This window comes from Bradyrhizobium sp. F1.4.3, assembly GCF_040548375.1.
Classification (GTDB): domain Bacteria; phylum Pseudomonadota; class Alphaproteobacteria; order Rhizobiales; family Xanthobacteraceae; genus Bradyrhizobium.
The window spans coordinates 674,037-729,884 of record NZ_JBEPRN010000001.1; the positions used below are offsets into that span (position 1 = coordinate 674,037).

The 55,848-nt window shown below is 64.4% G+C and carries 56 protein-coding genes and 2 pseudogenes (2 of these 58 running past the window's edge); 35 read left to right on the forward strand and 23 right to left on the reverse strand.

Annotated features, from left to right (window positions below):
* The 5 genes from ABIB73_RS03340 to ABIB73_RS03360 form a co-directional block, all read left to right on the forward strand.
* Positions 1–2,244, forward strand: the 3' portion of a protein-coding gene (locus ABIB73_RS03340; RefSeq protein WP_354221396.1) for an LPS-assembly protein LptD. Its footprint begins 246 nt before the window's first position; the window shows 2,244 of its 2,490 coding nt (coding positions 247–2,490); its start codon lies beyond the left edge, outside the window; it ends in the stop codon at positions 2,242–2,244.
* A gap of 68 nt (positions 2,245–2,312) precedes the next feature.
* Positions 2,313–3,245 carry a peptidylprolyl isomerase gene (locus ABIB73_RS03345; RefSeq protein ID WP_354221398.1) on the forward strand — a complete coding sequence of 311 codons (933 nt, stop codon included), beginning with the start codon at positions 2,313–2,315 and terminating at the stop codon, positions 3,243–3,245.
* Positions 3,245–4,258, forward strand: a complete 1,014-nt coding sequence (gene pdxA / locus ABIB73_RS03350) for a 4-hydroxythreonine-4-phosphate dehydrogenase PdxA (RefSeq protein ID WP_354221400.1) — start codon at positions 3,245–3,247, stop codon at positions 4,256–4,258. Before ABIB73_RS03345 ends, pdxA begins: the two co-directional genes overlap by 1 nt.
* Positions 4,258–5,112: a 16S rRNA (adenine(1518)-N(6)/adenine(1519)-N(6))-dimethyltransferase RsmA gene (gene rsmA / locus ABIB73_RS03355; protein ID WP_354221402.1), complete on the forward strand. Its 855-nt coding sequence runs from the start codon at positions 4,258–4,260 to the stop codon at positions 5,110–5,112. The genes pdxA and rsmA overlap by 1 nt, the downstream gene beginning before the upstream one ends.
* Positions 5,113–5,136: 24 nt before the next feature.
* Positions 5,137–6,195, forward strand: coding sequence for an alcohol dehydrogenase (locus ABIB73_RS03360; RefSeq protein WP_354221404.1), 1,059 nt, complete (start codon positions 5,137–5,139; stop codon positions 6,193–6,195).
* A gap of 83 nt (positions 6,196–6,278) precedes the next feature.
* On the opposite strand, the gene ABIB73_RS03365 is transcribed toward ABIB73_RS03360, so the two are convergent.
* Entirely contained in the window at positions 6,279–6,782 is a 504-nt protein-coding gene (locus ABIB73_RS03365) for a helix-turn-helix domain-containing protein (RefSeq protein WP_354221406.1), read from the reverse strand.
* Positions 6,783–7,376: 594 nt separating this feature from the next.
* On the opposite strand from ABIB73_RS03365, the gene ABIB73_RS03370 reads away from it, so the two are divergent.
* From ABIB73_RS03370 to ABIB73_RS03385, 4 genes are all read left to right on the forward strand, one after another.
* Positions 7,377–7,787 carry a phosphonate metabolism protein PhnM gene (locus ABIB73_RS03370; protein WP_354221408.1) on the forward strand — a complete coding sequence of 137 codons (411 nt, stop codon included), beginning with the start codon at positions 7,377–7,379 and terminating at the stop codon, positions 7,785–7,787.
* A gap of 104 nt (positions 7,788–7,891) precedes the next feature.
* Complete coding sequence (locus ABIB73_RS03375; RefSeq protein ID WP_271556786.1) at positions 7,892–8,083, forward strand: hypothetical protein; 192 nt, start codon at positions 7,892–7,894, stop codon at positions 8,081–8,083.
* A 52-nt stretch (positions 8,084–8,135) separates the two neighbouring features.
* Positions 8,136–8,312, forward strand: a complete 177-nt coding sequence (locus ABIB73_RS03380) for a hypothetical protein (protein WP_354221410.1) — start codon at positions 8,136–8,138, stop codon at positions 8,310–8,312.
* A 60-nt stretch (positions 8,313–8,372) separates the two neighbouring features.
* Complete coding sequence (locus ABIB73_RS03385; protein WP_354221412.1) at positions 8,373–8,594, forward strand: hypothetical protein; 222 nt, start codon at positions 8,373–8,375, stop codon at positions 8,592–8,594.
* A 173-nt stretch (positions 8,595–8,767) separates the two neighbouring features.
* Here the strand turns inward: ABIB73_RS03385 and ABIB73_RS03390 are convergent, their stop codons facing one another.
* The 3 genes from ABIB73_RS03390 to ABIB73_RS03400 all read right to left on the reverse strand — a co-directional run bounded on the left by ABIB73_RS03390 (position 8,768) and on the right by ABIB73_RS03400 (position 11,806).
* Entirely contained in the window at positions 8,768–9,082 is a 315-nt protein-coding gene (locus ABIB73_RS03390; RefSeq protein ID WP_354221414.1) for an AtuA-related protein, read from the reverse strand.
* Between the two features lie 65 nt (positions 9,083–9,147).
* Complete coding sequence (locus ABIB73_RS03395; protein ID WP_354221416.1) at positions 9,148–10,485, reverse strand: acyclic terpene utilization AtuA family protein; 1,338 nt, start codon at positions 10,483–10,485, stop codon at positions 9,148–9,150.
* Between the two features lie 16 nt (positions 10,486–10,501).
* Complete coding sequence (locus tag ABIB73_RS03400) at positions 10,502–11,806, reverse strand: CitMHS family transporter (protein WP_354221418.1); 1,305 nt, start codon at positions 11,804–11,806, stop codon at positions 10,502–10,504.
* 147 nt (positions 11,807–11,953) lie between these two features.
* Between ABIB73_RS03400 and ABIB73_RS03405 the strand changes: the two genes are divergently transcribed.
* Both ABIB73_RS03405 and ABIB73_RS03410 read left to right on the forward strand, forming a co-directional pair.
* Complete coding sequence (locus ABIB73_RS03405; protein ID WP_354221420.1) at positions 11,954–12,829, forward strand: LysR family transcriptional regulator; 876 nt, start codon at positions 11,954–11,956, stop codon at positions 12,827–12,829.
* Between the two features lie 894 nt (positions 12,830–13,723).
* The gene (locus tag ABIB73_RS03410) at positions 13,724–14,914 is read left to right on the forward strand and encodes a hypothetical protein (RefSeq protein WP_354222543.1); all 1,191 of its coding nucleotides are present in this window, start codon (positions 13,724–13,726) and stop codon (positions 14,912–14,914) included.
* On the opposite strand, the gene gmk is transcribed toward ABIB73_RS03410, so the two are convergent.
* The 7 genes from gmk to fabD form a co-directional block, all read right to left on the reverse strand.
* Positions 14,847–15,506, reverse strand: a complete 660-nt coding sequence (gmk, locus tag ABIB73_RS03415) for a guanylate kinase (protein WP_354221422.1) — start codon at positions 15,504–15,506, stop codon at positions 14,847–14,849. The genes ABIB73_RS03410 and gmk overlap by 68 nt on opposite strands.
* Positions 15,507–15,509: 3 nt before the next feature.
* Entirely contained in the window at positions 15,510–16,397 is an 888-nt protein-coding gene (locus ABIB73_RS03420) for a YicC/YloC family endoribonuclease (RefSeq protein ID WP_354221424.1), read from the reverse strand.
* Positions 16,398–16,507: 110 nt separating this feature from the next.
* Positions 16,508–17,782 carry an endolytic transglycosylase MltG gene (gene mltG / locus ABIB73_RS03425; RefSeq protein ID WP_354221426.1) on the reverse strand — a complete coding sequence of 425 codons (1,275 nt, stop codon included), beginning with the start codon at positions 17,780–17,782 and terminating at the stop codon, positions 16,508–16,510.
* Between the two features lie 125 nt (positions 17,783–17,907).
* A complete protein-coding gene (gene fabF / locus ABIB73_RS03430; RefSeq protein WP_354221428.1) occupies positions 17,908–19,173 on the reverse strand; it encodes a beta-ketoacyl-ACP synthase II in 1,266 nt (421 codons plus the stop codon).
* Between the two features lie 108 nt (positions 19,174–19,281).
* Positions 19,282–19,521 carry an acyl carrier protein gene (locus ABIB73_RS03435; RefSeq protein ID WP_008130699.1) on the reverse strand — a complete coding sequence of 80 codons (240 nt, stop codon included), beginning with the start codon at positions 19,519–19,521 and terminating at the stop codon, positions 19,282–19,284.
* A gap of 308 nt (positions 19,522–19,829) precedes the next feature.
* Positions 19,830–20,567, reverse strand: a complete 738-nt coding sequence (fabG, locus tag ABIB73_RS03440) for a 3-oxoacyl-[acyl-carrier-protein] reductase (protein WP_354221430.1) — start codon at positions 20,565–20,567, stop codon at positions 19,830–19,832.
* Between the two features lie 11 nt (positions 20,568–20,578).
* On the reverse strand, positions 20,579–21,538 hold the full coding sequence (gene fabD / locus ABIB73_RS03445) for an ACP S-malonyltransferase (RefSeq protein WP_354221432.1): 960 nt from the start codon (positions 21,536–21,538) through the stop codon (positions 20,579–20,581).
* Positions 21,539–21,838: 300 nt separating this feature from the next.
* Between fabD and ABIB73_RS03450 the strand changes: the two genes are divergently transcribed.
* Complete coding sequence (locus ABIB73_RS03450; protein ID WP_354221434.1) at positions 21,839–23,104, forward strand: diguanylate cyclase domain-containing protein; 1,266 nt, start codon at positions 21,839–21,841, stop codon at positions 23,102–23,104.
* Here ABIB73_RS03450 and ABIB73_RS03455 read toward each other — a convergent pair.
* Positions 23,101–24,126 carry a fatty acid desaturase family protein gene (locus tag ABIB73_RS03455; protein WP_354221436.1) on the reverse strand — a complete coding sequence of 342 codons (1,026 nt, stop codon included), beginning with the start codon at positions 24,124–24,126 and terminating at the stop codon, positions 23,101–23,103. The genes ABIB73_RS03450 and ABIB73_RS03455 overlap by 4 nt on opposite strands.
* A gap of 3 nt (positions 24,127–24,129) precedes the next feature.
* Positions 24,130–24,837: a TetR/AcrR family transcriptional regulator C-terminal domain-containing protein gene (locus tag ABIB73_RS03460; RefSeq protein WP_354221438.1), complete on the reverse strand. Its 708-nt coding sequence runs from the start codon at positions 24,835–24,837 to the stop codon at positions 24,130–24,132.
* A gap of 334 nt (positions 24,838–25,171) precedes the next feature.
* Here ABIB73_RS03460 and rpsF point away from each other — a divergent pair, with 334 nt between their 5' ends.
* From rpsF to rplI, 4 genes are all read left to right on the forward strand, one after another.
* A complete protein-coding gene (gene rpsF, locus ABIB73_RS03465; protein ID WP_354221440.1) occupies positions 25,172–25,675 on the forward strand; it encodes a 30S ribosomal protein S6 in 504 nt (167 codons plus the stop codon).
* Positions 25,676–25,680: 5 nt separating this feature from the next.
* Positions 25,681–25,920, forward strand: a complete 240-nt coding sequence (gene rpsR, locus ABIB73_RS03470; protein ID WP_007592020.1) for a 30S ribosomal protein S18 — start codon at positions 25,681–25,683, stop codon at positions 25,918–25,920.
* 130 nt (positions 25,921–26,050) lie between these two features.
* Positions 26,051–27,028, forward strand: coding sequence for a YybS family protein (locus ABIB73_RS03475; RefSeq protein ID WP_354222545.1), 978 nt, complete (start codon positions 26,051–26,053; stop codon positions 27,026–27,028).
* Between the two features lie 47 nt (positions 27,029–27,075).
* Complete coding sequence (rplI, locus tag ABIB73_RS03480) at positions 27,076–27,681, forward strand: 50S ribosomal protein L9 (protein ID WP_354221442.1); 606 nt, start codon at positions 27,076–27,078, stop codon at positions 27,679–27,681.
* A 36-nt stretch (positions 27,682–27,717) separates the two neighbouring features.
* Here the strand turns inward: rplI and ABIB73_RS03485 are convergent, their stop codons facing one another.
* The 3 genes from ABIB73_RS03485 to ABIB73_RS03495 form a co-directional block, all read right to left on the reverse strand.
* Positions 27,718–28,185, reverse strand: a complete 468-nt coding sequence (locus ABIB73_RS03485; protein WP_354221444.1) for a PaaI family thioesterase — start codon at positions 28,183–28,185, stop codon at positions 27,718–27,720.
* Positions 28,182–28,793 carry a TetR/AcrR family transcriptional regulator gene (locus ABIB73_RS03490; RefSeq protein ID WP_354221446.1) on the reverse strand — a complete coding sequence of 204 codons (612 nt, stop codon included), beginning with the start codon at positions 28,791–28,793 and terminating at the stop codon, positions 28,182–28,184. The genes ABIB73_RS03485 and ABIB73_RS03490 overlap by 4 nt, the downstream gene beginning before the upstream one ends.
* 104 nt (positions 28,794–28,897) lie before the next feature.
* The gene (locus tag ABIB73_RS03495; protein ID WP_354221448.1) at positions 28,898–29,899 is read right to left on the reverse strand and encodes a hypothetical protein; all 1,002 of its coding nucleotides are present in this window, start codon (positions 29,897–29,899) and stop codon (positions 28,898–28,900) included.
* Positions 29,900–30,178: 279 nt separating this feature from the next.
* On the opposite strand from ABIB73_RS03495, the gene ABIB73_RS03500 reads away from it, so the two are divergent.
* From ABIB73_RS03500 to alr, 3 genes are all read left to right on the forward strand, one after another.
* A complete protein-coding gene (locus tag ABIB73_RS03500; RefSeq protein ID WP_354221450.1) occupies positions 30,179–31,429 on the forward strand; it encodes a cyclopropane fatty acid synthase in 1,251 nt (416 codons plus the stop codon).
* Between the two features lie 763 nt (positions 31,430–32,192).
* Complete coding sequence (locus ABIB73_RS03505; protein WP_354221452.1) at positions 32,193–33,695, forward strand: replicative DNA helicase; 1,503 nt, start codon at positions 32,193–32,195, stop codon at positions 33,693–33,695.
* 51 nt (positions 33,696–33,746) lie between these two features.
* Positions 33,747–35,024, forward strand: a complete 1,278-nt coding sequence (gene alr, locus ABIB73_RS03510; RefSeq protein ID WP_354222547.1) for an alanine racemase — start codon at positions 33,747–33,749, stop codon at positions 35,022–35,024.
* A gap of 153 nt (positions 35,025–35,177) precedes the next feature.
* On the opposite strand, the gene ABIB73_RS03515 is transcribed toward alr, so the two are convergent.
* The gene (locus ABIB73_RS03515) at positions 35,178–35,393 is read right to left on the reverse strand and encodes a cysteine rich repeat-containing protein (protein WP_354221454.1); all 216 of its coding nucleotides are present in this window, start codon (positions 35,391–35,393) and stop codon (positions 35,178–35,180) included.
* Between the two features lie 42 nt (positions 35,394–35,435).
* Here ABIB73_RS03515 and ABIB73_RS03520 point away from each other — a divergent pair, with 42 nt between their 5' ends.
* A complete protein-coding gene (locus tag ABIB73_RS03520) occupies positions 35,436–36,206 on the forward strand; it encodes an exodeoxyribonuclease III (RefSeq protein WP_354221455.1) in 771 nt (256 codons plus the stop codon).
* 1 nt (position 36,207) lies between these two features.
* On the opposite strand, the pseudogene ABIB73_RS03525 reads toward ABIB73_RS03520, so the two are convergent.
* Together ABIB73_RS03525 and ABIB73_RS03530 are read right to left on the reverse strand one after the other, a co-directional pair.
* Positions 36,208–37,024 (reverse strand): annotated as a pseudogene (locus ABIB73_RS03525) (hypothetical protein).
* A 101-nt stretch (positions 37,025–37,125) separates the two neighbouring features.
* Positions 37,126–37,494: a GFA family protein gene (locus tag ABIB73_RS03530; RefSeq protein WP_354221457.1), complete on the reverse strand. Its 369-nt coding sequence runs from the start codon at positions 37,492–37,494 to the stop codon at positions 37,126–37,128.
* A 299-nt stretch (positions 37,495–37,793) separates the two neighbouring features.
* On the opposite strand from ABIB73_RS03530, the gene ABIB73_RS03535 reads away from it, so the two are divergent.
* The 15 genes and pseudogenes from ABIB73_RS03535 (at position 37,794) to ABIB73_RS03605 (ending at position 51,973) form a co-directional block, all read left to right on the forward strand.
* The gene (locus ABIB73_RS03535) at positions 37,794–38,534 is read left to right on the forward strand and encodes a FadR/GntR family transcriptional regulator (RefSeq protein WP_354221459.1); all 741 of its coding nucleotides are present in this window, start codon (positions 37,794–37,796) and stop codon (positions 38,532–38,534) included.
* 38 nt (positions 38,535–38,572) lie between these two features.
* Positions 38,573–39,472, forward strand: a complete 900-nt coding sequence (locus tag ABIB73_RS03540) for an NAD(P)-dependent oxidoreductase (protein WP_354221461.1) — start codon at positions 38,573–38,575, stop codon at positions 39,470–39,472.
* A 10-nt stretch (positions 39,473–39,482) separates the two neighbouring features.
* Positions 39,483–40,166: an amino acid ABC transporter permease gene (locus tag ABIB73_RS03545; RefSeq protein WP_354221463.1), complete on the forward strand. Its 684-nt coding sequence runs from the start codon at positions 39,483–39,485 to the stop codon at positions 40,164–40,166.
* A 7-nt stretch (positions 40,167–40,173) separates the two neighbouring features.
* Entirely contained in the window at positions 40,174–40,842 is a 669-nt protein-coding gene (locus tag ABIB73_RS03550; RefSeq protein ID WP_354221465.1) for an amino acid ABC transporter permease, read from the forward strand.
* 1 nt (position 40,843) lies between these two features.
* Positions 40,844–41,602 (forward strand): amino acid ABC transporter ATP-binding protein, encoded by a 759-nt coding sequence (locus tag ABIB73_RS03555; protein ID WP_354221466.1) that lies wholly within the window; start codon positions 40,844–40,846, stop codon positions 41,600–41,602.
* Positions 41,603–41,622: 20 nt separating this feature from the next.
* Positions 41,623–42,420, forward strand: a complete 798-nt coding sequence (locus ABIB73_RS03560; protein WP_354221468.1) for a transporter substrate-binding domain-containing protein — start codon at positions 41,623–41,625, stop codon at positions 42,418–42,420.
* Positions 42,421–42,486: 66 nt separating this feature from the next.
* The gene (gene rpiB / locus ABIB73_RS03565) at positions 42,487–42,933 is read left to right on the forward strand and encodes a ribose 5-phosphate isomerase B (RefSeq protein ID WP_354221470.1); all 447 of its coding nucleotides are present in this window, start codon (positions 42,487–42,489) and stop codon (positions 42,931–42,933) included.
* 124 nt (positions 42,934–43,057) lie between these two features.
* Positions 43,058–43,864 (forward strand): annotated as a pseudogene (locus tag ABIB73_RS03570) (ribokinase); the annotation flags it as partial.
* Between the two features lie 53 nt (positions 43,865–43,917).
* Entirely contained in the window at positions 43,918–44,646 is a 729-nt protein-coding gene (locus ABIB73_RS03575; RefSeq protein ID WP_354221472.1) for a sulfite exporter TauE/SafE family protein, read from the forward strand.
* A gap of 18 nt (positions 44,647–44,664) precedes the next feature.
* Entirely contained in the window at positions 44,665–46,110 is a 1,446-nt protein-coding gene (gene radA, locus ABIB73_RS03580) for a DNA repair protein RadA (protein ID WP_354221474.1), read from the forward strand.
* A 168-nt stretch (positions 46,111–46,278) separates the two neighbouring features.
* Positions 46,279–46,908 (forward strand): CvpA family protein, encoded by a 630-nt coding sequence (locus ABIB73_RS03585; protein ID WP_354221476.1) that lies wholly within the window; start codon positions 46,279–46,281, stop codon positions 46,906–46,908.
* Positions 46,909–46,935: 27 nt separating this feature from the next.
* Entirely contained in the window at positions 46,936–48,447 is a 1,512-nt protein-coding gene (purF, locus tag ABIB73_RS03590) for an amidophosphoribosyltransferase (protein ID WP_354221478.1), read from the forward strand.
* A 164-nt stretch (positions 48,448–48,611) separates the two neighbouring features.
* Positions 48,612–49,352: an SDR family NAD(P)-dependent oxidoreductase gene (locus tag ABIB73_RS03595; protein WP_354221480.1), complete on the forward strand. Its 741-nt coding sequence runs from the start codon at positions 48,612–48,614 to the stop codon at positions 49,350–49,352.
* A gap of 78 nt (positions 49,353–49,430) precedes the next feature.
* Positions 49,431–50,579 (forward strand): NHL repeat-containing protein, encoded by a 1,149-nt coding sequence (locus tag ABIB73_RS03600; protein ID WP_354221482.1) that lies wholly within the window; start codon positions 49,431–49,433, stop codon positions 50,577–50,579.
* A gap of 167 nt (positions 50,580–50,746) precedes the next feature.
* A complete protein-coding gene (locus tag ABIB73_RS03605; RefSeq protein ID WP_354221484.1) occupies positions 50,747–51,973 on the forward strand; it encodes an ABC transporter substrate-binding protein in 1,227 nt (408 codons plus the stop codon).
* Positions 51,974–52,041: 68 nt separating this feature from the next.
* Here ABIB73_RS03605 and ABIB73_RS03610 read toward each other — a convergent pair whose 3' ends face one another.
* The 4 genes in view from ABIB73_RS03610 to ABIB73_RS03625 are tightly spaced (at most 51 nt apart) and all read right to left on the reverse strand, a layout consistent with a single transcriptional unit that may run on beyond the window.
* Positions 52,042–53,307: a TCR/Tet family MFS transporter gene (locus tag ABIB73_RS03610; protein WP_354221486.1), complete on the reverse strand. Its 1,266-nt coding sequence runs from the start codon at positions 53,305–53,307 to the stop codon at positions 52,042–52,044.
* Positions 53,304–54,686, reverse strand: a complete 1,383-nt coding sequence (gene der, locus ABIB73_RS03615) for a ribosome biogenesis GTPase Der (RefSeq protein ID WP_354221488.1) — start codon at positions 54,684–54,686, stop codon at positions 53,304–53,306. Before der ends, ABIB73_RS03610 begins: the two co-directional genes overlap by 4 nt.
* Positions 54,687–54,737: 51 nt before the next feature.
* Positions 54,738–55,301 (reverse strand): hypothetical protein, encoded by a 564-nt coding sequence (locus tag ABIB73_RS03620; RefSeq protein ID WP_354221490.1) that lies wholly within the window; start codon positions 55,299–55,301, stop codon positions 54,738–54,740.
* Between the two features lie 30 nt (positions 55,302–55,331).
* On the reverse strand, positions 55,332–55,848 hold the 3' portion of the coding sequence (locus tag ABIB73_RS03625; RefSeq protein WP_354221492.1) for a tetratricopeptide repeat protein. The gene runs 137 nt beyond the window's last position; 517 of the gene's 654 nt are visible here — the last part of the coding sequence; its start codon lies off the right edge, out of view — the gene reads right to left on this strand; the stop codon is at positions 55,332–55,334.

Consider the following 55,848-nt stretch of genomic DNA (forward strand, 5'->3'; position numbering starts at 1 on the left):
GAGGTCGACTACGACTACAACAATTCCCGCGTCTCCGCGGTTGGCAATGTGCAGCTGTTCTACAACGGCACCAGCGTCGAGGCCGACAGGGTCGTCTACGACCAGAAGACCAAGCGGCTCCATGCCGAAGGCAACATCCGCATGACGGATGCCGACGGCAAGATCACCTATGCCGAGATCATGGATCTCTCGGACGACTACCGCGACGGTTTCGTCGATTCGCTGCGCGTGGACACCGCCGACCAGACCCGCATGGCCGCGACCCGCGCCGATCGCTCCAGCGGCAACTACACGGTGTTCGAGAACGGCGTCTACACGGCTTGCGCGCCGTGCAAGGACGATCCGAAGAAGCCCCCGCTCTGGCAGGTCAAGGGTGCCCGCATCATCCATGACCAGCAGGAGAAGATGCTGTATTTCGAGACGGCGCAGCTCGAATTCTTCGGCGTGCCGCTCGCCTACATGCCGTATTTCTCGACGCCCGACCCGACCGTGAAGCGCAAGACCGGCTTCCTGATGCCGGGCTTCACCTCCTACACGGCGTTCGGCTACGGCGTCGAGGTCCCGTTCTACTGGGCGATCGCGCCCGACATGGACATGACCTTCAGCCCGCGCATCACCTCCAAGCAGGGCGTGCTGTTCCAGGCCGAGTTCCGCCAGCGCCTGATGGACGGTGCCTACCAGGTCCGTGTCTACGGCATCGACCAGCTCAACCCCGACAATTTCGCCGGCCAGCCGGGCGACCGTCAGTTCCGTGGCGGCGTCGAGACCAAGGGCCAGTTCGCGCTGAACGACAAATGGGTCTGGGGCTGGGACGGCGTCGTACTCTCCGACTATTATTTCATGTCGGATTATCGCCTGTCGGCCTACCGCGATCCCCTCGGCTCGTTCCTGAACCTGCCGACGGACGCGCTGTCGCAGCTCTACCTGACCGGCGTCGGCAACCGCAGCTTCTTCGACGCGCGCACAATGTACTGGCTGAGCTTCTCGGGTAACCAGCAGCAGGTCCCGGTCGTCTATCCCGTGATCGACTACTCGAACGTGCTCAACTATCCGGTGTTCGGCGGCGAGTTCTCCTACAAGACCAACTTCGTCAACTTGACCCGCAACGACGCGGTGTTCGATCCGATCACGACGCTCGCCAACACCAACAGCCTGTGCACGACGGCCTCGGCCGATCCGCTCGCGCGCACGCCGTCGCAGTGCCTGTTGCGCGGCTTCCCCGGCACCTACACCCGCCTGACGGCGGAAGCGCAGTGGCGCAAGTCCTTCACCGACCCGTTCGGCGAGATCTGGACGCCGTTCGCCATTCTGCGCGCCGACGCGATCAACTCCGACGTCTCCAACCAGCCGGGCGTGTCGAACTACCTGCCCGTCGGCGACACCCAGGCGTTCCGCCTGATGCCGACCGTCGGCCTCGAATACCGCTATCCCTTCATCAACGTTCAGCCGTGGGGCTCGACCACCATCGAGCCGATCGCGCAGATCATCATCCGTCCCAACGAGACCTATGCCGGCAAGCTTCCGAACGAGGATGCGCAGAGCATGGTGTTCGACACCTCGAACCTGTTCAACGTCGACAAGTTCTCCGGTTACGACCGCGTCGAGGGCGGCGGCCGCGCCAATGTCGGCGTGCAGGCCACCACGCAATTCGACAGGGGCGGCGCCGTCAAGGCGCTGTTCGGCCAGTCCTACCAGCTGTTCGGCATGAACTCCTACGCGGTCCAGGACTCCATCAACACGGGCGTGGATTCCGGCCTCGACAAGCCGCGCTCCGACTACGTGGCGAGCGTCGCCTACTCGCCGAACAGCACCTACACGTTCAGCGTCCGCTCCCGCATGGACGAGCAGACCTGGAACATCCAACGCTTCGAGGCAGAAGGCCGCGCCAATTTCAATCGCTGGTCAATCAGCATGATGTACGGCAATTACGCGCCGCAGCCGGAGCTCGGCTATCTGACGCGCCGCGAGGGTATCCTGACGTCAGGCTCGATCAAGGTCGCGACCAACTGGGTGGTGACGGGTTCGGCGCGCTGGGACCTCGAGGCCAACAAGATCAACCAATATGTGCTCGGCGCCGGCTATGTCGACGATTGCTTCGTGCTGGCGGCGAACTATGTAACTTCGTATAGCTACTCCGCGGGCACAACGCCGCCCGTGCTGAGCCACGCGTTCATGTTCCAGATCGGCCTGCGCACGTTGGCGACCACGTCGACGACCAGCAGTTCCGCCGGCGGCTACCAGTGAACGGTTTGAAGTGACGGCCGCGTGTTCCCCATCGCAGGCTCACCGCGGCTGACATACGAGCGACAATCATGACGACCCCATTACCTGTCTTCCGCTTCCTCCTTCTCGTCCTTGGTGCCGTGCTGATCCTGGCCGGCACGCCGGCGCGGGCGCAGAACATCGTCGTCATGGTCAACGGTGATCCCATCACCGATTACGACATCGAGCAGCGCTCCAAGCTCGACCAGCTGACGACGCAGAAGACCCCGGGCCGGCAGGACGTCATCAACGAGCTGATCGACGACAGGGTGAAGCTCAAGGAAGGCAAGAAGTACGGCGTCGATCCCGGTGTCTCCGACATCAACCAATCCTACGAGGGCATGGCGCAGCGCATGCGCATCTCGCCGGATCAGCTCACCAAGTCGCTCGAGGTCAAGGGCGTCCGCCCGGAAACCCTGAAAGGCCGCATGAAGGCCGAGATGGTCTGGACCAGCCTCGTTCGCGGCCGCTACAAGGAACGCCTCCAGGTCGGCGAGAAGGACGTCGCCGACAAGGTGAGGGCCGAGGGCAACGAGAAGCTCCAGATCGAAGGCACCGAATACAAGATGCAGCCGATCGTGCTGATCGTGCCGCGCGGATCGTCGCCGGCCTTCCTGGAGACGCGACAGAAGGAAGCCGAGACCTATCGCACCCGCGTGACGAGCTGCGATGAGGCCAATTCGCTGTTCCGCTCGACGCCGAACGCCACCATCCGCGAGAGCGTCACCAAGACCACCGCGGACCTGCCCGAGGCGCTGCGCAAGGTGCTTGACGACACCGCGATCGGCCATCTGACCGCGCCCGAGGTGACCAAGCAGGGCATCGAGATGGTCGTGCTGTGCGCGCGCAAGCCGACCATGATCGACACGCCGAAGAAGCGCGAGATCCGCGAGAAGATGTACTCCGAGAAATACGAGAAGACCCAGAAGGCCTATCTCGAAGAGATCCGCAAGGCGGCGATGATCGAATATCGCAACCGCTGATGGCCCCCCCTTCCGCAAAGCCCCTCGCGCTGACGCTGGGAGAGCCCGCCGGCATCGGCCCCGACATCACGATCGCAGCCTGGCTCAGGCGCCGCGAGCTTAACCTGCCCGCCTTCTATCTGCTCGGCGACGAGGCGCTGGTCGCGCGGCGCGCAAAATCCCTCGGCGCCGACGTCAGGATTGCCTCGGTGAGCGCAAGCGAGGCCGAGGCCGCCTTCACCGAGGCCCTGCCCGTGGTCGCGACCGGCGAGCGTACGACGGCCGAGCCGGGCAAGCCTGACGCATCGAGCGCACCGGCAGCCCTAGCCTCGATCGGCCAGGCGGTCGCCGACGTGCAGGCGGGCCGCGCCGGCGCCGTCGTCACCAATCCGATCGCCAAGAGCGTGCTCTATCGCGCCGGCTTCCGTCATCCCGGCCACACCGAATTCCTCGCCGAGCTTGCAGCAGCAGATGGCCGCGTACCTCAGCCGGTGATGATGCTGTGGTCGCCGCGGCTCGCCGTGGTGCCGGTGACGATCCACGTTTCCTTGCGCGAGGCATTAAGCCAGCTCACGAGCGAGCTGATCGTCTCGACCGTGCGCATTGTCGCAACGGAACTGAAATCCCGCTTTGGCATCTCTCGGCCGCGGATCGCGATCTCCGGGCTCAATCCGCATGCCGGCGAAGACGGCTCGCTCGGCCACGAGGAGCAGACCGTCATCGCACCGGCGCTCAAGGCGCTGCGCAGCGACGGCATCGACGCCAAGGGGCCGCTGCCCGCCGACACCATGTTCCACGACGCTGCGCGCAGCACCTATGACTGCGCGGTCTGCATGTATCACGACCAGGCGCTGATCCCGATCAAGACGATCGCCTTCGACGACGCCGTCAACGTCACGCTCGGCCTGCCCTTCATCCGCACCTCGCCCGATCACGGCACCGCGTTCGACATTGCCGGCACTGGCAAGGCCAATCCGGCAAGCCTGATCGCGGCGCTGAAGCTTGCCAGCCGCATGGCGGGTGCAAAAAGCTGATGAGCGCGATCGACGACCTCCCGCCGCTTCGCGAGGTCATTCGCCAGCACGCTCTGTCGGCCCGCAAATCGCTCGGCCAGAATTTCCTGCTCGACCTCAATCTGACTGCGCGCATCGCACGCGCGGCGGCGCCGCTCGACGACTCCACCATCGTCGAGATCGGCCCGGGCCCGGGCGGCTTGACGCGGGCGCTACTCGCGCTTGGTGGCAAACGTGTCATCGCGATCGAGCATGACGAGCGCGCAATCCCGGCGTTGCAGGATATTTCCGCGCGCTATCCCGGCAGGCTCGAGATCGTGCATGGCGATGCCATGACCTTCGATCCGCGGCCGCTGCTCGATGGCCAAAAGGCAAAGATCGTCGCCAACCTGCCCTACAACATCGCGACCCAGCTCTTGATCGGCTGGCTCACCACCGACCCCTGGCCGCCCTGGTACGAGATGATGGTGCTGATGTTCCAGCGCGAGGTTGGCGAGCGCATCGTCGCGCGCGAGGACGAGGAGGCCTATGGCCGCCTCGGCGTGCTCGCCAACTGGCGCGCGGAAACGAAGATCCTGTTTGACATTTCGCCGGCCGCCTTCGTGCCGCCGCCAAAGGTGACGTCGTCCGTGGTGCGCCTGGTGCCGCGCGCAAACCCGCTTCCCTGCGATCGCAAGCTGCTCGAACAGGTTGCGGCCGCCGCCTTCGGCCAGCGCCGCAAGATGCTGCGCCAGAGCCTGAAATCGCTTGGCGTCGATCCCGCACGGCTTGCGCATGCTGCCGGCGTCGATGCGACGCGGCGCGCGGAGACCATTTCGATCGCAGGCTTTGTTGCCATGGCGCGTGAATTGGCCGATATACGCAACGAAGGTTAAGACATAAATTTCGGAGGAAGGAATATGGCGTTGATGCGTCGGCAGTCCCTGGTCAAGTTCGATGCGCCGCTGTGCGAGACCATCATCGACACACCCAAGCCGCAAGGACGTGAAGTGCTGGTGCGCATCGAGCGCTGCGGCCTCTGTCATTCCGATCTGCACATCCAGGACGGCTATGCCGATCTCGGCGGCGGCAAGAAGCTCGACACCACGCGCGGCATGACGCTGCCCTTCACGCTCGGCCACGAGATCGCCGGCGTCGTCGACGAAGTCGGCTCCGACGTACCGGCCGGCCTCGTCGGCAGCAAGAAGGCGGTGTTTCCGTGGATCGGCTGCGGCCAGTGCCGCGATTGCGCCAATGGCGACGAGAACCTCTGCGTCAAGCAGCGCTTCCTCGGCGTCTCCATCGATGGCGGCTTTGCAACGCACGTGCTGGTGCCCGACGCAAAGTATCTGCTCGACTACGATCCCCTGCCCGTCAACCAGGCCGCCACACTGATGTGCTCGGGCGTGACTGCCTATGGCGCGCTCAAGCGCCTAGTCGACCGTCCGCGTCAGCGCAACGTCTTGCTGATCGGCCTCGGCGGCGTCGGCATGATGGGCCTGTCGTTCGCGCAGGCCATGTTCAAGCAGCCGGTCACGGTCGCCGATCTCAGCCCGGCCGCGCGCGAGACCGCGCTGAAGAACGGCGCAGCTAGCGCCTACGATCCGGCCGAGCCCGATGTCATCAAGCGCATCCTGAAGGACACCGAAGGCGGCTTTGACGAGATCGTCGATTTCGCCGGCAACGAGAAGTCGATGGCCTTCGCGGTCGCGGTCGCCGCGCGCGGCGGCAAGATCGTGGTGTCAGGCCTGATGGGCGGCCAGTTCACGCTGCCGATGGTGCAGTGGGTCTACAAGCGCATGACCATCGAAGGCTTCATGGTCGGTACGCTCGCGGAGGCCCGGGAGCTGATGGCGCTCGCCCGCGCCGGCAAGATCAAGCCGACGCCGATGCGCGAGGAGCCGATGGGCGATGTCCAGAAATGGATCGACGAGCTGCGCGCCGGCAAGGTGGTCGGCCGCATCGTGCTGAAGAACTGATCGGCTGCTCCGGTGGCGTGGCAAGCGTCGTGCCGCCGGAGCACCGCAGGTCTTGAAGCCGAACACACCACACGCTCGTCCCGTCAGTGCGACGCTCCCGCGCTCCCGGTCAATTTGGACAGCTCGCGCGCCGTCTCCAGGATCATGTCGATCCGCTGTTGCAGCCGTTGCTGCAGATCGGGGATATTGACCTTGTCGGTCATCCGATAGGCGTTGCCGATACGCTCGACATAGCCCTGCTTGATCATCTCCTCCAGCCGCCTCAGCACCGTCGTGCGCGGCAGCTTCAGCGTCTGCGCGATCGTGCTTGCGCGCACTGGTGAGCACATCGCGGTCCGCAGGAACACGTAAATGCCGATGGTGCGAAATGTGGCGCTGTCGTTCTGCTTGACGAACTCTGCGCCATAGTCGTCATTGATGCTGCGGATCAAGCCAAGATAGAGCCGGCTCAGCAGCATGCGTTCGCGCCCCAGCGCGATGCGGGCCGGCGGCTGAACGCCGTCGAGAAGCACAAACTCGTCGCCCGCCGCCGTCCATGTGGACGGATCGGCAGGGCTGCGCTTGCCGGATTGATCCTGAAGGGCCATGGTCGAGCTCCATCAAACGACATCGCAAGGACGAGCCTACAGCGTACGCGCCATTGCCGGATAGGCATATTGCGCTTGGAAGCCCTCACGCTCCGGAAACGTGATGACGGGTTGTCCGAATGGATCGCAGGAAGAAGGTCTGCGGTGCGATTAACTAACTCGATATTGACGCAACGTCCGGTTCCAAATTGGGGAACCGCTGATCTGCGGATTATAGCCCCCGCTTTTCGGCTGCGCCTGCCGCTACGCGCGCTCGAACAGGCGCAGCAGCGATCGGCGAGCCTCCAGGATCTGTTCGCGCGCTGCGCGGCCTGTCAGTTAGCGGAGTTGCTCCAGACCGCGGCCTGCAACGCCGCGGCGGGTTCGAAAGAGGCCAGCCGCAGGTTCAGCAGGCGAAATCGGCAGGACGCAGCGCCAGCTAGCGTTTCAAGTTCGCGGGATCGACTGAGCGCTCGAGCAAGCTACGACTTGCCGAATTCCGACAGTGGTTTGGCCCCGCCTCCCTCGCCCGGAATTTGCTTTAAACGAAAGCACAACTTGCTTTGGCGCGCAAAGGGCCGTTCAATACCGGCTCCAACGGGTACTATTTTTTAGATGCGGACCTTATTTGTCATCCTGGGCGCCTGGCTCCTGATCAACGTGCTCTTTGTCGTGATCATGTTCCCGCCTCGCAAGCCGCGGAAAGCGGATCGTCCGCGATCATCGAGCGGCCTCGCGCCTGCACCGATCGGCCGGAATGCGTACGCCTTCGATGAAGACGAGAAGGTCTCGCTGCGCCACATGATCATCGCTGTTGCGATGGGTGCACTGTTTTCCCTGACGCCGCCTTTGCTCGAAGCAGTCGACGACATCAAGCGGCTGATCGGGAAGTACCGCAAGCCGAGCCGGCATTCCGAGGCCGCAGGCAGCGAACCATCCCGCGAGTCGATTCTCGACGAGGTCCGTGCCCGAGAGACCTCAGCCGATGGATCGGCACCAGACGAACGAGACCAGCCCAAGCGCTAGCCTTTGGCGCCCGCCTCGACATCAACAATCCGTCAAGCCTGCTTTGGAACACGGCGCGTCTCCCGTGCGTTTGCCTCTTGAAGGCAACGACGGAGTCAGAGCCCATGACAAAGCCGCTGACAAAAACGGTGCAGCCTGTTCCTGAAGAGAACCAGAGCCACAAGGGTGCCGGCAGCGCGCCGTCTGTTCCCGTGGATACCACCAAGGGCCATCGCGACGACGAGAAGCAGAACATTCGCGAGCAGGCCGCACACGGCAACCTGACCCAGAACACCAGCAACAGGCGCAAGGGATAGCCGAGATAGCCGATCAGAAAACCAAGGGGGACCGAAGAGAGGAGAGACGAGCTTGGTCAATCTCGGCAAATGGTACGATCCAATATCCGAGCGCTGGATCGCACCGCGCGAATCCCGTCCGGAAACCACATCTTCCCATGCGAATGAGAACCACGTCCTGGAGCTTCAGAGGACGGTCGAAATCCAGCGCATCTGGCGCGCGCTGGTCGATTGCTGCGCACGCGACTGACGTCGTTCCTGTTGCGTGGCGACAGCGTAACCTCCCGTCAATGCCACTGTTGTGACTCACATGAGCGATCCCGCATTACCCGCAAGGCCGGCCGCAACCGCGATACGCTATCTGTCGATCATCGTCGGTTGCGCCTGCCTTCTTCTCGCCGCCGTCTGCTTCATCATCGCAGGCCAGGTCTTCATTGAAACCGGCCTGTTCGCGCAGTCCAACGCGATCGTGGGCCTCATCAGCGCCGTGCTGGGGCTTCTTGCGCTGACGTTAGCGCGGGTCTGGAAGTAGGCATGCGGAAATATCTCTCCTCCTTCGCCGCCTCCACACTTCTTCGTCATTCGGGCATGCGTGCATAGCACGCAGGCCCGCAATCCATCTGGCCTCACGCCTTGCGGAGAACTGGATCCAGACTCACGCTTACGTGTGAAGCGGCTGGTTCGCCATAGCTCGACCCATGACCCTCACTCGCGCAACGCGGGCAGGTCCAGGTCGAGCAGCGCCGAACTCAGGCTCTTGCCGTGCTGATCGAGAGCAAGCGACCGTGTCACCCCGCCGCCCAGCGCGTCCATCAGCACAAAATTGAGCGCACCAATTGTCGGCATTTCGTAACGCTTGACGTCACCCCGCACGATGCCCGTGAACAGTGTCTTAACCCGCTCGGCCGTCACGTGCTCACGCAGAAATGCGTAGTTCGCCGGATCAAAGGCAATCACCGAGATGTTCGACGTATTGCCTTTGTCGCCGGTCCGGGAATGAGCAACTTCGCGGAGCTTCATGGCCTGCTCTCTTCTACTGTTGATGTTGGTGGTGTTGTAGCCAGCATCTGGTCGCGGGCGCGGCTTCACGCCTCGAACAGTTGGATCGTAGGTGACGTCAGGTCCTTGGGCACCAGCACCGATGCCACCGCGACGATCTCTCGCGCCGACTTGAACGCTCCACCGCCTCCGGCTGGTCCGTTGGTGTAGAGAGTTTCCACTTCGTTGCCGATTAACACTGCCTCGGCGAGGCTGTTGGTGCGGCCGGCCGCTCTAATTCGGACTTCGTATGGATCGTGGCCTTCGGAGAACTCGCGGCCGTACAGCGCGCTTGATCCTATAAGATCGAAGCGAGATTCGTTCATTTGAACGCCACACAATTCCAGCCGTTGCCGAACAATTTCCAACGCCAGCGTTCCTCGCGATAACGCCCCGGGACCTCCATAAGATATCTGCCCTTCCCCGATATAGCTGTCGATATAGCCTACGGAGGTCTTGTAGGTGGACGTAGCCGGTTTCCCGGTCGCGCCGGAAATGCTTACCCTGTCAGGCCCGATCTGCTTGACCGTCACGTTGGAGAAATCCGCAACTACGTCGGGTTGGATGTAGTTCGCGGGGTCGTGGATTTCGTATAATAACTGCTCCTTGCAGGTCGCTTCGGTCACGTGTCCACCCGATCCCTCGACCTTGGTAATGACGACGTCGCCATCCTCGCTCACTTCCCCGATCGGGAAGCCGAGGCGCGCCAGCCCTGCGACGTCCTTCAAGCCGGGATCGGCGAAATAGCCACCGGTAATCTGGCCGGCACATTCCAGGAGATGCCCGACGAGCGCCCCGCGGCCCAACGAGTCCCAGTCGTCGCTCGCCCACCCGAACTCGTGAAGCAGAGGCGCGAGGAAAAGTGCGGGATCGCCGACTCGCCCCGTGACCACCACGTCTGCACCGGCCTGGAGTGCCCGGACGATCGGCTCTGCTCCGAGATACGCATTCGCCGACAACACCCGATTGCCGAGGTCGCCAATGCGCCCCTCGATCTCCAGGAAAGAGAAATTTCCCTGCTTGCAAACATCCAGTACATCGTCGCCGACTACGGCCGCGATCTTCAGGCTTCTGATCCCGAGTTCCTTGGCAATCCTGGCCGTTTTCCGAGCGGCAGCCTGCGGATTGGCCGCGCCCATATTGGTGATGATCCTGATGCCCTTGGCCTTGCAGATCGCCAACACGGCGCGCATGCGCCGTTCCAGCATGGGGTCGTAGCCCGCTTCCGGATTCTTCATCTTCTCCTGTTGCGCCAGCGCGATAGTGCGCTCGGCAAGGCATTCAAAGCCTAGATATTGAATGTCGCCCTTCTCGGCGAGTTCGATAGCCGGCTCGATGCGGTCACCCGAATAACCCGCTCCGGAGCCGATCCTGATGGTTTTCATAGGCGCACCTCAATGGTCACAACGGGAATACGCCGAAGATAACGCATGCGATGGTCATCACGACAGATGCACCGAGCAGAAAGGGAAAAGTAAATTTCTGGTGGTCTCCCAGATCCACCCCTGTCAGTCCGACGATCAGGAAGGTCGCGGGAGTGAGCGGGCTTACGGGAAATCCGGTCGTCATCTGACCGAGCAGCGACGCTTGCGCGAACTGGACAGGCGGAACTCCCAACTGCTTTCCGACTTCAGCCACGACGGGAAGTACGCCGAAGTAGAACGAGTCCGGATCGAACAACAGGCTCAACGGCATCGAGATCAGCCCGAGTCCGAAAGGAATATGCTGCGCCATGTTCGCAGGCACGAAGATCACCGCAGCCTGAGCCATCGCCTTGAGCATGCCCGAACCCTGCATGATTCCGGTAAACACGCCGGCTGCCAGCAGGATGCTCGCCATCATCAACGCGGCCTTGGCGTGGGCATCGACCCTCCTTCGCTGCATGTCGACGTTCGGGTAGTTGATCATCAGAGCGACACAGGTTCCAACCATGAACATGATTGCCGGCGGAATTTTCTCGCCCATCCAGACCATCGTGCCCAGCACAGCTACAGTCAGAACGAGATTGATCCAGAAGTATTTCGGACGTCGCAGCGCGATTTCCTCCTCGCTCAGCTTGCGCACAGCCACTACCGCATCGGTCTGCGAACCGGTTAGACCAAGCCGCTTTTCTTCGCGCCTTCCCAACAGATAGGCCGCCGTAAAAATAAAGATCAGACCGACAGCCTGCACGGCGATCAGCGGGTTGAAGATATCCGAAATCGGAATTTTCAGCGCTGCTGAAGCCCGGATCATCGGGCCGGTCCAGGGGAGAAAGTTGACGCCTGCAGCCATCGCCACCGCGCACGCCAGGATTCGTCTATCGATACCGAGCCGATCGTAAAGCGGCAGCATCGCGGGAATGGTGATCAGGAAGGTGACCGCGCCAGATCCGTCGAGATGAATCAGGAGGGCTAGGAGCGCCGTACCCATGACGATGCGGGTTGGCCGCGTGCCGACCGTCTGCAGAATGCGATCGATGATCGGATCGAGCATTCCCGCATCCGTCACGACACCGAAGAACAGAATGGCGAAGACGAACATGCCGACGACGGGCGCCAAGCTCTTGAGACCGTCGAGAACGAACTTGCTGGTATCGAAGCCGAAGCCACCGATCAGGGAGGCGATAACGGGGATCAGAATCAGCGCGATAAGCGGCGACATTCTTTTGGTAAGAATGACTGCAAGCAGCACCAAGACTGTGCAAAGGCCGAGAAGGGCCAGCATTTAATTCCTCCCGCGCGTATTTTTCTCTTGGCCGCCAAGCCCTGTTGAGCCTGGGCGCCAATTCGTAGCCACTGAGCGCGGATGTTCAGCAATTTTACAATTGAATTGTTTCGATCACAGTCATAACATTTTGTTATGGATGTGAATATGCGCCACGTTCGGGCTTTTGTTTCGGTCGCCCAACTGAAAAGCTTCACGCGAGCCGCGGCGCTGCTGCATGTTTCGCAGCCGGCGCTGACTGTGCAAATCCGCAAGCTTGAGGCCGCATTGGCAGTGCGCTTGCTGGATCGAAACAGCCGAACAGTCGAAATTACCCGCCTCGGACGCGAGTTGCTCCCGGTCTTTCAGCGCATCTTGCGCGAACTGGACGCCGTTGTTGTCGATACGCGGGCACTTGCCAATCAGAAGCACGGCGTCGTCCGCATTTCGGCCCTGCCATCGTTCGCCGCCGGCACCTTGCCCGGGCTGATTTCGAAATTTCGGCGCGCCCATCCCGGCATGTCATTCGTCGTCAAGGACGCGATTGCAAGCACGGTGATCGCGAGCGTCCGATCTGAGGAGGTCGATATCGGAGTCACCGGCGGCGATACCCCCGGGGACGATCTTGAAGTCGTACGCCGATCGCACGATCACATGCTCGTGGTGTTTCCTGCACAGCATCCATTCAACCGCAAACGGAAGATCACGGTAAAGGACCTTTCGGAGCATCCTTTAGTGCTGATGGATTCAGAAACCAGCGTTCGGGCAATCGTCGATGCTGCTTTTGCCGCGGCAGGACTTCTGGCGGTTCCTGCCTGCGAGGCCACCTACATGATGACCGCGGTTGGAATGGTGAAAGCAGGGCTCGGCGTGACCGTGCTGCCGGCCTCTGCCAAAGAGATCAGGGCGGAGCCCAGCCTGAAAGCACGACCGATCGACGATCCTGCGTTTCGACGGCCGGTTTTGGTCATCAAGAAACGAAGTCGAACCTTACCGCCAGCAGCTATGTTGTTTCTCGAAGAGATTTTCGCAGCGCTTGAATGAAGGTCGTGCTGCTACCCATTCCTTCGGGTAACAGAGACGCAGACTGGCGTTCGCCCAACAAGGACCGCCCCGTCGGGCAAAACACCTGGTCAAGCCCCCGCCGCAAAAACATTTCGCTTTTCAGAATTTCGGATTTGTGGCATAGACATCCCACCTCGGCCCGTCAAAGGGGCGTTTCGCGATCGTCACGAGATGCAGGCCGGGTTGCGGTGGACGCGGCAGCGTCGGCGCGGACGGTGTGATGGCAGGGCGGGAAACCGTGAGTCTCACGCGACGCGGGACGACACGGCGCTGTCACAGCGGCCTCGCCGGTCGCCGGGGTGAGCACACGCGAGCCCCGGACGATCAGGCAGGACCGTCCGCGGACGGAGAAGTCGTGTGGTCCTGACGCCCGAATCTGGCGTCAAGTTTTGCGGTGATGCGCGCGGCCCGTCCGGGCAGACGCATCAGCCATCCGCAAGGCGACGGGGGCAATAGGGTTCGACTCCCCGGGGAGAGCACGAAGGACACCGTTAAAACCATCCGCGCAGGGAAGGCCGGGCGTTTCGGCACACCTGTGGTCCAAACCGTGTGCACTTCTGTAGCGCACGGACCAAGGGTGCCGCCGGCGCCCGGCCTTCCCTGCGCCCTTTGATTTCCAGGGGTCGACGAAAGATGCAGCAAGGCTCGGGCAAAACCTGCCGCGAGAACGTGGAGCCGTGACGGATGCTCGGGAACCTGGACCGCCAGCAAGCAGTAGTGCTCTCCCGAAAAAGCCTGATTTCGCAGTGGAACGATCACTGCGCAGGCCCGATTCAGGCCACATCCTCTCCGGATTTGCGGCTCATTGCCACCCAAGTCTTTGAGGAGAAAGGGAAGGTAACGAGTAGCGTCATGCGTCACCGGGAGACCAGGATGGGCAACCGATCCGCGAAGTTCATATCCGCGCTTGTCGGCAGCATCATTGCCGGCGCGCCACTGGCCGCCGTGTCGCAGAACGCGCCGAGCGCACCCAGCACGGCAAGCACGGCCGGCGACTGCCTCGCTGCGCCGAAGAGCACGGCGCCGGAAGGACAGCACTGGTACTATCGCCTCGAGCGGTCGACAAAACGGCAATGCTGGTATTTGCGTGCCGAAGGCGGCAAGGCCGCGACAACGACGCAGACAGCAAACAGCGCGCAGCAGCCGGAGTCAGCGGCGCCGCAATCGGTGCAGGATGCGCGCGCCGAATACATCGCGCCGCAGAGCGCCGCGCAAAACACGCCGCCCACGTCGGCGGCAGCGCCGCAGCCTACGAGCAGCACCGCTGACGGCAATGCGCAGCCTGCCGTCGCTGCGCGCTGGCCCGATGCATCGATGGCGGCGGCCGCGCCCGCACCGCCGCCCGCTCCGGTGACACCAGATGCGCAGCCGAGCGCAAAGCCGGCCGCATCCCCCGCCCCGGCCGCATCCCCCGCCCCGGTCGCGCTCGCCGCAGCCGACGCGCCCGCCGACAAGCCAACAGGCTCGCTCCAGACGCTGCTGCTCGTCATCGTCGGCGCGCTGGCGCTCGCCGGGATCCTCGCCAGCGTGATCTACCGCTTCGCAGGCTCCCGCGTCCGCGTCCAGGCCGGCGACCACCGCCGCGTGAACTGGGACCATCGCGAGCCCCAGGATCACAACGACAGCCGCGCGCCGTGGCGGAACGCAGCGCCGGCCCCGGCGCCGCGAGCAGAACGGCCGCGTCCGGTGGACTTCGACGCTGCGCGTCCTCAGGCCGCGCAAATCGCCGCATTCGCCAACGCGATCGGCCGGGTCGCGGCGCAGGCCCGTTCCACGGATGTCGCAGCAGCAGAACCTGACGAGACCGAGATCGAACCATTTAATGGGGGGTTCGAGATCGAGGCCGCAGCGCCTCAGTTAGGTGCCAACGACAGCCATGACGAGGAGCCGGCCGATCGCGTTGAAGATGTACGCGACGACGAGGATGCGGTCGACATCGACATCATCACGGCGATGCTGGAACGGCTGGCGAAGGAAGGGCCGCGGCTGTCGCAGCCTAGCCTTGAAGCTGACCTTGCAGACCTCGCACAAAGGCAACGAGGCCAGTCCGCCGCTCGCGCTTGAGTCGCTCGGCCTTCAGGATCGACTGCACCTCGGCGAAGGCTTCATCGACATCGTGGTTGATGACGATGTAGTCGTACTCGGCCCAGTGGCTCATCTCGTGGCTGGCCCGGCTCATGCGATTGCGGATCACCTCGTCGGAATCCTGCGCGCGCGAATGCAGCCGCTTCTCGAGATCGCCGGCCGATGGCGGCAAAATGAACACGCTGACGACGTCGGCACGCGCCTTCTCGCGCAGCTGCTGCGTGCCCTGCCAATCGATATCGAACAGCACGTCCTGCCCGGCCGACAGCGCCGCCTCGACCGGCGCACGCGGCGTGCCGTAGCGGTTGTCGAACACGGTCGCCCATTCCAGGAGCTCATCGCCCTTCACCATGGCCTCGAACCTGTGCTTGTCGACGAACAGATAGTCGCGGCCGTCGACCTCGCCGGGGCGCATCGCCCGCGTGGTGGCGGAGACCGACATTTTCAGCCCGGGCATGCGCTCGATCAGCATTCGCGACAGCGTCGTTTTGCCCGCGCCTGATGGCGAGGACAGCACGAACATCAATCCGCGCCGCTCGACACCGTCAGTACCCTGACCGCCCGTCGTCATCGATCACTCCAGATTCTGGACCTGCTCGCGGAACTGCTCGACCACGTTTTTCATGGCGAGCCCCGTATTGGTCAGCTCGATGTCGTTCGACTTCGAGCAGCAGGTGTTGACCTCACGGTGAAACTCCTGCGCCAGGAAATCGAGCTTGCGTCCGACCGGGCCGCCCTTGCCGATCAGCTCGCGCGCCTGGGCGACGTGCGAAGCGATGCGGTCGAGCTCCTCGCGGATGTCGGCCCTGGTCGCGATCAGGATCGCCTCCTGCATCAGGCGGTCGGAATCGAAACGGTCGGAGGTGTCGAGCAGCGCTGCGATCTGCTCGGCGAGCCTGGCCTTGATCGCCTCAGGCTTGCGGCCGGGCGCTCCTTCCGCCTTTTTCGCCAGCGCCTCGACCTCGTCGACCCGCTGGGTCAGGATCTGCCCGAGCGAGGTGCCCTCGCGCTTGCGCATCTCGACGAGCTCCGCAAGCGCCTTGTCGAAGGCTTCCGCCACCGCGGCACGCGCCGCCTTGTCCTCGTCCTCGTCGCCTTCGGGCTCGGCGACCTCAATGACACCCTTGATGGCCAAAAGGCCGTCGACGCTCGGCGCGACCGCGTCGACCTTGCCGGCGATTACGGCGGCGGCCTTGAGCACGGCGTTGAGCACATCCTCATTGACGCGGACCGAGGCTGCGGCGTTGGCGCGCTTGACGGTGAGATTGGCGTACACGGTACCGCGCGACAAAAGCTCGCCGCCGCGCTTCTTGGCATAGGCCTCGAGCTCGTCGAACCCCTGCGGCAGCCGCACCCGCAGGTCAAAGCCCTTGGCATTGACCGACTTCAATTCCCATTCGAATGTATACGGCCCGCTCGCGCCGTGGCTTCGGGCAAAGCCGGTCATGGACGACAGCGCCATCGGGTCAGTTTCTCCGGACAAATGAGATTCGCGAGGCCATCAAGGCACGCGAATCTTAAGACTATTTTGCAGGAAAGTGTAATCCGCAAAGTCCCGTAGGCAGGCCTGCGCTAGCGCTGGATCACCGGCGGCGTCGGCTGTACCGCGCCCTGCCGGGCAGGAGCGGTACCGGCGGGCCGCGCCGGCGGCTTTTTCTGCTGGGTCGGCTTGGGTGGCGTGGTCGCGGTCGGCGCCGTATCCGCGGCTGCGGGCGCGGAGCCGGCCGGCGCCTGCGCGTCGTCGGCCGGCTCGACCGTGTCGTTCTGGATCTGCTTCTCCATCGCGCGCAGCTTGGCGACGTTTTTCTGGTGCGCGTCGTAGGTCTCGGTGAAGGCATGCCCGCCGGTGCCGTCGGCGACGAAATAGAGATCGCGGGTGCGGGCCGGGTTGGCGGCGGCTTCGAGCGAGGCGCGGCCGGGATTGGAAATCGGGCCCGGCGGCAGGCCGTCGATCACATAGGTGTTGTAGGGTGACGGCTGCGTGATCTCGCTGCGCTTGATCGGACGGCCCAGCGTGCCCTTGCCGCCGACGAGACCGTAGATGATGGTCGGATCGGACTGCAGCTTGATCTTCTGCTTCAGGCGGTTGATGAACACGGCCGCAACCCGGCTGCGCTCGTCGGGCTTGCCGGTCTCCTTCTCGACGATGGAGGCGAGCGTCACCAGTTGCTCCGGCGTCTTGATCGGCACGTCCTGGCTGCGGCGTTCCCAGATTTCGGCGAGCACGCGCTTGTGCGCCTGTTGCATGCGCTGGATCACATGGTCGCGCGGGGTCCCGCGGGGGAATTTGTAGGTCTCCGGCAGCAGCGTGCCTTCGCGCGGCAGCTCGCGCACGCTGCCGGTGAAGATGTCGTTGTCGGACAGCCGCGCCACGATCTGCTCGGAGGTCAGGCCTTCCGGTATCGTGACGGCATGCTGCACCACCTTGCCCTCGACGATGGTGGCGATGACGTCGCGCAGAGATGCGTTTTTCTGGAACGAATATTCACCCGGCTTCAGGTCCGAACTGGCCTTCAGCGCAGCGACGCTCGCGATGAACACCCACGGATTGACGTCGGTCACGCCTTCCCTGTTCAGGGTCTCGGCGATGTCGCGCTTGCCCGCACGCTGCGGGATGTTGACGATCTTGTCTTCCGGGAGCGGCCCGGCCGCCTCCAGCACCTGCCGGCCGTAGTAATAGATACCGCCGGCGCCGAGCATCGCAATCAGCAGAAGGGTGATGATGGCGTTGCCGACCACGACGAACGGGTTGCGCGCCCGTTCCGATCGCTTCGGCGGCGGCGGGACCTGCTCGGGCTCGAGCGCTGCCCGCGGACTGCGGGGCGAAATGGGCGGCCTTTCACTCATCGAAGCAACCTGAATCCTGCCGGTTCAATTGCGGCCCGACAATCGCTTGTCCTGCCAAATGCACGCGCCCACGTGTATGACTATCGTCGAATACGGCAAAACGGTGGATTCGTCGCAACCACAAACTAGTGGACCAGACGCCGGACGATCACCGACGCATTAGTACCGCCAAAACCAAAAGAATTCGACAACGCGACGTTGACGTCGCGCTTCCTCGCCTTATGCGGCACGAGATCGATCGCAGTTTCGACCGACGGATTGTCCAGATTGATGGTCGGCGGCACGACATTATCGCGAATCGCGAGAATGGCGAAGATCGCCTCGATCGCGCCGGCCGCGCCCAGAAGATGACCGGTCGACGATTTGGTCGAGGACATCGCGACCTTGGAGGCCGCATTGCCAAGGAGTCGCTCGACCGCACCAAGCTCGATCTCGTCGCCGAGCGGTGTCGAGGTGCCGTGCGCATTGATGTAGTCGAGATCGGACGCTGTCAGCCCGGCGCGCTTCAACGCTGCCGCCATGCTGCGAAAGCCGCCATCGCCGTCGGGCGCGGGCGAGGTGATGTGATAGGCGTCGCCCGACAGGCCATAGCCGATCACCTCGGCATAGATCTTCGCGCCGCGGCGCTTGGCGTGCTCGAGTTCTTCCAGGACCAGGACGCCGGCGCCCTCGCCCATCACGAAACCGTCGCGATCCTTGTCATAGGGACGCGAGGCCTTCTCGGGCGTCTCATTGAAGTCGGTCGACAGCGCGCGCGCGGCGTTGAAGCCAGCAATGCCGATGCGGCTGATCGGCGACTCGGCGCCACCGGCCACCATCACGTCGGCATCACCCAGTGCAATCAGGCGGGCGGCGTCGCCGACCGCATGTGCACCGGTCGAGCAGGCCGTGACCACTGAGTGGTTAGGTCCCTTCAACCCATGCTTGATCGAGACATAGCCGGAGGCGAGATTGATCAGGCGACCCGGAATGAAGAAAGGCGACACGCGGCGCGGCCCGCGCTCCTTCAGGAGGATCGCGGTCTCGGCGATGCCGTTGAGACCGCCAATGCCGGAACCAATCATGGTGCCGGTGGCACATTTGTCCTCTTCGGACTCGGGATGCCAGTTGGCATCGTCGAGCGCCTGGCCCGCGGCCGCCATGCCGAAGATGATGAAGTCGTCGACCTTGCGCTGGTCCTTCGGCTCCATCCAGATATCGGGATTGAAAGTGTCGTTGGTGCCGTCGCCGCGCACGACGGTGCAGGCGTATTTGGTCTGAAGATCAGAGACATCGAAGGTCTGGATCCTGCGCGCACCGCTTTCGCCGTTGAGGATGCGTTTCCAGGTCGGCTCGACGCCGCAGCCGAGCGGCGACACCATGCCGAGACCCGTGACGACAACCCGCCTCATATCCGAAAACTCCGCATCGAAAGATTCACGGCCAATAACAAGAAACCGGCTGACCGCTGGGAAGCGGCCCGTCCGGTTTCAATGTTGTCCCCGCGAAAATGAAGAGCCTTAGCTCTTCGCGTTCTTCTCGAGAAACTTCGTGGCGTCGCCGACGGTGAGAATCGTCTCCGCGGCGTCGTCCGGAATCTCGCAACCGAATTCCTCTTCGAACGCCATCACCAGCTCGACGGTGTCCAGACTGTCGGCGCCGAGGTCGTCGATGAAGCTCGCTGCGTCGACAACCTTCTCGGGTTCAACACCAAGGTGTTCGACCACGATCTTCTTAACCCGTTCGCCAATGTCACTCATTGCTTAACCTCGTGTTGTTCCCTGTAGACCCGACCCCCGGGACGATACGAGCCGTCGTGGTCGTTGACTGCCTTCGCTTACGAACTTTGATTTGGCCCCATCCTAACCGATGCAGGCCCGGCGAACGACGGCCAAGGCTCCGCATCGCCAATATACAGGGTTTCAAAAACCTGCAATGGCGTTCTTTGCCCATCCGTTGAGGGTCCGGTTATCATACTTCAACTGCCTTGACTACAAGCCTCAATTCGCTCCGGAAACGGCCGTTTGCCACATCCCACCCGCCCATTTGGGCGGTGCAGAACGAAGTGTCAGATCATGGCCATACCGCCGTTGACGTGAATGGTTTGCCCGGTGACGTAGGCCGCTTCGTTCGAACTCAGGTAGACGGCGGCGGCCGCAATATCCTCGGGCGTCCCCAGGCGGGCGGCCGGAACCTTGGTCAGAATCGTCTCGCGCTGCTTGTCGTTGAGCGCATCCGTCATCGGCGTCTTGACGAAGCCCGGCGCGATGCAGTTCGCGGTGACGCCGCGCTTGGCGTATTCGGCACCCAGCGTCTTGATCATGCCGATCAGGCCGGCCTTCGAGGCGGTGTAGTTGCCCTGCCCGGGATTGCCGGTGACGCCGACCACCGAGGTGATCGCGATGATGCGGCCGAAGCGCTTGCGCATCATCAATTTGGTGGCGGCGCGCGCCAAGCGGAAGGTCGCAGTCAGGTTGACGTTGATGACCTCGTCCCAATCCTCGTCACGAAGCTGGACGAACAGGTTGTCGCGCGTGATGCCGGCGTTGGCGACGAGGATGTCGACCTGGCCCATCGCGGCTTCCGCGGCGGGCACCAGCGCCTCGACCTCATCGGCCTTGGAGAGATTGCAGGGCAGCACAAGCGCGCGCTCGCCGAGCTTGCCGGCAAGCTCATCGAGCACTTCCTTCCGCGTTCCTGAAATAGCAACCGTGGCGCCCTGGGCATGCAGGGCCTGCGCAATCGCGCCGCCGATGCCGCCGGTCGCGCCGGTGACAAGCGCCTTCCTGCCAGTCAGATCGAACATCGATAACTCCTCTAGGCCTGCTTTGCAGCGGCCAATGCTTCCTTGGCGGCGGCAATGTCGTTCGGTCCGCCGACCGCAACACCGACGGCACCGTCCGCAATGCGCTTGACGAGACCGGTCAGCACCTTGCCCGCGCCGATCTCGAAGAAACGCGTCACGCCCTGCCCTGCCATATAGGCAACCGACTCGCGCCAGCGCACCGTGCCGGTGACCTGCTCGACCAGATGGCGACGAATCTCGTCGGGGTTGGTGATGCCGCTCGCCAGTACGTTCGCCACCAGCGGCGCCGCAGGCGCCTTGATCGTGACCTTGGACAGCGCCTCCGCCATGGCGTCCGCAGCCGGCTGCATCAGCTTGCAATGGAACGGTGCGGACACCGGCAGCAGCATCGCACGCTTGGCGCCCTTGCCCTTGGCGATTTCGACGGCGCGATCGACCGCGGCCTTGTCGCCGGAAACCACCACCTGCCCGCCACCATTGTCATTGGCGGCCTGGCAGACCTGGCCTTGCGCGGCCTCGCTGGCGACTGCCATTGCAGCCTCATAGTCGAGGCCGAGCAGCGCGGCCATGGCCCCGGCGCCGACCGGCACGGCTTTTTGCATTGCGAGACCGCGGGTGCGAAGCAGCCGCGCGGTGTCGGAGATGGTCAGGCTGCCGGCCGCCGCCAGCGCCGAATATTCACCCAGAGAGTGCCCGGCGACGAACGCCGCGTCCCGTCCCACGGAAAAACCCGCTTCAGCCTCCAGCACGCGCAACGTGGCGATGGACACCGCCATCAGCGCCGGCTGCGCGTTCTGGGTAAGCTGAAGGGTTTCGGCCGGGCCATCCCAGATGGTCGCAGTCAGCTTCTCCCCAAGTGCAACGTCGACCTCGTCGAACACGGCGCGCGCCACCGGGAAGGTGTCGGCCAGGGCCTTGCCCATACCAACTGCCTGGGAGCCTTGCCCTGGAAATGTGAATGCTGCCGTCATCGGCGCTCCCCGGTTCACTCGAGCAGTCTTCTTCAAGAACCGGCAGCCGACTACGTCCGGCCCGAGCCTTGGTTCCCGATCATGCTCGAAAGGGGCCGTAGACAACGACCGAGGCCGCGCTGTCAAGCCGCAATGGGCTCTCTATGGCACCCGGTCACAGGGATCGCGCCCCAAAAGCCGTCCGGTGCTGTGCGCCTACCGAGCCTGCCGCGCGTCGCCCGCTGGCAAAGCGTTTACGCTGTCGGGAACTCGGTTCCATCACTTAAGCGGCCTTAAATGCCGCGCGCCTAGGTTGCTTCCATGGCAACCATGGTCACACAGAGATCGACGGCTTCCGCTTCTGCTGGGCAACCGCAGCGGCCGTGGCTTCCCCTGCAGGCCTGCGTCGACTGGCTGCTCGCGGGGCCGCGTCCACAGCCCGAAGACATCCACAACGAATTGCTCCAGCAGCGGACCAACAAGACCAGGACGCTGGTGGTAGCCGTGGCGGCATCGATGCTGATCGCATCGCTTTCCGCCGCGCTGACCAGTGCCGCATGGGCGTATGCCTGGGTGCTGGCGGAGGTCGTCCTCGGCAGCACGCGCATCTCGCTGATGATGAGAGCCCTCGCGCGGGCGAAGCGAGACCGGCGGGCGCCGGTGAACGTCGCGCCGATCTGGGCCGGGCTATCATCCGTCATCCTGATTTCCGCCGGCTGCTATCAGTGTGTGGCGTCCGGCGTCATGCCGCTGGTCCTGATGGCCGGCATCGGGCTTGCGAATCTGGTCGGCGGCATCGCCTCGCGCAACGCCGGAACGCCGCGCTACGGCATTCTGCTGATCTGCATCCTGACGCTGCCATTCGCGGCGTCCACGATTATGTCGCCGGTGCCGTTCCTGTTCATCATCGGTCTGCAAACGCCGGTCTACACCGCAGGGATGATCTTCCTGCTGCTGGAGAACCACAAGATATTGCTCGATCTCCACCATTCCGAGCGCAACAACCGCCTGATGGCGCATCACGACCTGCTGACCGGTCTACCCAACCGCGCGCTCAACCAGAAACTTTTCGCCGAGATGCTCGACGGCCCGTGGCCGGATGCGGCGTCGGCGACCTCGAAGCTCACCGTGTTCTGCGTCGATCTCGATGGCTTCAAGGGCGTCAATGACAGGTTTGGACATGCCGAGGGCGACGCCATTCTCGTCGCCGTGGCGAAGCGCCTCTGCGCCAGCGTGCGCGACGCGGACGTCGCATGCCGTATCGGTGGCGACGAGTTCGTCATCCTGCTGCCCGACATTACCGACGACGAGGCTGCCGCAGTCGCCCGGCGGATCATCGCGCGTGTGGCGGAGCCGTTCGAGTTTGCGCCGGCGGCCCGTGTCGGAGCCAGCATCGGCCTCGCATCAGCGCCACGCGACGGCGTGACCGCCGACGATCTGCTGAGCGCCGCCGATCGCGCGATGTACGAGGCCAAGCGCCGCGGCAAGGGCGCTTTCGTGATCCATGGCGACGCGGTCGAGCCGGTTACGCTCGTCCCTGAAGCGACGGCTTTTCTCCCTGCGCCGAAAGCTGCGCTGGCCTGCTAGAACCCGCCAGCCTTCTGATCCGCGCCGACCTCGGCGCCGGTCCGCGCGCGACGCGCGCTGCTTGCCAATTGCCCCGGCCGATCGTCGCGATTTGGCTTTGCGGTGGCGAGCCGCAGCACCGCAGCGTAGTTCGGCTGCACTTCCATCCGGTCGGCGTGCCGGCTCTCGCTGAGCAGGCGATGGACCTTCGGCAGATTGTAGCAGGGCACGTAGAACAAGAGATGATGCTCGAGGTGATAGTTCACGTAGTAAGGCGCAATGAACAGGCGCTCGAGAAAATTGGCATGCGTGGTGCGGGTGTTGCGCAGAGGATCGCTGCTATCGGGAACGACGGCGTGCTCGGCGATGTTGCGGATGCGGGTGATGACCATCATCCAGGTGAGCAGCGGAACCAGCCATAGCAGCGGATAGGCCCACCACGCGCCGGCCGCCGCCAGCACTGCGAACATCACGGCATTGACGACGCATTGCGGGCCGAGCCTGTCCCAAAACTGCGCCAGATGCTGCCGCCACGACCAGTCCTTCGGCCCGAGCGCGTTAAGCAATTGCGCCTTGCGCTGCTGGAAGCCGGTTTGCCCGGTGATGTCGCGGATGAATTTGCGGCGATAGCTCAGCCCGGTGATCGGAAACGGCGCCGACAGCACGAGATCGGGATCGTCTTCCTGCTGGGTGCGCGCGTGATGTTGCAGGTGATAGCGGCGATAAGCGCGCGTTTCCGCAAAGACCGGATAGGCGCAGAACCACTGGCTCAGCGTCAGATTGGTCTTCTCATCGGCGGACAGGCAGCCATGGGCGCCGTCGTGCATGAGGATCGCAAGCCCAAGCTGACGCGAGCCGATGATGGCGACCGCAAGAATGTAGGTCAGCGGATTGGGCCACCAGGCCACGAGCGCGATCGCGCCGATAATCAGCGCCCAGGCATGCGCGATCAGCGCGACGCCCTTCCAAGTGACGCGCCGGCGTACATCGACGAGCTGGCCCTCGGTCAGGAATTCGCGGGCACGCATGCGAAGCGCGGTCATGGCCTAACTCTCCCCATCCGGAATGGTCGAAGCGTCGCGGTCGTCGACGAGGCGCAGACGCGCGGCGTCGCCGGTCGATTTCGCCTGCTCGCCGAGCACGCGCAGCATCTCGGCGCACAGCTCATCCGGCGAGCGGCCCATGGCGTAGCCTTCGAGGATGACGCCTATGGCGACCGCCCAGAACCGCCGCGAGCTCTCGTCGGGTGCGCGCAAAGAGCGCCAGCCATGCCGCGCGACCTGGCTCGCATAAGCGCGCGCGCCCTCGCTGTGCAGGCGTTCGATGGTGCGCTCGACCAGCGGCGCGAGATCCGGACGGCGCCGCGTTAGCGTCAACGCCTCGGCAAAGAAGGCGACCGAATCGCTCGCCGTCACGGTCTCGGCCAGCGCGTGCGTGTACTCCCGCGGCGAGCGCGCCTTCAGCGCCGCCTGCTCGGTCGCGCGCGCCAGATACAGCAGATCGCGGCAGGCGCATTCGACAAACAGCGCCTCCTTGGTGCGGAAGTAATAGGTGATCTGGCTCGGGAACGCGTTCGCGGCGGTTGCGATCTCGGTGATCGAGATGCCCGACAGCCCCCGCTCCCGAAACAGCGGGCTCGCCGCGTCCAGCAGCAGCGAGCGCATTTTGCGGCCGGCTGAGCGTGTCGCGCGCGCGGCATGCTTGGGGTCGCCTGCCGCCGCCTCAAGCGGCTCCTGGACCGACTTCTCCGCCATTGGCGCCTCTCCCTTGAATTATTTGTATGATATACAAACAAATAAATAAAGCTGCTTCGGTTCCCTCGTTACGCCCATACCGGAACCATCCGGGCCGAAACCTGGTCCTGGAACCTTGCCAAACCGGCCAAAATCCGTATAAGCGCGCCATCCGCAGACCCCGGCCGGGAGCTGAACGGACGGTCTCAGCAAATCATTCGTGATTTTGATGTGACAGGGCCAGTCGGCCCGTCGTCCCGTGTTTCCGCCTTCTGAGCTTAATCCCAGAGTCCTTTCCGAAGGCCTCTTAAGGGCTTGACGCCGGGCGATGCGCCAACATGAGGAAAGGACTTCCATGGCTCTCTATGAGCATGTTTTTCTCGCGCGCCAAGACGCGAGCACGCAGCAGGTCGAAGAACTGACTGCGCAGATGACCGGCATTGTCGAAGGTCTCGGCGGCAAGATCACCAAGACCGAGAATTGGGGGGTACGCTCCCTCACCTACCGCATGAACAAGAACCGCAAGGCGCACTTCGTGCTGCTCAACATCGACGCACCGTCCGCGGCGATCGCCGAAATCGAGCGTCAGGAGCGCATCAGCGAAGACGTGATCCGCTATCTCAGCGTCCGCGTCGAAGAACTCGAGGAAGGCCCGTCCGCAATGATGCGCAAGGCCGATCGCGATCGCGAACGTGATGATCGTGGCGGCGGCTTCCGCGGTGAGCGTGAAGGCGGCTTCCGTGGCGACCGCGAAGGCGGTTTCCGTGGTGGCGATCGTGAAGGCGGCGGCTTCCGTGGCGATCGCGGCCCGCGCCGTCCGCGCGACGAAGCTGAAACCACCACGACGGATGCGGAGTAAGATCAATGGCTGAAGCTGGTGCACGCCGTCCGTTTTTCCGTCGCCGCAAGAGCTGCCCGTTCACGGGCGCGAATGCTCCGAAGATCGACTACAAGGACTCCAAGCTGCTGATGCGTTACGTCTCCGAGCGCGGCAAGATCGTGCCGAGCCGCATCACCGCGGTGTCCGCGAAGAAGCAGCGAGAGCTCGCCCGCGCCATCAAGCGCGCACGGTTCCTGGGCCTGCTGCCCTACGTCATTCGCTAAGACCGCCAATACGATCGGCGGCGATACGCCGCCGATCGTGACTTTTCTGAACTCATAAGGCTTCCGGGTCGTCCGGTTGCCGATGGTTGGGGCAAAAGACGCCTCTAACCGCTCGGAAGGAGCGGGACAGCTGATGACCTTTGGACTGATAGCCCTGATCGCCGGCGCTGCGTCGGCCCTGATGTTCGCCTCGATCATTTCGGGCGCGCTGATCTCGCTCGTCCTGTTCTATCTCGCGCCGCTGCCGCTGATGGTGGCCTCGATCGGCTGGGGGCCGTTTTGCGCGAGCCTCGGCGGCATTGCCGCTGCGATCGGCCTCGGTGCCCTGTTCGGACTGCCTTACTGCCTCGCCTTTGCCGTCACCGTCGCGCTGCCGGCCTGGTGGCTCGGCCATCTCGTCCTGCTCGGCCGGCAAGTGGATAGCCCCATCCCTCCGCCTGCCACCGAGGCGCCGGCCGAACCCGAGATCGAATGGTATCCGGTCGGCCGCATCCTGCTGTGGATCGCGGGCTTCGCCACGCTGACCACGATCGCTGCCCTGCTCACACTCGGCACCGACGCCGAGGCCATCACCGGCACGCTGCGGCGCGGCCTGATGCGGATCCTCCGCGCCGCCGATCCGCAGGTCTCCGGCGAGGCCGACCAGTTCATCGACGCGCTCGTGACCGTCGCGCCGGCCGCCGCCACCATCGTCTCGATGATGACGCTCACCCTCAACCTCTGGCTCAGCGCCAAGGTGACGGCGACGTCGGGCCGGCTGCGACGTCCCTGGCCGGACCTGATGACGGCCGAACTGCCGCCGATGACGTTGGCCGCGCTCTGCATCGCGCTCGCCTTCTGCTTCACCGGCGGGCTGCTCGCGATCCTCGCCCAGATCACGACGGCGGCGTTGATGATGAGCTACGCACTGACCGGCTTTGCCGTGCTGCATACCTTGACGCTCGCGTTGAAGAGCCGCGCCTTCTGGCTCGGCTCGACCTACGCCGTTGTCGTCGTGTTCGGCTGGCCGGTGATCGCAATGGTGATCCTGGGCCTTGCGGACGCCGTGTTCGGCTTCCGCGAACGCTTTCTGCGCAACCGGCAGCCGCCGCCGTTGCCGACCTCTTAAGTCCAACCCGAAAACTGAAACTCAGAGCACTTCAAAGGAGAACGAATATGGAAGTCATTTTGCTGGAACGCGTGAGCAAGCTTGGCCAGATGGGCGAAGTCGTGAAGGTTCGCGACGGCTATGCCCGCAATTTCCTGCTCAAGCGCGGCAAGGCGTTGCGCGCCACCGCCGACAACCGCGCCAAGTACGATGGCATGAAGGCCGAGCTCGAGGCTCGCAACCTCCAGAGCAAGGGCGAGGCGTCCAAGATCGCCGAGAAGATCCAGGGCAAGAACATCATCGTGATCCGTCAGGCTTCCGAAGCCGGCCAGCTGTTCGGCTCGGTCACGGTGCGTGACGTCGTTACCGCCTTTGAAGCCGACGGTGTTTCGCTTGACCGTCCGCAGGTGCAGCTCGACGCGCCGATCAAGACCATCGGCAAGCACACCATCACCGTCGCCATTCACCCCGAGGTCGAGGTCGAGGTCACCGTCACGGTGGCACGCAGCCAGGACGAGGCCGAGCGCATCAACCGCGGCGAGGACATCTCGACCCGCAACGAAGACCGCGATGCTGCCGCCGAAGCGATCGCCGCCGCCGGCGAGTTCTTCGATCCGGAAGCCCAGCAGGACGACGCCGAGCCGGCCCCGGCTGCGGAAGAGACCGAGAAGTAAGCCTCGCGTTCATGCAGGCATCGAAGCCCGGCTGCCTCAGGCGGCCGGGCTTTTCGTTATTGCGGCAACGTCCTCGCTCAGCATCGCAATCGAGGCCAGCGCGGTTGCCGTATGCTTCTCGACGCCGTCGTTCACGCAGAACACGTCGGCAGCGACCACGGAAACCTGGCGGCCCGGCTTGATCACCCGCGCTCGGCAGATCAGCTTCTCGCCGACCGCCGGCGACAGCAGGTTGAGCTTGTATTCCGCCGTCAGCGCCGGCTGGCCGCGCGAGGTGGCGGCTGCGATGGTCGTGGCGTTGTCGACCAGAAAGGCGGTGACGCCGCCATGGAAGAAGCCATGCTGCTGCAACAGCTCCGGCCGGCGCTCGACCGCAATCGTGCAGGTACCGCGCGACAGTTCGGACAGTTCGGCGCCGACCAGATTCATGAAACCCTGCCGGCTGACATTGGCGTGGATGCGCTCGGCGACGGCTGCAAAATCGGGATCGGCCTCGTTGCTCATGACGCCACTCCTTCCTTGTTGTTGATGCGCCCGGGCGGCACCAGCGCACGGATGGCGCAGGCGATCAGCGTGTCGGCCTCGCTGCGCGGATCGGCGCGATCGCGCCCGGAGAGAAAGGCGCGGCAGAATATCTGCGCGGGGCCGATCAGCTGGCTGATGAACATCACCGGCGCCACGCCCAGGAGATTACCGCGCGCGACCAGCGGCGCGCGCCAGCGATCGAGGCCTTCGGCAAGCCGCGCGTTCTGCGCGCGTTGGGCGTCGCGGACGTCGTCGCTCCATTCGCCGCGCGAGATCTCGAAGAGATAACGCGCCTCGCGGCGGCTCGACGCCACCCAGTCGAGATGGGCGCGGATCAGGCGATCGATGCCCTGCTCCGCATCGGGCACGGGATCGAGCGCGGCGAGCATCGCGGCGTGATATTGCCGCAACACCTCCAGGAACAGCGCGCCGGCAAGCTCCTTCTTCGAGCCGAAGACATGAAAGAAGCTGCCGTTGGAGGCGCGCGCTTTGGCACGGATCGCGGCCACCGTCGCGCCCTCGAAGCCCGACCGGTCGAACACCGCGAGCCCCGCCGCCAACAGTTCCTCACGCACGCCGGATGACATCGACATCTCCTAGAGCCCAACTCTAGAGTATTACTCTAGCGGCGGTCAAGGCGATGCGGAGGCCGCGACGGGCGCGACCTCCGTGGATCGATCGGTACGTTGCCTTATCGCGAGATCGGCGGGGCCGGCGGACCGGCCTGTTCGGCGGGCGCCGGAGCCGCGGCGGTTGCTGGCGGCGACGGCTCCTGCGGCTTGGCCGCCGGCTCGGAGTCGCCGCCAGCGGCGGGCTCGGCCGGTTTGGAAGCCGCCGCTTCAGCCGGCTTGGGCGCAGCCGGTTCGGCCGGCTTCGCGGCGGCCGCCGGCGGCGCTGGTGTCACGGCCGGCACCGGATCGGGCCGCAAGGCCGGAGCCTCACTGCCGCTGGGCTCGACCTTGGCGCTGTCAGGCTTGACCTCGGCCGGCCTCTCGGATGCCTTGCCGCTGTCAGGCTTGGACTCGTCGCGACCGGAATCGACCTTGGCGCTCTCGCTGTTCGGTTCGGCCTTGGGTTCAACCTTCTTGTCGCCGGCCGACGGCGCAGCGGCATCCTCGGTCTCGGGCTTGCCGCGCTTGCTGAGCCGCTTGGCCTTGCGGCCCTCGGGGGCTTGTTCGCTCGCGGCCTGGCCCTCGGGCTTGGCGCCTTCCTTCGCGCCCTCTTCGCTCGGCCGCGCCGCGCGCTTCTGGCGGCCCTCAGGCGCCGGGCTTGCGCCCTCGCCCTCCGGCCTGGTGGCCTCCTGCGAGCGCTGGCGGCGGCCCTGATGGTCAGGCGCCTGCGCCGGATTGGTGTTAGCGTCCTTCTCCTTGGCGCCGTCCTTCTTGTCCTTGCCGCCATCCTTGGACTGGTAGCGGGCGTCGGTAGCGCCGTTGGAGACGAGGTAGGAGGCGAGGATGCCCGCCATGTCCGAGCTCGTCGTGTAGTGCTGACGCAGGAAACCCGGCAGCGAACCCGGCGATACCGTTTTCAACAGCCCCCTCGGGCTCTTGTGGCAGGCATTGCAGGTCTGCGCGAAGATCTGGGATGGGGCCTTGCCGGCCTCGAGGTTCGTCGCCTGCGCAAGAACGGTGTCGGTGGCGCCGAAGCCGATCAGAAGCAATACCGTCGCGAGGCTGAGCGCTCGGCTCGACATTCCCATTATCTCCATTGAAATCCGAGAGGTGCAGCCGGCCCCCCGGCGCGGCGGTGACCTTTTAGCCGATTGCGCTGCGAATGGAAGCACACTGATCACGCAAGCCCGTGATTACGCGTTTTTCGAATATCGGGTTTGAACACAATGCAATAGCGGGACGGAAACAGGCTGCTTAGATTTGAATGCGAACGCATTGGAACCAGCATGGGTCCCAAAGCGTCAGGTGTGACGGCCGGGTTAGTCGCATCTTTTCGGGTTCGCTCGAGGGGTGAGGTTCCGATGGACCGCTTGTTGCGTAGATTCCTGTCTCAATTCATCCGCCGCAGGTCGATGACGGTGACGACCGCAGGCGGAACGAGGTTCACCGTTGGCGACGGCTCAGGCCCACCGGTTGAGGTTCGCTTCGTCACTACGGACGCGCAGCGCAAGGTCCTCATCAATCCCGAACTCGGGCTTGGCGAGGCCTATATGGACGGCGAGTTCGTCGTCGAGCGCGGCACCATAGCTGATGCTCTCGCGGTGCTGCTCGATCAACCCGACCTGTTGCCGCACTGGGCAAAACCCTGGTGGCAGCTGCGCTTTCTCACGCGGCACCTGAGGCAATTCAATCCGCGCCCGCGCTCCCGCAGCAATGTCGCGCACCACTATGATCTCGACGGCCGGCTCTATTCGCTCTTCCTCGACGCCGACAAGCAATATAGCTGCGCCTATTTCGAGACGCCCGAGACCACGCTCGACGACGCGCAGCTCGCCAAGAAGCGGCACATCGCCGCAAAGCTGCTCATCAAGGGTGGCCGGCGCGTGCTCGACATCGGCTCGGGCTGGGGCGGGCTTGGCCTCTATCTCGCCGAGATCGCGGGCGCCGACCTCACCGGCATCACACTGTCGACCGAGCAGTTGCAGGTCGCAAACGCGCGTGCCGCCGAGAAAGGCCTGACGCGGTCGGCGCGGTTCCTGCTCCAGGACTATCGCGACATCGATGGGCCGTTCGACCGCATCGTTTCGGTCGGCATGTTTGAGCATGTCGGGGTCAAGTTCTACGACACCTATTTCAAGCGCTGCGCCGAGCTGCTGAGCGAGGACGGCGTCATGCTGCTGCATTCGATCGGCCGCTCGCAGGGCCCGGACTCGACCAATCCCTGGATTGCCAAGTACATCTTCCCCGGCGGCTACATCCCGGCGCTCTCGGAGGTGCTGCCTTCGATCGAGCGCGCCGGGCTCCTGGTCTGCGACATCGAGATCCTGCGCCTGCATTATGCCGAGACACTGAGGGCCTGGCGCGAACGCTTCATGGCGCGGCGCGAGGAAGCCGTGCAGCTTTACGACGAACGTTTCGCGCTGATGTGGGAGTTCTACCTCGCCGCTTGCGAGATGACGTTCCGCAAGCAGGACATGATGAACTTCCAGCTTCAGCTCACCCGACGCCAGGGCGTGGTGCCCATGACCCGCGACTATATCGCGCACGAAGAAGCCCGGCTGCACGCCCTTGAGGGCGGCGCCAAGCCGCGGCTGAAGCTCGCAGGTGAATAGGTCCTAGTGACGCAGGGTCGAAATCCGGGACAGCCGGAAAGACGCCGGTAACGCCAGCCGGGCTCGCAATTCCGCAAGGATTTCGGGCGCAACCGGCACTCGCCGCTGTTCTGGCAGCGCGGCATGCTCCATGGCGGCAATCAGCCCGGACAGCCAAATCCGGCTGCCTGCCTCGCTTCGCCAAATCTGGAGCTGCCGTTCTGGCCGCATCGCTCGCCTCGTCTCCCTGGGTCGGGATCGTCCGGGACAATCCCCCGCCCGCCTGCCTGTTCCGGTCATATCCCCGAAAGAATCCGGGGAGATGTGATCTGCTTCACATAAGTCCGGGCTGGCCTGGCTTAGATGGTCGCCATGAGCAAAGAGACCCAAACCTCATTCGACGTGCAGGACGACCTCCGCACCGATTACGCCCTGATCGCCACCGGCGTCGGAGCGGCCCTGGTTGCCCTGGTCTACCTTCTGCTGGTCTGAACTCGCGCCCAAAGCTGCCAGCGTGCGTCATTTCGCGCGCTTATCGGTACGTCTGCGCGCCAATCCATTAGGTTCATGATTTCCGGATATTTCCGTGGCGCGGTCGCGGCCGCTTCCAGCGCCGGGCGAGTTCCGCGAAAATCCGTCAAGCGCGGCGCGTGCTGCGGCTCCTATTCATCCACCGCTTTTATGATCGGTTGATAGCGGCGAGCTTTTGCTTCCGCTTCGGGCCGGGGCGGCGCTTTATCCCGGCCCCGCATCCGCCCAACAAAATTGCTAAGCACGTCCGACCATGGCCCTGACTGATTCGAACGTCCTCAAACTCGCGCCCGAAGCCGGAACTCCCGCCTATCGGAGCGCGCCGCATAATATCGAGGCGGAACAGAGCCTTCTCGGCGCAATTCTGGTCAACAACGACGCCCTCTACCGCGTCTCCGACTTCCTGGAGCCGAAGCACTACTTCGAGCCGCTGCACCAGACCATCTTCGAGACCGCCAGCAGCCTGATCCGGATGGGCAAGATCGCCACTCCCGTCACGCTGAAGACGTTCCTCCCCGCCGACACCGACGTTGGTGGCATGACGATCGGGCAGTATCTGGCGCGCCTGGCCGCCGAAGCGACCACCATCATCAACGCCCAGGACTATGGCCGCACCATCTACGACCTGGCATTGCGGCGCGACCTGATCGGCATCGGCGAGGACATGGTCAATGTCGCCTATGACGCGCCGGTCGATTTTGCGCCGCGGGCGCAGATCGAGGATGCCGAACGCCGCCTCTACGAGCTCGCCGAGTCCGGCCGATATGACGGCGGCTTCCAAAAGTTTTCGCAGGCGCTGACGGTTGCCGTAGATCTCGCAGCGAAAGCGTTCCAGCGCGACGGAAAACTATCGGGCATCTCGACGGGGTTGCGCGACCTCGACGCCAAGATGGGCGGCTTGCAGCACTCCGACCTCATCATCGTCGCGGGCCGTCCCGGCATGGGCAAGACCTCGCTGGCGACCAATATCGCCTACAACGTCGCCCAGGCCTATGTCGGCGAGCTCCAGGCCGACGGCACCATGAAGGCCGCCAATGGCGGCGTCATCGGCTTCTTCTCCTGCGAAATGTCGGCCGACCAGCTCGCCACGCGTATTGTGGCGGAGCGCACCGGCATTCCCTCCTCCAACATCCGCCGCGGCGGCATTTCGGAAGCCGATTTCGAGAAGATCCGCCATGTCTCGATCGAGCTGCAATCGCTGCCTTTCTACGTCGACGAGACCGGCGGCCTGTCGATTGCGCAGCTCATGGCGCGCGCGCGCCGGCTGAAGCGGCAAAAGGGCCTCGATCTCATCGTCATCGACTACATCCAGCTGCTGTCCGGCTCGGGCAAACGGAGCGAAAACCGCGTACAGGAAATCACCGAGATCACGACCAGCCTGAAAGCGCTGGCGAAGGAGCTCAGCGTCCCCATCATCGCGCTGTCGCAGCTCTCGCGTCAGGTCGAATCCCGCGAAGACAAGCGACCGCAGCTCTCGGACCTGCGCGAATCCGGTTCGATCGAGCAGGACGCCGACGTCGTGCTGTTCGTGTACCGCGAAGAGTATTACCTGGCCATGAAGCAACCGAACCCTGGCACAGAAGAGCATCACAAGTGGCAGCAGGAGATGGATCGCGCGCTCGGTAAGGCCGAAGTCATCATCGGTAAACAGCGTCACGGTCCGACCGGCACCGTTGCGCTGCAATTCGATTCTATGGTCACCCGTTTCGGCGACCTCGCCGAGGGGAGCCAGTTGCCGGATCGCAACGACTACTGAGCTCCTTGGGTTGAACCGAACCGGGCTCTTGCGTAAAACGACGCCATGACAATGGCGTCCGACCCGAAAATGATCCCGCAATCCGGCCTTCTCTCCGCGGAGGCCAATCAGTCTGCCGCGCTCGCAGCCCATGGCGGCGTGCTCACCGTCGATCTCGACGCCATCATCGCCAACTGGCGCAAGCTCGAGAAGACGGCGGTGCCGGCCGAATGCTCGGCGGTCATCAAGGCTGACGCCTATGGCTGCGGCACCGCGCAGGTCGCCCACGCCTTGAACAAGGCCGGCTGCAAGACCTTCTTCGTCGCCGCCATCGAGGAAGCGCGCACCGCGCGCGCGGCGGTGCCGGAGGCCGTGATCTACGTGCTCGGCGGCTATTTCCAGAACACCGGCGAGCATTATGCCAAGATCAATTGCCGGCCGGTGATTGGCGATCTCAACGAGCTCGCCGAATGGGACGTGTTCTGCCGCCGCACCGGCTGGTCGGGAGGTGCCGCGATCCACATCGACACCGGCATGAACCGGCTCGGGCTGACGCTGGCGGAAGCGCAGGCCATCATCCCCCGCATCAATGCCGGCGATCACGGCATCACGCTGGTGATGAGCCATCTGGTCTCGGCCGAGCACCTCAACAACCCCGTGAACGCCAAGCAGCTTGCGGCTTTCCGCGGCATTGCCAGCGAATTTTCCGGCGTGCCGGCGGCGCTCGCCAATTCGTCCGGCATCTTCCTCGGCGCGCCGTTCCAGTTCGACCTGGTGCGGCCGGGCGCTGCGCTCTACGGCGTCAACCCGACGCCTGAGGCCGACAATCCGATGCAGCCGGTGGTCGACCTCAAGGCGCGCATCGTGCAGATCCGCAATGTCGAGCGCGGCGAGACTGTCGGCTATGGCGGCACCTGGACTGTGCGGCGGCCGACCAAGCTTGCGATCATCGCGGTCGGCTATGCCGACGGCTATTTCCGCGCCGCCAGCTCCAATGACGGCACGCGCGGCGCCGAGGTGATCGTCGCCGGAAAGCGCTGCCCGGTTGCGGGCCGCGTCTCCATGGACCTGATCGCGATCGACATCACAGACCTGCCGCCGAACGCGGCACGGCGCGGCCACATGGTCACGCTGCTCGGCGACGGCATTACCGTCGACGAGCTTGCGCATCACTTCGGCACCATCGGCTATGAGGTGCTGACCAGTCTCGGCCGCCGCCACGCCCGCGTCTACAAGGGCGGCAACGTGGTCGAGCCGCTGGAACGGCCGGCTCCCGCACGGGCGGCCGAGCAGCCGCCCTCCCCGCCGCCGGTCGAGCAGCCGGCGAGCCCGCCGCCGCTGCCGAGCTAATCGACATTCTCGTGCCCCGGATGCAGCGCAGTGCGCCGCCCTTCGCGGCGTAGCGCGCGGCAGAGCCGGGGCCCAGTTTTCGACTCCGCCAGTCCTTGCTGCATGGGTCCCGGCTCTGCGCTGCAGCGCGTCCGGGACACGAGAACAGCCCGCTTACTTCTTCTTCCTGCTGTCGAGAGCCGCCTTGCAGGTCGCGCTGAGCTGGTCGCGCTTGCCATTGAGGCACGCAACGATGCCGCCGCCCGGTGCGATGCCGGCGCAGAATTTGTCGTAGTCCGCCTTGCACGCACCGCGCGGATCGGACGATTGTGCCGAAGCGACCCCGGAGAACGCGACGACGACGATAGCGGCAAAGCTCAACTTGGACATTTTATCTCCGGTGGTCGGAACGTAAGAAGCGATCAGCTCTACATGAAGATTGCGACATTCAACATCAACAACATCAACCGCCGCTTGCCCAATCTGCTGGCATGGATGCGCGCGGCAAAGCCCGATGTCGTTGCGCTTCAGGAATTGAAGGCAAGTGATGGCGAATTTCCGGCGGCTGCGATCGAGAAGGCCGGTTATGGCGCAGTCTGGCGTGGACAAAAGACCTGGAACGGGGTCGCCATCCTCGCCCGCAACGCCGAGCCGGTACTGACCCGCGACCGGTTGCCGGGAAGGCCCGATGATCACGAGGCGCGCTACATCGAGGCCGCGGTACGCGGCGTCATCATCACCAGCATCTACCTGCCGAACGGCAATCCGCAGCCGGGGCCGAAGTTCGACTACAAGCTCGACTGGTTCGCGCGACTGAAGCGCCACGCCAAGACCTTCATCACGCAGGATCTGCCGGTCGTGCTCGCCGGCGACTACAACGTCGCGCCGGCGGAGATCGACATCTATCCGACGCGCTCATGGGACAAGGATGCCTTGATCCAGCCGAAGAGCCGCGCGGCGTTTGCCTCACTCGTCGCACAAGGCTGGTGCGATGCGATCCGTGAGTTGCACCCGGACGAGCGCATCTACACGTTCTGGGATTACAAGCGAAACCGCTGGCCGCGCGATGCGGGCCTGCGGCTCGATCATCTCTTGCTGAGCCCTGCTCTCGTCTCTCGCCTGGCAAAAGCCGGGGTCGACAAGAAGATCCGCGGCCAGGACAGCGCGAGCGATCACGCGCCGGCGTGGGTGGTGCTGCGATAGATCAGCGCCCGTAATACTCCTGCACCGTGTCCCACGCGGCCTTTTGCAGAAGTTGCGTCGTCTCCGGATCGAGGCCCACATTATAGGAATTGCCGACCGGCGAGCCCCCCGTCAGCGCGGCCAGCGTCACGCAAGTCGCCAGATACGTCCCTGCGGGACTCGGATGCCGCTTGTCCGGCGCATAGAGATTGAGTTCCGGCTGCAGCTTTCGGACGCGCGCGAAGGCGAGGCCTGCAGGGATCACGAGCGCATCATTGGCATTGCCGGCGACCGTATAGGCTTCGGCCAGCCCTTCCGTCATTTCCGGCTTGTCGGCATAGGCCCAGGACATGAACAGCACCGGCCGCATGTCGTGGGCGCGGACGATCTCGCTGTCCTTCCTGGCGAAGGTCGCGAACGCATCCTTCAATTGCGGATGGATCGGACACTGGCTGCAATCCATCATCACGACCGCGTCGAACTGCTTGCCGGGCTTGTTGAAGACGACGACGTTCTGGTCATCGAAGGAATAGGCGCCGATGCCGCCCGGCCGCAGCAGATTGTCCATGTCGTGCCAGTCGAGACCGGAGCCGCCGATCGTCGCCATGGTGTTGCGATACGCCGCCTTGTTGGCCGCATCGGCAGCCCGCTCCCATGAAGGAGAGATGCCCGGGCATGCCGTTGTTGTAGTAGAAGAAGCTGTTACCGACGAACAGCACGGCCTTGGGAAAGTCCGGTCCGAGCGTCGTGACCTTCGGCTTGGTCTGCGCCTGTGCATTGAAGCTGGCTGCAACGGCCAGACAGACTGCGAGCATTGCTCGCGCCAAAAGACGCATCATCGGCTTCCTCCCCATTCACTCCCTGAGGCCGGAAACAGATCAGCTTTCCCCGACCGCCTCAAGGGCACGGGCGTGCAGCTGGTATGCATACGACTGCGTGTTCACCACAAATTCTTGCCGTCGATCAGGTTGACCGGTACGGCCTCGAGATCGAAATCGTCGAACAGGCGCGCGTTCACGCCGACCTTGGGATTGTCGAAGTCAGGCTTGCCGGTCGACCAGTCCGGCGACTCCGAATAGGTGCCACAGCCGCAACTTCCGCAGAAATGGTGTTTGACGGTGCGGCTGCCCCAGAGATAGGTCGCGACGTTCTCTGGCGGCGACAACAGGCGAAACTGCGTCGGCGTGTAGTAGGCCCATAGCGCGCCGCGCTTGGCGCAGAGCGAACAGGTGCAGCGCGTCACGCTCGCGGGCGCCTCCGTCACCTCGAACACCGTCTCACCGCAATGACAGCTCGCCTCGATTGCCATGACCCGCTCTCCGTTTTGTCGGGAGATGGTCATAGCCGGCCGCTGCTGCCAACATGCTGTCAGCAGCGCAGCCCCGCCCTCCACTTCGAATGTGCACCGACACCGGCTTTCAGGCCTTTCAACAAAAACAAGAAAAACAACCCCATGCACAGTAGCTGGCCCTCGTAGAATCAATGCTTTAGCGCGCGCCTTTGAAAGGTCCCATGCCACTTCCCCCCATCAGTTTGACTTGCACGTCTTGACGTCCGCCTAGTGGTCATCGTACTGGTCTGACCAAGATCAGACCAAAAGAGACAAGGATGGAGCTCAAGCGGGCCGCCGAAGGCGAAAAAGGGTTCGAGAAGGTGTTCGCCTTCTTGCGCGAGCGCCTGCTTGAAGGCTCGCTCAAGCCCGGCGACCGCCTGATCTCCGAACGCGAGCTCGCCACCCTGCTCGGCGTCAGCCGGCCGATCGTCCGCGAGGCGCTGCGCGCCCTGACCGTGCTCGGCATTGTCGAGATCCGCGACCGCATTGGCACCGTCGTGACCCGGCCGGACGTCTCGGTGCTGAACGACTTCTTCACCTTCGCGCTCGCCCAGCAGGCGGACATGCTCGACGACGTCATGCAGGCGCGCGTCGCGATCGAATGTCAGGCCATCCGCCTCGCCTGCGAACGCGCCAACATCGCCGATTTCGAACGCCTGCAGCGCACGCTCGCGAAGATCGGTGAGACGATCGACGAGGCCGATGCCGGCGGCATGGCCGACTTCGAATTCCATCGCTCCATCGTCGTGGCATCGCATTCGGAGACCCTGACAGTGCTGCACAGTTCGATGGCGGGCCTGCTGACGCATTCGCATCGCAGCCGCCGTGAGCTGGTGCAGGCCTTCCCGTCGATGAAGACGTATTTGATCGACGACCACCGGCGCATCTTCGACGCCATCATCGCACGCGATCCGGAGCGGGCGGACGCAACGCTCCGCAAGCATTTTGCCATCGGCGACGAATACCGGCGACGCGCCGTCGTCGGCGACATCGACAAGACCAGCGCCTCGCGCTGATCGCGAACGACCAAGTAACCAAGAAACGGACTGATAACATGGGACGGGATGACAAGGGCAGCGTCGGCTTCATCGGCATCGGCACGATGGGCCTGGAGATGGTGCGCAACCTTCTGAAGGCCGGACACGCGGTACGCGCCTTCGATCTCAACGAGGCCGCTCTGGCTGAGATTGTCACGGGAGGCGCGACCCGCGCCAACAGCCCTGCCGATGCCGCGCAAGGCGCCGACATCGTCATTACGATGTTGCCCGACACGCCCCATGTCGAGGCGACCGTTTACGGCGAGCACGGCCTGCTGAAGTCGCCGCCATCAGGCAAGCTCATCGTCGACATGAGCACGATCTCGCCGGTCGCCGTCCGCCGCATCCATGCCGACCTGCAAAAGGCCGGGGTCAGCTTCATCGACGCACCGGTCTCGGGCGGGCCGCTGGGCGCCAGGAACGCCGCGCTGTCGATCATGGCCGGCGGCGAGGCGGAAGCCTTCGCCAAGGCCGAGCCGTTCTTCCGCGCGATGGGCACCACCATCACGCATGCCGGCGCCAGCGGCGCTGGCCAGACAGTCAAGCTCTGCAATCAGCTCATCTGCGGCATCAACATCCAGGCGATCTGCGAAGCGCTTGCGCTCGGACGTGCCTCCGGCGTCGATCTGGAGCTGCTCCGCCGGGTACTGCTCGGCGGTTCTGCCGCGTCCTGGATGCTCGACAAGCTCGGCCCGGCCATGATCGCGGGCGACGCAGCGGCCGGCTTCCGCATCGACCTCATGCTCAAGGATCTTCGCCTGGTCCAGGAACATGCGCAATCGCTGAACGTGCCCCTACCCGGCACCGCACTCGTCACCAGCCAATATGTCGACGCACGCGCGCATGGCGAAGGCGCCAACGGCAACCAGGCGTTGTTCCGCGTCTACGACCGCATGACCAACCAAATCACCGGCTGATCCGACAGCTATGAGCCTCCAACTCGACTTTCCCGCAGTGCTGGAGCGTTGGCCGAGCTTTGTCGCCGGCGCTGCGCTGACGTTGGAGTTGGCGTCCTTCGCGACCGTGCTGGGCGCTCTGTTCGGCACGCTCGCCGCCGTCGGCCGCGGCTCGCAGAGTTCACTGATCGCTGGCGCCTGCAAAGTCTATGTCGAGGCAATCCGCAATACGCCGCTGCTGGTGCAGATCTTCCTGGTCTATTTCGGCCTCGCCAGCCTCGGCCTGAAATTCTCTGCCTTCACCGTGGCGGTCGCCGCGCTGACGATCAATGTCGGCGCATATACCGCCGAGATCATGCGCGCAGGCTTCGAAGCGATCCCGCGCGGACAGATCGAGGCCGCCGAGGGCCTCGCGCTATCGCGCCTCCAGATCTACTGGCACATTATTCTTCTGCCGGCGATCGAGAAGGTCTATCCCGCGCTCACCAGCCAGTTCGTGCTGTTGATGCTGGCCTCTTCCGTCTGTTCGCAGATCTCGGCCGAGGAGCTCACCGCCGTCGCCAACTACATCCAGTCGGACACCTACCGCGCCTTCGAGACCTACATCATCGTTGCCGTCCTCTACATCATCCTGTCGCTGGTCATGCGCGCGGGCTTCTGGGGCCTCGGCCTCGTGCTGTTTCCGCGCCGGCGCCGGCTCGGCACACCCCTGTGAGATGACCATGGGCGGACATCTCAACATCAATCATCTGATGTTCCTCGGCCAGGGCGCGCTCTGGACGATCGGACTGTCCGTGATCGCGTTGATCGGCGGCGGCATTGTCGGCTTCGTGATCGCGCTCGCTCGGATATCGCCGCTCAAATCCGTGCGAGTCGCCAGCGCCATCTATGTCCAGCTCGTTCAGGGCACGCCGCTGCTCGTCATCCTATTCCTCGGCTATTTCGGCCTGGCCGCGATCGGCCTCCAGGTCTCGCCACTTGCGGCCGCCGGAGCTTCCCTCACGCTCTATGTGGCGGCCTATCTCGGCGAGATCTGGCGTGGCTGCATCCAGTCCGTGCCGAAACCGCAATGGGAGGCGGCAGAAGGCCTGGCGCTGAGCCGGACCCAGCGCATGATGAAGGTGATCCTGCCGCAGGCCATCCGAATCGCGACTCCGCCGACCGTCGGCTTCATGGTGCAAATCGTCAAGAACACGTCACTCGCGTCGGTCGTCGGCTTCGTCGAGCTGATGCGCTCGGGCCAGATCGTCAACAACTCGCTGTTCGAGCCCTTCGCCATCTACGCGATCATCGCCGTCGTCTATTTCGCCATGTGCTATCCCCTGTCGCTGTTCAGCCAGAGGCTGGAACGGCGCATGGGGCGTGGCCGGTCCAACCTCGCGCCAGCCTGACATGCAGCAAAACGCCCCCTCCTCCGAACCAATCGTGTCGCTCCGCGACGTGCAGAAGAGCTTTGGCCCGCTCCGGGTGCTCGATGGCGTCAGCTTCACCGTCGAGCGCGGTGAGGTGCTGGCGCTCATTGGCCGCTCCGGCTCCGGCAAGAGCACGGCGCTGCGCTGTATCGACCGCTTCGAGAAGGTCGATGGCGGCGAGATCGTCGTCTGCGGACACCGGGTCGACCGCCCCGACGTCAATCTGCGCGCGCTGCGCCAGGACGTCGGCATCGTCTTCCAGAGCTACAATCTGTTCCCGCACCTGACGATCGAGCAGAACATCACGCTTGCGCCCTGCGCGGTGAAGGGCATGGCTGCGGCCCAGGCCAAGGAGCTGACGCGGAAGGTGCTGGCGCAGGTCGGGCTCGAGGAAAAGCTGCACGCTTATCCCGAGCAGCTCTCAGGTGGCCAGCAGCAGCGCGCCGCGATCGCCCGTTCGCTGGCGATGCAGCCGAAAGTCATGCTGTTCGACGAGGTCACCTCAGCGCTCGATCCCGAGCTCACTGCCGAAGTGCTGAAGGTGATCGAGCAATTGGCGGCGGACGGCATGACCATGGTGATGGTCACCCACGAGATGGGTTTTGCAAAGGGCATCGCCGACCGGATCGTCTTCATGCATCGCGGCAAGGTCCATGAAACAGGACCTGCCTCGATCCTGACGTCGCCAACGACGCCCGAGCTGGCGCAGTTCGTCGGCACGGGAAACTTAAAATCATAACAAGGAGAGGAAAACCAAGGATGACCAAGAAGACATTTCTGGGCGCAGCCATCTCGGCCTGTTGCCTCATGATGATCGCGGCAGCCCCCGCCTCGGCGACCGACCTGCTCGACGACATCATGCAGGCCAAGAAGATCCGCATTTCGACGGATGTCGCCATTCCGCCCTCGGGCATGATGGACTCCAGTATGAAGCCGACCGGCTCCGACGTTGAAGTGGCCCAGCTGCTCGCCAAGGATTGGGGGCTCGAACTCGAATTCGTCCAGACCACAGGCGCGACCCGAATCCCGAACGTCCTCACGGGCAAGGCCGACATCATCATCTCGACCCTGTCGGTGACGCCCGACCGCGCCAAGGTGATCGACTTCACCAAGCGCTACGCAACGCTGCAATCCGACGTCGGCTGCCTGAAGTCCTCGACCGTCAAGGACTGGCCAGACCTGAAGGAAAAGTCGATCGGCGTCTCGCGCGGCACGACGCAGGACACGACCCTGTCCAACATGAAGGACAAGGACCTCAAGATCTCCCGCTATGACGACGACGCCACCATGGTGACCGCGGCCGTCTCCGGCCAGGTCGACTGCGTCGCCTCATCCGCGACGATCATCAACCAGATCGGAGTGAAGAATCCGGCACGTGTCTTCGAGTCCCGGATTCCGCTGGCGACCTTCGACCTCGCCATCGGCCTGAAGAAGGGCGAGCAGCGGTTGATGGACAAGCTCAACGCCTGGATCGCCGAGAACGTCAAGAACGGCAAGCTGAACGCGATCTACAAGAAGTTCCACGGTGTCGAGCTGCCACCCGACATGCGCAGCTAACAGAAGCAAATCGTGACAGCCGGCTCCCGGCTGTCACGATCGGAATAGAATGGAAAAGGACATCACATGCGTCTCGTCATCGGATCCGACCACGCCGGCTGGCCGCTCAAGCAGACCGTCATCGACCACATCCGCAGCCTCGGCCACGACGTCGTTGACGTCGGCTCCCATGACGACAAGCCGGTGGACTTCCCCGACATCGCACGCGCAGTTGCGCAGAAGGTGACCTCGGGCGAAGCCGCCCGCGGCATCATGGTCTGCGGCACTGGCGTCGGCGCCTCGATCGCCGCCAACAAGATGAAGGGCATCCGCGCCGCGGTCTGCCATGACGTTCATTCCGCCCATCAGAGCGTCGAGCATGACGACGTCAACGTCATGTGCATCGGTGCGCAGATCGTCGGCGCCTGGCTCGCCGTGGACCTGGTCTCGTCCTATCTCTCCGCCGAATTCTCCACCGACGAGGATTTCCGCCGCCGCGTCGAGAAGCTGCGCGTCATGGACGAGCAAGGCTGACGGCCTGCGCGCCATGATCCTGGTGTTCGGATCACTCAACATCGATCTGGTCGCGCTGGTCCCGGTCGTTCCCGGTCCCGGCCGGACGGTGCTCGCGCCATCGTACTAGACACATTTCGGCGGCAAAGGCGCCAATCAGGCTGTGGCCGCCGCGCGCATCGCGGGACCAGGAAAGGTCCGGATGGCGTGCCGCGTCGGCCGGGACGGATTCGGCGACAGCGCGATCGAGAACCTGCGGGCAAACGGTGTCGACACCGACCTCGTCGTCAGATCGGGCGAACCGACCGGCTGCGCCTTCATCACGGTCGACCAGGCCGGCGAGAACGCGATCACGGTGGCTAGCGGCGCCAACATGACCGCGAGCGCCGGTGACCTCCCGGCCGCGCTCTTCAGCTCCGACACGGTGCTGGTGCTGCAGATGGAAGTGCCGTTTGCGCAGGCGCTCGACGCCGCGCGCCGGACGGCATCGGCCTCCGGCACTGTCGTCTGGAACCTCGCGCCCGTCCCGGAGAAGATGAACAGCGCAATGGTGACCGAGCTTCTCGCGGTAACCGACTATCTCCTCGTCAACGAGCATGAGGCGCTGGACGCTGCCGCGGCCATCGGCCTCGCTCCGTCCGACTACGAAGCCGCAGCCGCGGACCTTGCCAAGAGTGGCGGCCTCACCTGCATCGTAACCGCTGGTGCACAAGGCGCGCTCGCCGTCACCGCCGACGGCACCCGCCTGCGCGCGCCCGCCCCGCGCATCACGCCCGTGGATACGACTGGGGCCGGCGACACCTTTGTCGGCGCGTTTGCGGCCATGCTCAGCGAATGCGCCCCGCTGCAACGCGCGCTCGAGCTAGGCTGCGAAGCCGCTGCACTAAAGTGCCTCACGGCCGGCGCCCAGACGGGCATGCCGATTCGCGGTGCACTGGGTTCCCTGGCCTAGGATCGCCCGCACGACCGCCTGCGGCTAAACTCTCCCGATTCGTGGAGACCATCTTGGCCTTTCTCTTCGTCCTCAGCGTCGGCCTGATCGCCGGCACCATCTCGGGCATCGTCGGCACCGGATCGTCGATCATGCTGATGCCGGTGCTGGTCTATGCCTATGGGCCGAAGGAGGCCGTGCCGATCATGGCGGTGGCCTCCGTGATGGCGAATTTTTCACGGATTTTGGCCTGGTGGCGCGAGGTCGACTGGCGGGCTTGTGCGGCCTATTCGGTCACGGGCGTTCCAGCCGCGGTGCTTGGCGCACGAACGCTGCTGGCGCTGCCTTCGCATGCGGTCGATCTCGCCATCGGCACCTTCCTCATCGCGATGGTGCCGGTGCGGCACTGGCTGGCACGGCACGAGCTGAAGGCCAATCTCTGGCATCTCGCGATCGGCGGCGCCGTCATCGGCTATCTCACCGGCATCGTGGTCTCGACCGGGCCGCTCAGCGTGCCGCTGTTCCTGTTCTACGGGCTCAGCAAGGGCGCTTTCCTCGCCACCGAAGCGGCCTCTTCGCTCGGCCTCTACTTCGCGAAATCGGTGACGTTTGAACGTTTCGGTGCGCTCACGCAGGACGTCTTCATCAAGGGCCTGATCGCCGGCTCCTCGCTGATGTCAGGCGCCTTCATCGCCAAACGCTTCGTGGTGCACCTGAAGCCGGAGATGTTTCGCCTGGTGATGGACGCGATCATGGTCGCGGCGGGGCTCTCCATGCTATGGAACGCTCTGCAATCCCCCTGAGCACCGATTCACGCACCCATGGCCAAGAACACGCTTTCCTTCGTCTGCCAGAACTGCGGCGCGGCCTATAACCGCTGGCAGGGCAAGTGCGAGTCCTGCGGCGAGTGGAATACGCTCGCGGAGGAGGACGCGACCGGCAGCGTGCCGGTGTCGATCCGCTCCAAGCGCAAGGGACGGACGTTTGCGCTGGAGAGTCTGTCCGGAAAAACCCAGGACGCGCCGCGCCTGTCCTCCGGCATGACCGAACTCGACCGCGTCACCGGTGGCGGCTTTGTCCGCGGCTCGGTGCTGCTGGTCGGCGGCGATCCCGGCATCGGCAAGTCGACGCTGCTGACGCAGGCGACCAGCCTGATGGCGCGCGCCGGACATCGCATCGTCTACATCTCCGGCGAAGAGGCCATCGCCCAGGTGCGGCTGCGCGCCGAACGGCTCGGGCTCTCCGATGCTCCGGTGCAGCTCGCAGCCGAAACCTCGGTCGAGGACATTGTCTCGACCCTGTCGGAAGGCGCGGTCCCGCGGCTGATCGTCATCGACTCGATCCAGACCATGTGGACCGACACGGTGGAATCCGCGCCCGGCACGGTCACGCAGGTGCGCGCCTCGGCGCAGGCGCTGATTCGTTTCGCCAAGAAGACAGGCGCGGCCATCATCCTGGTCGGCCACGTCACCAAGGACGGCCAGATCGCCGGCCCCCGCGTCGTCGAGCACATGGTCGACGCCGTGATGTCGTTCGAGGGCGAAGGCTCGCAGCAGTTTCGAATCCTGCGCGCCGTCAAAAACCGCTTCGGCCCGACCGACGAGATCGGCGTGTTCGAGATGACCGGGCTTGGCCTGCGCGAGGTTACCAATCCGTCAGAACTGTTCCTGTCGGAGCGCGATCTCGGCACCCCCGGCACCGCAGTCTTCGCGGGCATCGAGGGCACCAGGCCCGTTCTGGTCGAATTGCAGGCGCTGGTGGCGCCGACCTCGCTCGGCACCCCGCGCCGGGCCGTGGTCGGCTGGGACCCGAGCCGCCTCTCCATGGTGCTGGCGGTGCTGGAGGCCCATTGCGGGGTCAAGCTGTCCGGCCACGACGTCTATCTGAACGTCGCGGGCGGCTTGCGCATCCACGAGCCGGCGGCCGACCTCGCCGCCGCCGCGGCGCTGGTGTCATCGCTGGTTAATGCGCAGTTACCCACCGATGCGGTCTATTTCGGCGAGATATCGCTGTCCGGCGTGGTCCGCCCGGTGGCGCAGACCCCGGCCCGGCTCAAGGAGGCAGCAAAACTCGGCTTCCAGCGCGCCGTGCTGCCCGAATCGGCCCGGGGCGAAGCCGGCGGCGACGCTGGACTGTCGCTGAATGCGGTGAACAGCCTGACGACACTGGTGGCCGAAATCGCCGCCCGCGGCTCCCGCCGGGGCGACTCGAGCGCTCCGGCAGAGAAAAATGCCACACCGGCAAGATTCCGCCGCGGAGAGGGGTAGGTGGAGGTGACGTTTGCCGCCCTCGCCGCTATACAGCCGTCACAAAAGCAGCACGGGATTGCGTGGTTGCGGCCTTGCCGGAAGCGTTGTCTGGCCCTCAGTTAGGGTGGCGGCCAAACACCGATTCGCTGAGCACCCTTTGAGAGCACGAGCGGACCAGACCAGCCGATGCCAGTAACACTCCTCGACCTGATCCTGCTCGGTGTGATGCTGATCTCGGGCCTGCTTGCCATGGTCCGCGGCTTCATGCGCGAAATCCTGTCGATCGCGGCCTGGGGCACGGCGGCGATCGTGACACTGTACTCGTTCTCCAAGCTGCTGCCGACCGCCAAGACCTATTTCAACAACGACACGGTCGCGAGCGTGGTCGTGGTTGCCGGCGTATTCATCGGTACCCTGGTCGTGGTCTCCGTGATCACGGTCCGGATCTCCGACATGATCCTGGATTCGCGAATCGGCGCGCTGGACCGCACCCTCGGCTTCCTGTTCGGGCTGGCCCGCGGGCTCTTGATCGTCGTGGTCGCCTTCCTGTTCTTCACCTGGCTGGTGCCGGACAAGCAGCGCCCGGACTGGGTCACGGGGGCCAAATCCCGCGTAGTGCTCCAGGGAACCGGGGATTGGCTGATGTCCCTCTTGCCGGATGACCCCGAGAACACCATCTTGAAGAGATTCAAGAAAAACAAACCAGATGATGATCAAGCTGATACCGAGCAGCAGCCTCCGGGCAGTGGCGACGGCTACAGCAAACCGGCTCGTGACAGCCTGAAGAAGCTGATCGAGAAACCTGCGGCACGTTGATTGAGCCCACAGAGAGGCGCGGACACGATGCGACACCCTGACCAGGACGCCCAACTTGATCTCGATCCCGGCCCAGCCGCGCTAGAGCTTCAGGACGACCTGGAGGGAGATACGCTGCGCGAGGAATGCGGCGTCTTCGGCATCTACGGACATCCGGACGCAGCCGCCATCACGGCGCTCGGCCTTCATGCGCTTCAGCACCGCGGCCAGGAAGCCGCCGGCATCGTCTCCTACGACGGCAGCCGCTTTCACAGCGAACGCCGCCTCGGCCTCGTCGGCGACACCTTCTCTCGCCGCGAGGTGATCGATCGCCTGCCCGGCAACATGGCGGTCGGCCATGTCCGCTATTCCACCACCGGCGCCACCATCCTGCGCAACGTGCAGCCGCTGTTCGCCGAGCTCAACGCCGGCGGCCTTGCGGTTGCCCACAACGGCAACCTCACCAACGGCCTGACGTTGCGCCGCGAGCTCGTAAAGAGCGGCGCGATGATGCAGTCGACCACCGACACCGAGGTGATCCTGCACCTGGTCGCGCGCTCCCGGCGCAGTCGCTTCATCGAGCGCTATATCGACGCGTTGCGCGAGATCGAAGGCGCCTATGCGCTGGTGTCGCTGACCAACAAGAAGCTGGTCGGCGCGCGCGATCCACGCGGCATCCGCCCGCTGGTGCTCGGCGAGCTCGACGGCTGCCCGATCCTGACGTCCGAGACCTGCGCACTCGACATCATCGGCGCGCGCTTCATCCGCGATATCGAGGCCGGCGAAGTCATCGTGTTCGACGAGAACGGGCAAGACATCCACAAGCCGTTTCCGCCGATCGCGCCGCGGCCCTGCATCTTCGAATACATCTATTTCTCCCGTCCGGATTCCATCGTCCACGGCCGCTCGGTCTACGAAGTGCGCAAGGCCTTTGGCGCGCAGCTCGCACGCGAGAGCCATGTCCCGGTCGACGTCGTGGTGCCGGTGCCGGATTCCGGCGTGCCCGCCGCGGTCGGCTACAGCCAGCATTCCGGCGTGCCGTTCGAGCTCGGCATCATCCGCAACCACTATGTCGGCCGCACCTTCATCCAGCCGACGCAGGCGATCCGCGAATCCGGCGTGCGCATGAAGCATTCGGCCAACCGTGCCGCGATCGAGGGCAAGCGCATCATCCTGATCGACGACTCGCTGGTGCGCGGCACCACCTCGAAGAAAATCGTGCGCATGATGCGCGATGCCGGCGCGAAGGAAGTGCATTTCCGCCTTGCCTCGCCGCCGATCCTCTATCCCGACTATTACGGCATCGACCTGCCCGATCGGGGCGGTCTTCTTGCGGCGACACATTCGCTGGACGAGATGCGCGAGATCATCGGCGCCGACTCGCTCGCCTTCCTGTCGATCGACGGCATGTACCGCGCCATGGGCGAGCCCGGCCGCGACCCCGCCAATCCGAAGTTTTCGGATCATTGCTTTACCGGCGCCTATCCGACCCACCTCACCGACCAGACCCAGACCGAGCCGCAGCCCCGGCAATTGTCGCTGCTGGCGGAGGCGAGCTGAGCTTGTCGTCCCGGCCTAGTGCACAATTGCGCACGGGGGCCGGGACCCATAACCACAGGCTTGTGTGGTTCGAAGAAGGTCGTCATGACCATCTTCATCAATAATAACCGTCACGGCGTATGGGTCCCGGCCTTCGCCGGGACGACGCTGGGTAGAGCCGTTCCATGACAAAACCCCTCGCCAATCGCATCGCTCTCGTCACCGGCGCCTCGCGCGGCATCGGCTTCGCCACGGCAAAGGCACTGGCGAAAGCCGGCGCGCATATCGTGGCGGTGGCGCGTACGCAGGGCGGGCTCGAAGAGCTCGATGACGAGATCCGAAAGGAGGGCGGCAGCGCCACGCTGGTGCCGCTCAACCTCACCGACTCGGACGGCATCGCGCGGCTCGGCGCGGGATTGCATGAACGCTACGGCAAGCTCGACATCCTCGTCGGCAATGCCGGCGTGCTCGGTCCCTCCTCGCCGGTCGGTCATATCGAACTAAAGACTTTTAACGACGTCATGGCCATCAACGTCTCAGCGAATTTTCAGCTGATCCGCTGCATGGAGCCGCTGCTGAAGCAGTCCGACGCGGGCCGCGCCGTGTTCATCACCTCGGGCGCCGCCAACAAGGCCACCGCCTATGTCAGCCCCTACGCGGCCTCCAAGGCTGCGCTGGAGACGCTGGCGCGCGCCTGGGCGCAGGAGACCGCGAACACGCCATTGCGCGTCAATCTGTTCAATCCGGGCCCGATCCGCACCCGCATGCGCGCCACCCTGATGCCCGGCGAGGATCCGGCGACGCTCGATACACCCGAGCAGGTCGCCGAATTCATCGTGCCGATGTGCGCGCCGGACTGGATCGAAACCGGCAAGTTCTACGACTACAAGTCGCGCAGCTTGATGAGCTTCCGCTCGCCGGCCTGATTGACTCAGTCGCCTCCCCGCGATTGACTGCCCGCGCTCAAGCGGCAGCAAGTCGCAAGCCAAAAAAGGGAGGTTGCCATGGCACCATGGCATGATCGCGCAGGCCTCAACCGTGCGCTCGCACGTGTCTCGCACGCCGTCTCCATCCTGATCGCAGCTATAGCGTTCGCGCTTCCGAACGCGGCCTCCGCCGGCGACGTCCCGACCTTCGCGGTCGACCCGTCCTGGCCAAAGCCGCTGCCGAACAACTGGATCCTCGGCCAGGTCGGCGGCATCACCGTCGACTGGCAGGGCCACATCTGGGTGATCCACCGTCCGCGCTCGCTCACCGACGACGAGAAGGGCGCAAGCCTCAACCCGCCGCGCTCCAAGTGTTGCGTCTCGGCACCGCCCGTCCTCGAGTTCGACACCGACGGCAATCTGCTGCGGTCATGGGGCGGTCCGGGCGAAGGCTATGAATGGGTCGGCCGCGAGCACGGTATCGAAGTCGACGAGCGCGGCTTCGTCTGGGTCGGCGGCAATGCCGACAACGACAACGCCATCCTGAAATTCACGCTCGACGGCAAGTTCGTGGCCCAGATCGGCAAGATCGCGCCGAGCCTTGGCAGCAACGACACGACCCAGCTCGGCAAGCCTGCTGAAACCGCGATCGACAAGGAGGCGAACGATATCTATGTCGCCGACGGCTACGGCAACCACCGTGTCATCGTGTTCGACGCGACGACGCTGGCCTACAAGCGGCACTGGGGCGCCTATGGCAACAAGCCGAACGACGACAAGCAGGCGGCCTACGATCCCAAGGCCCCGGTTTCCCAGCAATTCGGCAATCCCGTTCACTGCGTGAAGATCGCCAATGACGGGCTGGTCTATGTCTGCGATCGCATCAACGACCGTATCCAGGTGTTCAAAAAGGATGGCTCCTTCGTGAAGGAGTTCTTCTTCGAGAAGAACACGCTCGGCAACGGCGCGGTGTGGGACATCGCGATCTGGCCTGATCCGAAGCAGACTTATCTGCTCAGTGCTGACGGCGAGAACAACGAAATCCGGATCATCAAGCGCGACGACGGCAGCGTGGTCGGCAGCTTCGGCCGCAACGGCCGCAACGCCGGTCAATTCCACTGGGTGCACGCGATGGCGGTGGATGCCAAGGGTAACGTCTATACCGCCGAGGTCGACACCGGAAAGCGCATCCAGAAGTTCAAGCTGACCTCGGACGCGCTCAAATAGACGGCGGAACGCTTTGCCCAAAAGTTAACCGCCGGATGACGCTTCGACGCAGCGTCATCCGGCTTTAGGCGCATTGCCGCGCGCCGTCGGACAGGCTACGGAGTCCACCGGACAAAGGCTTCATCCAAGAGAGCCGTCCGCATATTTGACAACGGAGGAAACCTTTTATGACGACGACGCTCGCGCGCCGCTATGCCGCGCTTCTGGCCTGTGCCGCCTTCGGCTTTTCAACATCCGCTTACGCCCAGGACAAGACCGCCACGATCGGCGTGCTCAACGACATGTCGAGCCTCTACGCCGATATCGGCGGCCCCAACTCCGTGATGGCGGTCAAGATGGCGGTCGAGGATTCCGGCCTGCTGGCAAAGGGCTGGAAGATCGAGGTTCTCAGCGGCGATCACCAGAACAAGCCGGACGTCGGCGTCAACATCGCACGCCAGTGGATCGACACCCAGAAGGTCGACGCGATCGCCGACACGCCGAACTCCGGCGTGGCTCTGGCCGTCAGCAACCTCGTCAAGGAAAAGAACGCCGTCCTGCTCAACAATGGCGGCGCCAGCGCCGACCTCACCGGCAAGGCCTGCAACGCCAACACCATCTCCTACAGCTACGACACCTACATGCTCGCTACCGGCACCGGCAAGGCGCTGACCAAGGCGGGCGGCGATAGCTGGTTCTTCCTGACCGCCGACTATGCCTTCGGCGCCGCGCTCGAGCGCGACACAAGCGCAGTCGTCACCGCGAATGGCGGCAAGGTGGTGGGCGGCGTCAAGCATCCGCTCAACACCTCCGATTTCTCCTCCTTCCTGCTCCAGGCGCAGAACTCAAAGGCGAAGATCGTCGGGCTCGCCAATGCCGGCGGCGACACCACTAACTCGATCAAGCAGGCGGCCGAGTTCGGCATCGTCGAAGGCGGCCAGAAGCTCGCCGCGCTGCTGCTCTTCATCAACGACGTCCACTCGCTTGGCCTCAAGACCGCGCACGGCCTGACCTTCACCGAATCCTTCTACTGGGACCTCAACGACAACACCCGCGCCTGGTCGAAGCGTTTCCAGGAGAAGGCAGCCAACAAAGCGATGCCGTCGATGACCCAGGCCGGCAACTATGCGGCCGTGCTGCATTACCTGAAGGCGCTGGAAGCGCTCGGCGGCAATCCGCATGACGGCGCCAAGGTCGTCGCCAAGATGAAGGAACTTCCCACCGACGATCCGCTGTTTGGCAAGGGCCCGCTGCGCGAGGACGGCCGGCGCATCATCCCGGCCTATCTGTTCGAGGTGAAGAAGCCGGAAGAGTCCAAGGGACCGTGGGACTATTACAAGCTGGTCGCGACCATCCCGGCGGAAGATGCAGCCAAGCCGCTCAAGGACAGCGAGTGCCCGCTGGTGAAGAAGTGACCGCGTAGCGGTCATCTCGGGGCGATGCGAAGCATCGAGCCCGGGATCTCGAGATTCCGGGTCTGGTGCTAACGCACCAGCCCGGAATGACGATGATCTGCCAGCGTCCGCACCGCGATCGCCACGCACAGCACCATCAGCACCGCCGCAAGCAGGAACGGCGCGCCGGGCAAATGCATCGGCGCGCTGCCGCTGATGAAATACGAAAACGTCAGCGTGAACAGGAACGGGCCGACGAGCTGCGACACGCTCTGCACGCTCGCGGTTGCGCCCTGCAACTGGCCCTGCTGATCGGGCGCGACCAGCCGCGTCATCAGCGATTGTATGGCGGCGCCCGAGATACCCCATAGTGACATCACGGGAATGCCGAGCCAGAACAGCGGTCCCGTCGGCGCGCAGCCGAAGATCGCGAAGCCGATGGCACCGCAGCACAATCCGAGCAGAAGCGCGCCACGTTCACCGAGCGTGCGCACGATCGGGCCGATGGCGAGCCCCTGCACCACCATGGCGCAAACGCCGACCATTGCGAGCGTCAGTCCGACGGTCTTGGAATCCCAGCCGTAGCGATAGGTCGCATAGAGCACGAAGGTCGACGGCAGCACGACATGCGCAACCTGCGCGATGAAATTGACGACCGACAGCGCGGCCAGCCCCGTATTGGAGCGCAACAGCTGAAGCGCCCCGACCGGATTGGCGCTGGTCCAGCGGAACGGTGCGCGTTTTTCCGGCGCCAATGATTCCGGCAGGATCAACAGGCCGTACAGCGCATTGGCAAAGCTTAAGCCAGCCGATGCCCAGAACGGCAGTCGCGGATCGATGTCGCCGAGCAGGCCGCCCAGCGCCGGGCCCAGGATGAAGCCGGCGCCGAAGGCCGCGCCGATCTTGCCGAAGATCGCCGCGCGCCGCTCCGGCGGCGTGATGTCCGCGATATAGGCGAAGGCGGTTGAGATGCTGGCCGAGGTGATGCCGGAGATCACGCGGCCGACGAACAGCCAGACAAGCGACGGCGCGAGCGCCATCAGCACGTAGTCGGCGGCGAGCCCGAAATTCGACAGCAGCACCACTGGCCGGCGTCCGAAGCGATCCGACAGCGCGCCCAGCACCGGCGAGAACACGAATTGCATCAGCGCCCAGGCGGTGCCGAACAGGCCGAAGATGCGGGCCGCATGCGCCGTGTCGTTGCCGACGAAGCTCTCGATCAGCTTTGGCAGGATCGGCATGATCACGCCGAGCGCCAGCATGTCGAGCAGGATGGTAACGAAGATGAAGGCGACGGCGCCGCGCCGGATCGGCGCAGCGCCCGGCGCTGTCGCCTCGCCGGCCTCTCGGCTCACGACAAGCGCTTGCGCTTGTGCGCGAACGGATTGGCCTTCTCGCGCAAGGTGATGCGCACCGGCGTGCCCGGCAGGTCGAAGGCCTCACGCATCGAGTTGGTGAGGTAGCGCAAATATGACTGCGGCACCGCGTCCGCGCGCGAACAGAACAATACGAAGCTCGGCGGGCGTGCTTTCGTCTGCGTGATGTAGTTCAGCTTCAGCCGCCGGCCGGATACGGCGGGCGGCGGATTGGTCTGGACCGCCTCCTCGAACCAGCGGTTCAATGCCGCGGTCGAGACGCGCCTGTTCCAGAGCATATAGGCGTCCTGGATCGCCTGCATCAGGCGGTCGATGCCCTCGCCCATCAAGCCGGAGACGGCGACGATCGGGACACCCCTGACCTGCGGCAGCAAGTGATCGGCATCCCGGCGCAGGCCGGAAATGGCGCCGCCGCCCTTGCTCTCCATCAGATCCCATTTGTTGACCGCGAGCACCATCGCCCGGCCCTCGCGCTCGATCAGATCGGCGATGCGCAGATCCTGCTCCTCGAAGCGGTTCTGCGCATCCATCATCATCACGACGACTTCGGCAAAGCGCACCGCGCGCAACGCGTCCGCAACCGAGAGCTTTTCCAGCTTCTCCTCAATGCGCGAGCGCCGGCGGAGACCAGCAGTATCGAACACACGAAACTCGCGGCCGTTCCAGTTGATCTCGACCGCAATGGAATCGCGCGTGGTGCCGGCCTCCGGGCTCGTCAGCAGGCGCTCCTCGCCGAGCAGGTGGTTGATCATTGTCGACTTGCCGGCATTGGGCCGGCCGACGATGGCAACCCGGATCGGACGCGTGGCAGCCTCTTCCTCGGACCGCGGCTCGTCGTCTTCGGCCTCATCCTCGTCGACGGGCTCCGGCATCAGTCCGCGGAGAGCGTCGTAGAGCTCGCCCATGCCCTCGCCGTGCTCGGCCGAGATCTGGATGGGATCGCCGAGGCCGAGCGCAAAGGCCTCCATCGCGCCGGCGTCGCCATGCTTGCCCTCGCTCTTGTTGGCGACCAGCAGCACCGGCTTGTTGGCGCGGCGGGCGAAATCGGCGAAGGCGCGGTCGGTGGGCGTGAGGCCGACGCGCGCGTCGATCACAAAGAACAGAGCATCGGCCTGCGCGATCGCGGTTTCCGTCTGCTCCTGCATGCGCGCAGTCAGCGAGCCCTTGGCGCCTTCGTCGAGACCGGCGGTGTCGATGATGATGAATTCGAGATCGCCGAGCCTGGCCTCGCCCTCGCGACGGTCGCGGGTGACGCCGGGCAGGTCATCGACGAGCGCGAGCTTCTGTCCCACCAGGCGGTTGAACAGCGTCGATTTTCCGACATTCGGCCGGCCGATAATGGCGATCGTAAAGGGCATTGGTCATTCGTGCGCCGCGGAGGCTGCGACTGTCAATTCAGTGAAAAAATATTAGCGGGAGAAACTGCCGCTGGGCATCGGTGCCGGGAAGGCCCCCTGCGACTGCTGTTGCTGCGTGGTCTGCGCCGATTGCGCCGGCTGCTGTGTGGATTGATCCGGCGGCGGCGCAGTGGTGCGCTTGCGGACGATCTTCTGCTTCGGCGGTGGTGCGGCCGGCGCTGGCGCAGCCTCGGGCTGGGCCTCGCCATCGACCTCACCGGCCGGCGCTTCAGCCGGTGTGGCCGCGGTGGCGGCCGGCTGCCTGGTCTTCTTCGCCTTGGCGGATTTCGACGGTTTCGCCGCTTCAGCAGGGGGCGGCTCGACCGGCAGCGCCGCAACGGCAGGCGCATTCGGATCCGGCTGTTGCTGCTGGGCGCCCTTGTACATGTCTTTCGGCACGCCCTGCTCAAGACCCGGCACGCCCTCAGGGAATACCGGCTTACGATCGCCCGGCAGCTTCTTCTTGGTGTCGAGCCAGTCGAGCATGTCGCTCGGATCGAAGCTGGAGCAGCCGCCCAGAACGCCCGTGAAGGCGATCAGGACGGCGGCTGCGATCAAGCGGGTCGTGCGGCGCATATCAGTATCTCGTCTGAACTCTCGGGACCGTCAGCTTTTGGCGACGGGCGGCAGTAGCGCCTGGAGCGCTTCGGCGCGCGAGCGCAGGCCCGGCGGCGTTTCGCCGTCCTCGGCGATCGCGTCGAGCCATTTGCGGGCCGCGGTCATGTCGTTGTTGCGCCAAGCCGACAGCGCGAGCATCTCGCGGGCACTGTGGCGGAAGGTCGACTTGGGTGCGGTGGAGGCCTCCAGCCGCTGCTGCATATCGGCATAGCCAACGCTGTCGAGCAACAAGCCGGCCGCGCGAACCTTCGCGAGATCCTGCCACTCGCTGCCGACGCCACGATCGGCGGCGATGTCGTCGTAGATCTTGGCCGCAGCCTTGGGATCGCGGACCGCCGCTTCGGCCGCAGCACGCAGCCGCGCCAAGGTGCGGTAGCCCGAGGGGGCCTTGGCAGCGAGGTCGGTAAAGGCCACCTCAGCCTCGGCATGCTTGTCCTGCTCCGACAGTTCGACAGCCTTCTCGAAGGCGGCGCCGGCCTCGGCGGCCTTCTTGGCCTCCAGGTAC

Bases quoted from the DNA above. Each gene is read 5' to 3' on its own strand.
- ABIB73_RS03345 (WP_354221398.1), top strand. From the start codon at position 2,313: ATGACGACCCCATTACCTGTCTTCCGCTTCCTCCTTCTCGTCCTTGGT.
- pdxA (WP_354221400.1), top strand. From the start codon at position 3,245: ATGGCCCCCCCTTCCGCAAAGCCCCTCGCGCTGACGCTGGGAGAGCCC.
- rsmA (WP_354221402.1), top strand. From the start codon at position 4,258: ATGAGCGCGATCGACGACCTCCCGCCGCTTCGCGAGGTCATTCGCCAG.
- ABIB73_RS03360 (WP_354221404.1), top strand. From the start codon at position 5,137: ATGGCGTTGATGCGTCGGCAGTCCCTGGTCAAGTTCGATGCGCCGCTG.
- ABIB73_RS03365 (WP_354221406.1), bottom strand. From the start codon at position 6,782: ATGGCCCTTCAGGATCAATCCGGCAAGCGCAGCCCTGCCGATCCGTCC.
- ABIB73_RS03370 (WP_354221408.1), top strand. From the start codon at position 7,377: ATGCGGACCTTATTTGTCATCCTGGGCGCCTGGCTCCTGATCAACGTG.
- ABIB73_RS03375 (WP_271556786.1), top strand. From the start codon at position 7,892: ATGACAAAGCCGCTGACAAAAACGGTGCAGCCTGTTCCTGAAGAGAAC.
- ABIB73_RS03385 (WP_354221412.1), top strand. From the start codon at position 8,373: ATGAGCGATCCCGCATTACCCGCAAGGCCGGCCGCAACCGCGATACGC.
- ABIB73_RS03390 (WP_354221414.1), bottom strand. From the start codon at position 9,082: ATGAAGCTCCGCGAAGTTGCTCATTCCCGGACCGGCGACAAAGGCAAT.
- ABIB73_RS03395 (WP_354221416.1), bottom strand. From the start codon at position 10,485: ATGAAAACCATCAGGATCGGCTCCGGAGCGGGTTATTCGGGTGACCGC.
- ABIB73_RS03400 (WP_354221418.1), bottom strand. From the start codon at position 11,806: ATGCTGGCCCTTCTCGGCCTTTGCACAGTCTTGGTGCTGCTTGCAGTC.
- ABIB73_RS03405 (WP_354221420.1), top strand. From the start codon at position 11,954: ATGCGCCACGTTCGGGCTTTTGTTTCGGTCGCCCAACTGAAAAGCTTC.
- ABIB73_RS03410 (WP_354222543.1), top strand. From the start codon at position 13,724: ATGGGCAACCGATCCGCGAAGTTCATATCCGCGCTTGTCGGCAGCATC.
- gmk (WP_354221422.1), bottom strand. From the start codon at position 15,506: ATGACGACGGGCGGTCAGGGTACTGACGGTGTCGAGCGGCGCGGATTG.
- ABIB73_RS03420 (WP_354221424.1), bottom strand. From the start codon at position 16,397: ATGGCGCTGTCGTCCATGACCGGCTTTGCCCGAAGCCACGGCGCGAGC.
- mltG (WP_354221426.1), bottom strand. From the start codon at position 17,782: ATGAGTGAAAGGCCGCCCATTTCGCCCCGCAGTCCGCGGGCAGCGCTC.
- fabF (WP_354221428.1), bottom strand. From the start codon at position 19,173: ATGAGGCGGGTTGTCGTCACGGGTCTCGGCATGGTGTCGCCGCTCGGC.
- ABIB73_RS03435 (WP_008130699.1), bottom strand. From the start codon at position 19,521: ATGAGTGACATTGGCGAACGGGTTAAGAAGATCGTGGTCGAACACCTT.
- fabG (WP_354221430.1), bottom strand. From the start codon at position 20,567: ATGTTCGATCTGACTGGCAGGAAGGCGCTTGTCACCGGCGCGACCGGC.
- fabD (WP_354221432.1), bottom strand. From the start codon at position 21,538: ATGACGGCAGCATTCACATTTCCAGGGCAAGGCTCCCAGGCAGTTGGT.
- ABIB73_RS03450 (WP_354221434.1), top strand. From the start codon at position 21,839: ATGGCAACCATGGTCACACAGAGATCGACGGCTTCCGCTTCTGCTGGG.
- ABIB73_RS03455 (WP_354221436.1), bottom strand. From the start codon at position 24,126: ATGACCGCGCTTCGCATGCGTGCCCGCGAATTCCTGACCGAGGGCCAG.
- ABIB73_RS03460 (WP_354221438.1), bottom strand. From the start codon at position 24,837: ATGGCGGAGAAGTCGGTCCAGGAGCCGCTTGAGGCGGCGGCAGGCGAC.
- rpsF (WP_354221440.1), top strand. From the start codon at position 25,172: ATGGCTCTCTATGAGCATGTTTTTCTCGCGCGCCAAGACGCGAGCACG.
- rpsR (WP_007592020.1), top strand. From the start codon at position 25,681: ATGGCTGAAGCTGGTGCACGCCGTCCGTTTTTCCGTCGCCGCAAGAGC.
- rplI (WP_354221442.1), top strand. From the start codon at position 27,076: ATGGAAGTCATTTTGCTGGAACGCGTGAGCAAGCTTGGCCAGATGGGC.
- ABIB73_RS03485 (WP_354221444.1), bottom strand. From the start codon at position 28,185: ATGAGCAACGAGGCCGATCCCGATTTTGCAGCCGTCGCCGAGCGCATC.
- ABIB73_RS03490 (WP_354221446.1), bottom strand. From the start codon at position 28,793: ATGTCATCCGGCGTGCGTGAGGAACTGTTGGCGGCGGGGCTCGCGGTG.
- ABIB73_RS03495 (WP_354221448.1), bottom strand. From the start codon at position 29,899: ATGTCGAGCCGAGCGCTCAGCCTCGCGACGGTATTGCTTCTGATCGGC.
- ABIB73_RS03500 (WP_354221450.1), top strand. From the start codon at position 30,179: ATGGACCGCTTGTTGCGTAGATTCCTGTCTCAATTCATCCGCCGCAGG.
- ABIB73_RS03505 (WP_354221452.1), top strand. From the start codon at position 32,193: ATGGCCCTGACTGATTCGAACGTCCTCAAACTCGCGCCCGAAGCCGGA.
- alr (WP_354222547.1), top strand. From the start codon at position 33,747: ATGGCGTCCGACCCGAAAATGATCCCGCAATCCGGCCTTCTCTCCGCG.
- ABIB73_RS03515 (WP_354221454.1), bottom strand. From the start codon at position 35,393: ATGTCCAAGTTGAGCTTTGCCGCTATCGTCGTCGTCGCGTTCTCCGGG.
- ABIB73_RS03520 (WP_354221455.1), top strand. From the start codon at position 35,436: ATGAAGATTGCGACATTCAACATCAACAACATCAACCGCCGCTTGCCC.
- ABIB73_RS03530 (WP_354221457.1), bottom strand. From the start codon at position 37,494: ATGGCAATCGAGGCGAGCTGTCATTGCGGTGAGACGGTGTTCGAGGTG.
- ABIB73_RS03535 (WP_354221459.1), top strand. From the start codon at position 37,794: ATGGAGCTCAAGCGGGCCGCCGAAGGCGAAAAAGGGTTCGAGAAGGTG.
- ABIB73_RS03540 (WP_354221461.1), top strand. From the start codon at position 38,573: ATGGGACGGGATGACAAGGGCAGCGTCGGCTTCATCGGCATCGGCACG.
- ABIB73_RS03545 (WP_354221463.1), top strand. From the start codon at position 39,483: ATGAGCCTCCAACTCGACTTTCCCGCAGTGCTGGAGCGTTGGCCGAGC.
- ABIB73_RS03550 (WP_354221465.1), top strand. From the start codon at position 40,174: ATGGGCGGACATCTCAACATCAATCATCTGATGTTCCTCGGCCAGGGC.
- ABIB73_RS03555 (WP_354221466.1), top strand. From the start codon at position 40,844: ATGCAGCAAAACGCCCCCTCCTCCGAACCAATCGTGTCGCTCCGCGAC.
- ABIB73_RS03560 (WP_354221468.1), top strand. From the start codon at position 41,623: ATGACCAAGAAGACATTTCTGGGCGCAGCCATCTCGGCCTGTTGCCTC.
- rpiB (WP_354221470.1), top strand. From the start codon at position 42,487: ATGCGTCTCGTCATCGGATCCGACCACGCCGGCTGGCCGCTCAAGCAG.
- radA (WP_354221474.1), top strand. From the start codon at position 44,665: ATGGCCAAGAACACGCTTTCCTTCGTCTGCCAGAACTGCGGCGCGGCC.
- ABIB73_RS03585 (WP_354221476.1), top strand. From the start codon at position 46,279: ATGCCAGTAACACTCCTCGACCTGATCCTGCTCGGTGTGATGCTGATC.
- purF (WP_354221478.1), top strand. From the start codon at position 46,936: ATGCGACACCCTGACCAGGACGCCCAACTTGATCTCGATCCCGGCCCA.
- ABIB73_RS03595 (WP_354221480.1), top strand. From the start codon at position 48,612: ATGACAAAACCCCTCGCCAATCGCATCGCTCTCGTCACCGGCGCCTCG.
- ABIB73_RS03600 (WP_354221482.1), top strand. From the start codon at position 49,431: ATGGCACCATGGCATGATCGCGCAGGCCTCAACCGTGCGCTCGCACGT.
- ABIB73_RS03605 (WP_354221484.1), top strand. From the start codon at position 50,747: ATGACGACGACGCTCGCGCGCCGCTATGCCGCGCTTCTGGCCTGTGCC.
- der (WP_354221488.1), bottom strand. From the start codon at position 54,686: ATGCCCTTTACGATCGCCATTATCGGCCGGCCGAATGTCGGAAAATCG.
- ABIB73_RS03620 (WP_354221490.1), bottom strand. From the start codon at position 55,301: ATGCGCCGCACGACCCGCTTGATCGCAGCCGCCGTCCTGATCGCCTTC.